This window comes from Actinoallomurus acanthiterrae, from assembly GCF_054775715.1.
In genome coordinates, this window is the sequence record NZ_BAAHCO010000001.1 from 5607077 (window position 1) to 5663531 (window position 56455).

At 71.8% G+C, this 56455-nt stretch carries 53 protein-coding genes, 2 pseudogenes and 1 riboswitch (2 of these 56 cut by a window edge); of the genes and pseudogenes, 29 read left to right on the top strand and 26 right to left on the bottom strand.

Annotation, left to right across the window (positions count from 1 at the left end):
• Both ACYVF7_RS26560 and ACYVF7_RS26565 read left to right on the top strand, forming a co-directional pair.
• Positions 1 to 522: the 3' portion of a MerR family transcriptional regulator gene (locus ACYVF7_RS26560; RefSeq protein WP_460346074.1), read on the top strand. The gene continues 72 nt to the left of window position 1, outside the view; only the last 522 of its 594 coding nucleotides appear in the window; the start codon falls outside the window, past its left edge; its stop codon occupies positions 520 to 522.
• A gap of 13 nt (positions 523 to 535) precedes the next feature.
• A complete protein-coding gene (locus tag ACYVF7_RS26565; protein ID WP_460346077.1) occupies positions 536 to 1537 on the top strand; it encodes a glutathione S-transferase family protein in 1002 nt (333 codons plus the stop codon).
• Between the two features lie 13 nt (positions 1538 to 1550).
• Here ACYVF7_RS26565 and ACYVF7_RS26570 read toward each other — a convergent pair whose 3' ends face one another.
• Positions 1551 to 2486 (bottom strand): DMT family transporter, encoded by a 936-nt coding sequence (locus tag ACYVF7_RS26570; RefSeq protein WP_460346081.1) that lies wholly within the window; start codon positions 2484 to 2486, stop codon positions 1551 to 1553.
• A 138-nt stretch (positions 2487 to 2624) separates the two neighbouring features.
• Here ACYVF7_RS26570 and ACYVF7_RS26575 point away from each other — a divergent pair, with 138 nt between their 5' ends.
• On the top strand, positions 2625 to 3515 hold the full coding sequence (locus tag ACYVF7_RS26575; RefSeq protein WP_460346084.1) for a LysR family transcriptional regulator: 891 nt from the start codon (positions 2625 to 2627) through the stop codon (positions 3513 to 3515).
• Positions 3516 to 3674: 159 nt separating this feature from the next.
• On the opposite strand, the gene ACYVF7_RS26580 is transcribed toward ACYVF7_RS26575, so the two are convergent.
• Entirely contained in the window at positions 3675 to 6464 is a 2790-nt protein-coding gene (locus ACYVF7_RS26580; protein WP_460346087.1) for a flippase-like domain-containing protein, read from the bottom strand.
• An 85-nt stretch (positions 6465 to 6549) separates the two neighbouring features.
• Positions 6550 to 7290 (bottom strand): TetR/AcrR family transcriptional regulator, encoded by a 741-nt coding sequence (locus ACYVF7_RS26585; RefSeq protein WP_460346090.1) that lies wholly within the window; start codon positions 7288 to 7290, stop codon positions 6550 to 6552.
• 120 nt (positions 7291 to 7410) lie between these two features.
• On the opposite strand from ACYVF7_RS26585, the gene ACYVF7_RS26590 reads away from it, so the two are divergent.
• Together ACYVF7_RS26590 and ACYVF7_RS26595 are read left to right on the top strand one after the other, a co-directional pair.
• Positions 7411 to 8370, top strand: a complete 960-nt coding sequence (locus tag ACYVF7_RS26590) for an ATP-binding cassette domain-containing protein (protein ID WP_460346093.1) — start codon at positions 7411 to 7413, stop codon at positions 8368 to 8370.
• The gene (locus tag ACYVF7_RS26595; protein WP_460346095.1) at positions 8367 to 9221 is read left to right on the top strand and encodes an ABC transporter permease; all 855 of its coding nucleotides are present in this window, start codon (positions 8367 to 8369) and stop codon (positions 9219 to 9221) included. The genes ACYVF7_RS26590 and ACYVF7_RS26595 overlap by 4 nt, the downstream gene beginning before the upstream one ends.
• A 147-nt stretch (positions 9222 to 9368) precedes the next feature.
• On the opposite strand, the gene ACYVF7_RS26600 is transcribed toward ACYVF7_RS26595, so the two are convergent.
• The gene (locus ACYVF7_RS26600) at positions 9369 to 10256 is read right to left on the bottom strand and encodes an SCO6745 family protein (protein ID WP_460346098.1); all 888 of its coding nucleotides are present in this window, start codon (positions 10254 to 10256) and stop codon (positions 9369 to 9371) included.
• A 114-nt stretch (positions 10257 to 10370) separates the two neighbouring features.
• A riboswitch (glycine riboswitch) is annotated at positions 10371 to 10467 on the top strand.
• A 160-nt stretch (positions 10468 to 10627) separates the two neighbouring features.
• Between ACYVF7_RS26600 and gcvP the strand changes: the two genes are divergently transcribed.
• The gene (gene gcvP / locus ACYVF7_RS26605) at positions 10628 to 13465 is read left to right on the top strand and encodes an aminomethyl-transferring glycine dehydrogenase (protein ID WP_460346101.1); all 2838 of its coding nucleotides are present in this window, start codon (positions 10628 to 10630) and stop codon (positions 13463 to 13465) included.
• Positions 13466 to 13668: 203 nt separating this feature from the next.
• On the opposite strand, the gene ACYVF7_RS26610 is transcribed toward gcvP, so the two are convergent.
• Positions 13669 to 14745, bottom strand: a complete 1077-nt coding sequence (locus ACYVF7_RS26610; RefSeq protein ID WP_460346104.1) for a glutamate--cysteine ligase — start codon at positions 14743 to 14745, stop codon at positions 13669 to 13671.
• Between the two features lie 217 nt (positions 14746 to 14962).
• Here ACYVF7_RS26610 and ACYVF7_RS26615 point away from each other — a divergent pair, with 217 nt between their 5' ends.
• Both ACYVF7_RS26615 and ACYVF7_RS26620 read left to right on the top strand, forming a co-directional pair.
• On the top strand, positions 14963 to 16078 hold the full coding sequence (locus ACYVF7_RS26615; RefSeq protein ID WP_460346108.1) for a WD40/YVTN/BNR-like repeat-containing protein: 1116 nt from the start codon (positions 14963 to 14965) through the stop codon (positions 16076 to 16078).
• Positions 16075 to 16371: a MoaD/ThiS family protein gene (locus ACYVF7_RS26620; protein ID WP_460346111.1), complete on the top strand. Its 297-nt coding sequence runs from the start codon at positions 16075 to 16077 to the stop codon at positions 16369 to 16371. The genes ACYVF7_RS26615 and ACYVF7_RS26620 overlap by 4 nt, the downstream gene beginning before the upstream one ends.
• Before the next feature lie 10 nt (positions 16372 to 16381).
• Here ACYVF7_RS26620 and ACYVF7_RS26625 read toward each other — a convergent pair whose 3' ends face one another.
• Positions 16382 to 16918 carry a TrmH family RNA methyltransferase gene (locus ACYVF7_RS26625; protein ID WP_460346113.1) on the bottom strand — a complete coding sequence of 179 codons (537 nt, stop codon included), beginning with the start codon at positions 16916 to 16918 and terminating at the stop codon, positions 16382 to 16384.
• 184 nt (positions 16919 to 17102) lie between these two features.
• Between ACYVF7_RS26625 and ACYVF7_RS26630 the strand changes: the two genes are divergently transcribed.
• A complete protein-coding gene (locus ACYVF7_RS26630) occupies positions 17103 to 17609 on the top strand; it encodes a hypothetical protein (protein WP_460346115.1) in 507 nt (168 codons plus the stop codon).
• A gap of 111 nt (positions 17610 to 17720) precedes the next feature.
• On the opposite strand, the gene ACYVF7_RS26635 is transcribed toward ACYVF7_RS26630, so the two are convergent.
• On the bottom strand, positions 17721 to 18674 hold the full coding sequence (locus tag ACYVF7_RS26635) for a helix-turn-helix transcriptional regulator (RefSeq protein WP_460346117.1): 954 nt from the start codon (positions 18672 to 18674) through the stop codon (positions 17721 to 17723).
• A gap of 59 nt (positions 18675 to 18733) precedes the next feature.
• Between ACYVF7_RS26635 and ACYVF7_RS26640 the strand changes: the two genes are divergently transcribed.
• Positions 18734 to 21046, top strand: coding sequence for an ATP-binding cassette domain-containing protein (locus ACYVF7_RS26640; RefSeq protein WP_460346119.1), 2313 nt, complete (start codon positions 18734 to 18736; stop codon positions 21044 to 21046).
• A 45-nt stretch (positions 21047 to 21091) separates the two neighbouring features.
• Here the strand turns inward: ACYVF7_RS26640 and ACYVF7_RS26645 are convergent, their stop codons facing one another.
• Positions 21092 to 21274: a hypothetical protein gene (locus tag ACYVF7_RS26645; RefSeq protein ID WP_460346121.1), complete on the bottom strand. Its 183-nt coding sequence runs from the start codon at positions 21272 to 21274 to the stop codon at positions 21092 to 21094.
• A 146-nt stretch (positions 21275 to 21420) separates the two neighbouring features.
• Between ACYVF7_RS26645 and ACYVF7_RS26650 the strand changes: the two genes are divergently transcribed.
• From ACYVF7_RS26650 to ACYVF7_RS26675, 6 genes are all read left to right on the top strand, one after another.
• Positions 21421 to 22278: a helix-turn-helix domain-containing protein gene (locus tag ACYVF7_RS26650; RefSeq protein WP_460346123.1), complete on the top strand. Its 858-nt coding sequence runs from the start codon at positions 21421 to 21423 to the stop codon at positions 22276 to 22278.
• A gap of 24 nt (positions 22279 to 22302) precedes the next feature.
• Positions 22303 to 22401 (top strand): DUF397 domain-containing protein, encoded by a 99-nt coding sequence (locus ACYVF7_RS26655; protein ID WP_460346125.1) that lies wholly within the window; start codon positions 22303 to 22305, stop codon positions 22399 to 22401.
• Between the two features lie 32 nt (positions 22402 to 22433).
• Positions 22434 to 23264 (top strand): alpha/beta fold hydrolase, encoded by an 831-nt coding sequence (locus ACYVF7_RS26660; protein ID WP_460346127.1) that lies wholly within the window; start codon positions 22434 to 22436, stop codon positions 23262 to 23264.
• Between the two features lie 162 nt (positions 23265 to 23426).
• A complete protein-coding gene (locus ACYVF7_RS26665) occupies positions 23427 to 24026 on the top strand; it encodes an SMI1/KNR4 family protein (protein WP_460346129.1) in 600 nt (199 codons plus the stop codon).
• A 296-nt stretch (positions 24027 to 24322) separates the two neighbouring features.
• Entirely contained in the window at positions 24323 to 25450 is a 1128-nt protein-coding gene (locus ACYVF7_RS26670; protein WP_460346132.1) for a tetratricopeptide repeat protein, read from the top strand.
• 44 nt (positions 25451 to 25494) lie between these two features.
• Positions 25495 to 25983: a hypothetical protein gene (locus tag ACYVF7_RS26675; protein WP_460346134.1), complete on the top strand. Its 489-nt coding sequence runs from the start codon at positions 25495 to 25497 to the stop codon at positions 25981 to 25983.
• 9 nt (positions 25984 to 25992) lie between these two features.
• On the opposite strand, the gene ACYVF7_RS26680 is transcribed toward ACYVF7_RS26675, so the two are convergent.
• The gene (locus tag ACYVF7_RS26680) at positions 25993 to 27174 is read right to left on the bottom strand and encodes an ROK family transcriptional regulator (protein WP_460346136.1); all 1182 of its coding nucleotides are present in this window, start codon (positions 27172 to 27174) and stop codon (positions 25993 to 25995) included.
• A gap of 165 nt (positions 27175 to 27339) precedes the next feature.
• On the opposite strand from ACYVF7_RS26680, the gene ACYVF7_RS26685 reads away from it, so the two are divergent.
• The gene (locus ACYVF7_RS26685) at positions 27340 to 28974 is read left to right on the top strand and encodes a GH39 family glycosyl hydrolase (protein WP_460346138.1); all 1635 of its coding nucleotides are present in this window, start codon (positions 27340 to 27342) and stop codon (positions 28972 to 28974) included.
• 49 nt (positions 28975 to 29023) lie between these two features.
• A complete protein-coding gene (locus ACYVF7_RS26690; RefSeq protein WP_460346140.1) occupies positions 29024 to 32155 on the top strand; it encodes a glycosyl hydrolase in 3132 nt (1043 codons plus the stop codon).
• Between the two features lie 135 nt (positions 32156 to 32290).
• Here ACYVF7_RS26690 and ACYVF7_RS26695 read toward each other — a convergent pair whose 3' ends face one another.
• On the bottom strand, positions 32291 to 32506 hold the full coding sequence (locus ACYVF7_RS26695) for a tautomerase family protein (protein WP_460346142.1): 216 nt from the start codon (positions 32504 to 32506) through the stop codon (positions 32291 to 32293).
• 196 nt (positions 32507 to 32702) lie between these two features.
• Here ACYVF7_RS26695 and ACYVF7_RS26700 point away from each other — a divergent pair, with 196 nt between their 5' ends.
• The gene (locus ACYVF7_RS26700; RefSeq protein WP_460346144.1) at positions 32703 to 33416 is read left to right on the top strand and encodes a TetR/AcrR family transcriptional regulator; all 714 of its coding nucleotides are present in this window, start codon (positions 32703 to 32705) and stop codon (positions 33414 to 33416) included.
• Between the two features lie 13 nt (positions 33417 to 33429).
• On the opposite strand, the gene ACYVF7_RS26705 is transcribed toward ACYVF7_RS26700, so the two are convergent.
• Positions 33430 to 33858, bottom strand: a complete 429-nt coding sequence (locus ACYVF7_RS26705) for a PPOX class F420-dependent oxidoreductase (RefSeq protein WP_460346146.1) — start codon at positions 33856 to 33858, stop codon at positions 33430 to 33432.
• Positions 33859 to 33901: 43 nt separating this feature from the next.
• Positions 33902 to 35029, bottom strand: coding sequence for a VIT1/CCC1 transporter family protein (locus tag ACYVF7_RS26710; RefSeq protein ID WP_460346148.1), 1128 nt, complete (start codon positions 35027 to 35029; stop codon positions 33902 to 33904).
• Positions 35030 to 35241: 212 nt separating this feature from the next.
• Here ACYVF7_RS26710 and ACYVF7_RS26715 point away from each other — a divergent pair, with 212 nt between their 5' ends.
• Complete coding sequence (locus tag ACYVF7_RS26715) at positions 35242 to 37344, top strand: ATP-binding protein (RefSeq protein ID WP_460346150.1); 2103 nt, start codon at positions 35242 to 35244, stop codon at positions 37342 to 37344.
• A 79-nt stretch (positions 37345 to 37423) separates the two neighbouring features.
• Positions 37424 to 38025: pseudogene (locus ACYVF7_RS26720) on the top strand (alpha/beta hydrolase family protein).
• A gap of 50 nt (positions 38026 to 38075) precedes the next feature.
• On the opposite strand, the gene ACYVF7_RS26725 reads toward ACYVF7_RS26720, so the two are convergent.
• From ACYVF7_RS26725 to ACYVF7_RS26735, 3 genes are all read right to left on the bottom strand, one after another.
• A complete protein-coding gene (locus tag ACYVF7_RS26725; RefSeq protein ID WP_360884577.1) occupies positions 38076 to 38279 on the bottom strand; it encodes a DUF5999 family protein in 204 nt (67 codons plus the stop codon).
• Between the two features lie 481 nt (positions 38280 to 38760).
• The gene (locus ACYVF7_RS26730; RefSeq protein WP_460346152.1) at positions 38761 to 39627 is read right to left on the bottom strand and encodes an oxygenase MpaB family protein; all 867 of its coding nucleotides are present in this window, start codon (positions 39625 to 39627) and stop codon (positions 38761 to 38763) included.
• Positions 39628 to 39754: 127 nt separating this feature from the next.
• On the bottom strand, positions 39755 to 40297 hold the full coding sequence (locus ACYVF7_RS26735) for a TetR/AcrR family transcriptional regulator (protein WP_460346154.1): 543 nt from the start codon (positions 40295 to 40297) through the stop codon (positions 39755 to 39757).
• A 110-nt stretch (positions 40298 to 40407) separates the two neighbouring features.
• Here ACYVF7_RS26735 and ACYVF7_RS26740 point away from each other — a divergent pair, with 110 nt between their 5' ends.
• Complete coding sequence (locus tag ACYVF7_RS26740; RefSeq protein ID WP_460346156.1) at positions 40408 to 40818, top strand: plectin; 411 nt, start codon at positions 40408 to 40410, stop codon at positions 40816 to 40818.
• A gap of 432 nt (positions 40819 to 41250) precedes the next feature.
• A complete protein-coding gene (locus tag ACYVF7_RS26745; RefSeq protein WP_460346158.1) occupies positions 41251 to 41877 on the top strand; it encodes a maleylpyruvate isomerase N-terminal domain-containing protein in 627 nt (208 codons plus the stop codon).
• Positions 41878 to 41972: 95 nt separating this feature from the next.
• Here ACYVF7_RS26745 and ACYVF7_RS26750 read toward each other — a convergent pair whose 3' ends face one another.
• Positions 41973 to 42500, bottom strand: a complete 528-nt coding sequence (locus ACYVF7_RS26750; RefSeq protein WP_460346160.1) for a winged helix-turn-helix transcriptional regulator — start codon at positions 42498 to 42500, stop codon at positions 41973 to 41975.
• Positions 42501 to 42578: 78 nt separating this feature from the next.
• On the opposite strand from ACYVF7_RS26750, the gene ACYVF7_RS26755 reads away from it, so the two are divergent.
• Together ACYVF7_RS26755 and ACYVF7_RS26760 are read left to right on the top strand one after the other, a co-directional pair.
• Entirely contained in the window at positions 42579 to 43949 is a 1371-nt protein-coding gene (locus tag ACYVF7_RS26755; RefSeq protein ID WP_460346162.1) for an MFS transporter, read from the top strand.
• Positions 43950 to 44075: 126 nt separating this feature from the next.
• Positions 44076 to 44744: a lysophospholipid acyltransferase family protein gene (locus tag ACYVF7_RS26760; RefSeq protein WP_460346164.1), complete on the top strand. Its 669-nt coding sequence runs from the start codon at positions 44076 to 44078 to the stop codon at positions 44742 to 44744.
• A 35-nt stretch (positions 44745 to 44779) separates the two neighbouring features.
• Here ACYVF7_RS26760 and ACYVF7_RS26765 read toward each other — a convergent pair whose 3' ends face one another.
• Both ACYVF7_RS26765 and ACYVF7_RS26770 read right to left on the bottom strand, forming a co-directional pair.
• Positions 44780 to 45427 carry a response regulator gene (locus ACYVF7_RS26765; RefSeq protein ID WP_460346166.1) on the bottom strand — a complete coding sequence of 216 codons (648 nt, stop codon included), beginning with the start codon at positions 45425 to 45427 and terminating at the stop codon, positions 44780 to 44782.
• Positions 45424 to 46671 carry a sensor histidine kinase gene (locus tag ACYVF7_RS26770; RefSeq protein WP_460346168.1) on the bottom strand — a complete coding sequence of 416 codons (1248 nt, stop codon included), beginning with the start codon at positions 46669 to 46671 and terminating at the stop codon, positions 45424 to 45426. Before ACYVF7_RS26770 ends, ACYVF7_RS26765 begins: the two co-directional genes overlap by 4 nt.
• 384 nt (positions 46672 to 47055) lie before the next feature.
• Here ACYVF7_RS26770 and rho point away from each other — a divergent pair.
• Positions 47056 to 48183, top strand: a pseudogene (rho, locus tag ACYVF7_RS26775) (transcription termination factor Rho); the annotation flags it as partial.
• 6 nt (positions 48184 to 48189) lie between these two features.
• On the opposite strand, the gene ACYVF7_RS26780 reads toward rho, so the two are convergent.
• The 5 genes from ACYVF7_RS26780 to ACYVF7_RS26800 all read right to left on the bottom strand — a co-directional run bounded on the left by ACYVF7_RS26780 (position 48190) and on the right by ACYVF7_RS26800 (position 52422).
• Entirely contained in the window at positions 48190 to 48789 is a 600-nt protein-coding gene (locus ACYVF7_RS26780; protein ID WP_460346170.1) for a LysE family translocator, read from the bottom strand.
• Positions 48789 to 50591, bottom strand: a complete 1803-nt coding sequence (gene glmS, locus ACYVF7_RS26785) for a glutamine--fructose-6-phosphate transaminase (isomerizing) (protein ID WP_460346172.1) — start codon at positions 50589 to 50591, stop codon at positions 48789 to 48791. The genes ACYVF7_RS26780 and glmS overlap by 1 nt, the downstream gene beginning before the upstream one ends.
• Before the next feature lie 12 nt (positions 50592 to 50603).
• Positions 50604 to 50873, bottom strand: a complete 270-nt coding sequence (locus tag ACYVF7_RS26790) for a hypothetical protein (protein WP_460346174.1) — start codon at positions 50871 to 50873, stop codon at positions 50604 to 50606.
• Between the two features lie 82 nt (positions 50874 to 50955).
• Positions 50956 to 51570, bottom strand: a complete 615-nt coding sequence (locus tag ACYVF7_RS26795) for an NlpC/P60 family protein (protein ID WP_460346176.1) — start codon at positions 51568 to 51570, stop codon at positions 50956 to 50958.
• A gap of 27 nt (positions 51571 to 51597) precedes the next feature.
• Positions 51598 to 52422, bottom strand: coding sequence for a serine hydrolase (locus ACYVF7_RS26800; RefSeq protein ID WP_460346178.1), 825 nt, complete (start codon positions 52420 to 52422; stop codon positions 51598 to 51600).
• Between the two features lie 117 nt (positions 52423 to 52539).
• On the opposite strand from ACYVF7_RS26800, the gene ACYVF7_RS26805 reads away from it, so the two are divergent.
• Together ACYVF7_RS26805 and ACYVF7_RS26810 are read left to right on the top strand one after the other, a co-directional pair.
• Positions 52540 to 53121 (top strand): TetR/AcrR family transcriptional regulator, encoded by a 582-nt coding sequence (locus ACYVF7_RS26805; RefSeq protein ID WP_460346180.1) that lies wholly within the window; start codon positions 52540 to 52542, stop codon positions 53119 to 53121.
• Positions 53122 to 53190: 69 nt separating this feature from the next.
• Positions 53191 to 54036: an NAD(P)-dependent oxidoreductase gene (locus ACYVF7_RS26810; protein WP_460346182.1), complete on the top strand. Its 846-nt coding sequence runs from the start codon at positions 53191 to 53193 to the stop codon at positions 54034 to 54036.
• Between the two features lie 22 nt (positions 54037 to 54058).
• Here the strand turns inward: ACYVF7_RS26810 and ACYVF7_RS26815 are convergent, their stop codons facing one another.
• Genes ACYVF7_RS26815 through ACYVF7_RS26825 form a run of 3 tightly spaced genes read right to left on the bottom strand, consistent with a single transcriptional unit; the run spans position 54059 to position 55286 of the window.
• Positions 54059 to 54643 (bottom strand): TetR/AcrR family transcriptional regulator, encoded by a 585-nt coding sequence (locus ACYVF7_RS26815; RefSeq protein WP_460346184.1) that lies wholly within the window; start codon positions 54641 to 54643, stop codon positions 54059 to 54061.
• 47 nt (positions 54644 to 54690) lie between these two features.
• Entirely contained in the window at positions 54691 to 55140 is a 450-nt protein-coding gene (locus ACYVF7_RS26820) for a TetR-like C-terminal domain-containing protein (RefSeq protein WP_460358130.1), read from the bottom strand.
• Complete coding sequence (locus ACYVF7_RS26825; RefSeq protein ID WP_460358133.1) at positions 55029 to 55286, bottom strand: TetR family transcriptional regulator; 258 nt, start codon at positions 55284 to 55286, stop codon at positions 55029 to 55031. The genes ACYVF7_RS26820 and ACYVF7_RS26825 overlap by 112 nt, the downstream gene beginning before the upstream one ends.
• 88 nt (positions 55287 to 55374) lie before the next feature.
• Here ACYVF7_RS26825 and ACYVF7_RS26830 point away from each other — a divergent pair, with 88 nt between their 5' ends.
• On the top strand, positions 55375 to 56455 hold the 5' portion of the coding sequence (locus ACYVF7_RS26830; RefSeq protein ID WP_460346186.1) for an MDR family MFS transporter. 335 nt of this gene lie beyond the right edge of the window; the window shows 1081 of its 1416 coding nt (coding positions 1–1081); it begins with the start codon at positions 55375 to 55377; its stop codon lies off the right edge, out of view.

Below are 56455 nucleotides of genomic sequence, written 5' to 3' on the forward strand. Positions count from 1 at the left end.
GGGCTCCTGTTCGGCGGGAGCGTGTCGCCCCTGCCCGACGACGTCGGGTTCCGCGGTCCAACGGCATGCGCCGCGGCGGGCATCAGCTACCGCCAGCTCGACTACTGGGCGCGCACGGAGCTCGTGGTGCCCAGCGTGCGCTCCGCCCAGGGCTCGGGCTCCCAGCGCCTCTACAGCTTCCGCGACATCCTGGTGTTGAAGGTCGTGAAGCGATTGCTCGACACCGGCGTCTCCTTGCAGCAGATCCGCACGGCGGTGGAGCACCTGCGCGACCGCGGGGTCCACGACCTGGCGCAGATCACCTTGATGAGCGACGGCGTGAGCGTCTATGAGTGCACGTCTCCCGACGAGGTCGTCGACCTCGTGCAGGGCGGCCAGGGGGTGTTCGGGATAGCGTTGGGCCGGGTGTGGCAGGAGGTCGAGGGCAGCCTCGCGGAGATGCCCGCCGAGCGCGCGCACGCGGGCGGTGACAGCCCGCACGACGAGCTGGCCCGCCGCCGAAGGGTCCGCAAGACCGGTTGAGGACGGGCTGAGATTGAGCGTCACGGAGCAGAAGGACGACAAGGAGTTCAAGCGGTCGCCGAGTCACTTCACCGACCGCATCACCGCCGACGGATCCTCGCCCTGGCCGGTCGAGCCCGGGAGGTACCGCCTGGTGGTCAGCCGCGCCTGCCCCTGGGCTAGCCGGGCCGTGATCGTACGGCGGCTGCTGGGCCTGGAGGACGCCATCTCGATGGCGATCGTCGATCCGATTCAGGACGAGCGCAGCTGGCGGTTCACCCTCGATCCGGACGACCGTGATCCGGTCCTCGGCATCCGATTCCTGTCCGAGGCGTACCAGCAGGCCGAGCCGGGCTACGACGGCGGGGTGAGCGTCCCGGCGATCGTGGACGCGCCCAGCGGACGGCTCGTGACCAACGACTACCAGCAGATCACGCTCGACCTGTCCACCGAGTGGACCGCCCACAACCGGCCCGGCGCGCCGGAGCTGTACCCGGAGCGGCTCCGGGACGAGATCGACGCCGTCAACGAGGACGTCTTCCGCGACGTGAACAACGGCGTTTACCTGACCGGCTTTACCCGGGACCAGGAGGCGTACGAGCGGAGGTACCGCCGCCTGTTCGACCGGCTCGACGCGCTGTCCGAACGGCTCGAGCGCCGGCGCTACCTCGTCGGCGACACGATCACCGAGGCCGACATCCGGCTGTTCGTCACGCTCGTACGGTTCGACGCCGTCTACCACGGCCACTTCAAGTGCAATCGCAGCAAGCTGACCGAGATGCCGGTCTTGTGGGCGTACGCCCGTGACCTGTTTCAGACGCCGGGCTTCGGGGACACGGTCGACTTCGACCACATCAAGCGGCACTACTACTACGTCCACCACGAGATCAACCCGAGCAGGATCGTCCCGCTCGGTCCGGATCTGCGCGGCTGGACGACCCCGCACGGCCGCGAGGAGCTGGGCGGCCGGCCGTTCGGCGAGGGCACGCCGCCCGGCCCCGTCGCCGCAGCAGAGCGGGTGCCCGCCCCGGCGTGACCAGCGCGCCCTCCTACGGCCGAACGGGCTCCTGTTCGGCGGGGGCGACCGGCGCCTCCACGACCGGCGGAGGGCCCGGCCGTGTGCGCGTCATGCCGACGCCGACGAGCACGACGGCCATCCCGGCGATGACGCGGAGGCTGAGGGGCTCGCTCAGGACGATCGCCCCGAGCGCCACCGAGACGACCGGCAGCAGGTACCCGACGGTGGCCGCGCTGGTCGCGCCGTCGTCCGCGATGAGCCGGTAGTTGAGATAGAACGTCAGGCCGGTGCTGAAGATCCCCAGGATGACCACGGCGATCAGGGCCTTCGCGTCCGCGTGGACCGGCGCGAAGCCGTCGATGGGGAGGGTGAGGACGCTCAGGCCCGTCGCCGCGATGAGCTGGGCCGCGGACAGCGCGATGGGAGCGGTGCCCCTCCCGGTCAGCCTGCGCGCCATGTAGGCGAAGGCGATCGCGTAGCTCGCCGCCGCGCCCAGCAGGGCCAGCGCGCCACCGCTCAGGAACCCGGCAGTGTGCCACGGAGCGAAGATCAGCAAGGTCCCCGCGAAGCCGAGGAGCAACCCGCCGAGGCGGACGGGGCGGAGCCCGCGCTCGGTGCCGATGACGAGCCCCACCAGGAGGGACCACAGCGGAGTCGTCGCGTTCAGCACGCCGGCCACGCCCGAGCCGACGGTCTGCTCGCCGATCCCGAAGAGGAAGAACGGCAGCGCGTTACAGAAGAAGGCGGCCACGACGAGACGCCGCCACGTCCCGAGGTCCCGGGGGAGCCGCTGTCCCGCGGAACGGGCGAGGCACACGAGGACGGCCGACCCGAGCGCGGCGCGGGCGACCGTGATCTGGACGGGGGTCAGCCCGTGGTTCAGGGCGAGTTTGATCCAGAGAAAGCCCGATCCCCACAGCAGCGCCAGCGCCGCCATGCGCACCAGAGAGCCTCGTCCACCGATCACTATGAGCCTCCGTCCTCGGTCCGTCACCGGACTAGGTCCGTTTCCACGGGACTCGGCCCGTTTTCCACGGGAAACGTTGCCGGAGGCGACACGTAACGACAAGCGAAAGATTTTGCATGAACCGTTAAGCTCTCCTGCATGCTCGACGTTCGGCGCATGCTGATCCTCCGTACGGTCGTCACCAGCGGCTCGGTGACCGCGGCCGCCGCGAATCTCGGATACACGCCGTCGGCGGTCAGCCAGCAGGTGGCGGCGCTGGAGAAGCAGGCCGGTACGGCGCTGCTCGAGCGCGTCGGCCGGGGCGTACGGCCGACGGCGGCCGGCCGGTTGCTCACCGAGCACGCGGCGGTCATCGGCAGGCAGGTCGCCGAGGCGGAGACGGCGCTGGCCGACCTGCGGGCCGGGCGGACCGGACGGCTGGCGATCCATTACTTCGCCACCGCGGGCGCCACCCTCATGGCGCCCGCGCTGGCGCGTTTCCGGCAGAGCATTCCGGGGGTGCGGGTCGACCTCACGATGACCGATCCGGAGGACCCGCTGCCGGAGCTGACGCGGGGCGAGGCCGACCTGGCGATCGTCGTACGCGCCCCGGACGCCCACCACGAGGGCGTTCACCTCGCCCACCTCATGGACGACCCCTACCGGGCCGTCCTGCCCAAGGGGCACCGGCTCGCCGACCGGCGCGTCCTCGACCTGGCGGATCTCGCCGACGAGCCCTGGGTCGGCAGCGAGCGGCCGGGGCCCTGCCTCGACGTGCTGCTCGGCGGCTGCGCGGCGGCGGGCTTCAGCCCGCGTTTCGCGGTCGAGAGCGCGGACTACGCCACCGCGCAGGGGTTCGTCGCCGCGGGCCTCGGGATCAGCCTGATCCCGGCCCTGGGGCTGGCCAACCGCCACCCGGGCGTCGTCGTGCGCAAGGTCCGCGGCCCGGAGCCGGTCCGGACGATCCACGCGGCGGTCCGGAAGACATCTCTGGGCGATCCCGCGCTCGACGGGATGCTGACCGCGCTGCGCGACGCGACGGCGCGGTGAGGGGTGCTCGGGTGGGGGCCGGGGTGCGCGGCGCGGTGAGCAGTGTTCAGGCGGGTACCAGGCTGCGCGGCGCGGTGAGCGGCGGTCGGGCGGACGCCGCGCTGCGCGACCCGACGACGCGGTGAACAGCGCTTGGGTGGACGCCGCTGCGGCGCCGGGTCAGATCGCCTCTTTGCGCTGGAGGTAGGACAGCGACGCCCAGCCGGGCAGGACCGGCAGCCAGAAGGTGTGCAGCCGGAACAGCAGCACCGCCGACGTCGCCGTCCCGGCCGGCAGCCCGGCGAGGGTCAGTCCGAGCGAGAGCGCGCCCTCCACGGCCCCGAGGCCGCCCGGCGTCGGCGCGGCCGAGCCGAGGGCGTTGCCGGTGAGGAAGACCACCGCGACCGTCGTCAGGCTCAGCGAACCGCCGAACGCGCGGATCGACGCGTCCAGGCAGAGCACGAACGCCACCGTGAGCAGGACGGTGCCGCCCATGCCGGTCGCGAGTTTCTTGGGTGACTGCAGCACGTCGAGCAGGCGGGGGACCACCCCCGAGAACATCGAACGCATCCGCGAGGCGACGAGCCTCCGCAGAGGCCCGATCGACAGCACGAGGATCGCCAGCACGGCCGCCGCGAGCAGCGAGACGATGATGATCCGGGATGGCGGGAGCGACGGGCTGTTGTCGCTGCCCGTGATGTACGCGAACAGCGCCAGCATCGTGATGTGGAAGCCCATCCCCGTCAGCTGCGAGGCCCCGACGCTCGCCGCCGCCTGCCCGGCCGGCACGCCCGCCCGCTGGAGATAGCGCGTGTTCACGGCGATGCCGCCGACCGCGGCGGGCGCCACGAGCTTCACGAACGACGCGACGAGCTGCACCAGCACCGTACGGCCCAGCGGCAGCCGCTCGGGCACGAACCCGATCAGCATGAGGGCCGCCGCCAGATAGCTGACCGCCGAGGCCAGCGCGCCGACCGCGAACCAGCGCAGGTCGGCGTGGGCCACGAGATCGGGCAGGTTGACGTTGCTCAGCTGCGACAGGAGGAGGTACGCGCCGACGGTTCCGGCGAGCACGCTGAGGAGCGTGCGAAGCCGGAACCGGTCGAGGTGCAACGGCTGGGCGGCCGTCACGAGCTCCGGCCTCAGGACGCGGATCTGTTCGCGGATCCGGCTGAGCAGTTTCCTGTCCCGGCGCAGGGCGTTCCTCGTCGACCGGGCGAGCGCGACGTTCTGCAGCAGTGGCACGGCGGCGCCCAGGGCGTCGTCGCCGAGCACGTCGGCGGCGGTGCGTACGGCCCGCTCGGCGCCGACGCGCAGGGCCAGCTCGGTCAGCAGCTGCGCCAGGTCGATGCGGAGGACGAGGTCGCCGGCGGCGGTCTCGCCGGCCCGCAGGTCGACGAGGTACGGGCGTCCGGCGTCGTCGACGAGGACGCTCTCGCCGGCCAGCCGCCGGTGGGCGAGGCGCCGGTCCTGCAGGAGTTTCAGCTGGGTCCAGATCGCGGTGAGCAGTTCGTCGGTCAGCTCCTCGTCGGGCAGATCGGCGAGGAGCCGGCCGGGGACGTGCTCGTAGGCGAGCAGCGCGGCCTCACTGCCGACCTCCGACGTCGCCAGCAGCCTCGGGGTCGAGGCGCCCGCCGCCGCGGTGGCGTAGGCCATCAGCGACTCCTGCTCCAGCGAGCGCCGTAGCGACCGGATCGTACGCGGCGGCGTCCCGCCCCGCAGCCGCACCCGCCGCCACAGGCGGTAGAGCAGTCCCGCCGTCTGCTGGTCGCGGTCGAGCACGGTGACGTCGACGGCCCGCCCGTCCGCGAGCGTCGCGGTATAGCGGCGGGTGTCCTCGGGACCGTCGTCGGCGCGCGCGGCGCGGACCGGCGCGAGGCCGACCCGCCGGAGCGCGGCCACCACGGCGTCGCCGGGCGGCCGGATGTTGGGCGACCCCACCGCGTACAGGGTGGCGTAGCCGACGGCACGGCCGATGAGGTACGTGGTCAGCACCGCGAGCGGCGTGATGGCGCCGGTCGCCAGCGACGCGACGGCGTCCAGGCCGATCACGGTCCACGTCACGAGCTGCCAGCGGGTGCGGCCGCCCAGCCCCACGACGGTGACGTAGGCGATCACGGGCGTGATGTCGATGTGCGCCGGACCGGGGAACCACCCGCCGTGCCGCCTCCACGTCAGGTACCACGCCAGGTCGCGCATGCCCGCCGCGGTGATCCACGAGTCGAGGGTGAGGGAGACGCCCAGGGCGACCACGGCGGCGAGGACGCCGATCGCCACCACCAGGCCGGTCCGCCGGATGACGCGGTCCACGCCGAAGGCGACCGGAACGGCGAGGACGCCGATCCCCGAGGCGAGGTTGGCGAGGGTGAGGAGCAGGTGCGGCGCGCGCTCGGTGCCGTTGGCGATGTCGGAGGCCAGGCCGCTGGTCGTGTGTCGGGCGACGTGGGCCAGCAGCAGGATGAGCACGATGACGCTCACCGACAGCAGGAAGCGGATGGCATCCGACGGCCGCCGGATCCGCCGCGGCAGCGACGGCTCGTCGACCCGAACCCCGTCGGCCGGGATCGCCGGGGTCCGCCCGCCGGTCGGGATGGCCGGGGTCCGCCCATCGGTCGGGACGGCCGAGGCCCGCCCGTCGGCCGGGTCCCCCGCAGAGGCTTCCTCAGTCGGGGCGTCTGTGGCCGGCTGGGCGGCTGGGTTCTCCGAGGTCGGCTCGTCTGCTGGGTTTCCTGTGGCCTGCTGTTCGGCCGGGGCGTCTGCGGCCGGCCGGGAGCCCGGGCTTTCCGCGGTCGGCTCCGTGTCCGGGGCTTCCGTGGTGGGCCGGGCAGCCGGGATTTCCGCCGGGGTCCCGGAGGCGGGGCGGTCCCGAGGTGGTTCCGCGGCCGTTTCGGTGGTGGGCGGCGGGGGAGGGTTTCCCTGAACGGCGCGGTCGGGGCCGGGGCGCCGGCCGGGGGATTCGTTCACGGACACGCAGTGAATCCTCCCAGCCCATCGCCGGGAACGTGCGGGTGGTGTCCGTTGTGTCGCCCGATCGACGTCCCGGCGGGAACGTGGATCAGATCCCGAGCCGGGCGGCGATGCCGTCCAGGACGCATTCCAGGCCGAATTCGAACTGCCACTGCGCGTCGTCCTCGTTGGAGCCCTCGACGATGTAGCGGGTGAGCGTCGGATAGCGGCCGGTGCCGATCAACCACTGGACGTACGGCAGGTAGGCCATCCGCGCCTCCTCCTCTGACGCCCAGCCTCCCTCTCGTACGGCCTCCCGCTGGATCACCTCGCCGGCCGTCGCGCCGCGTACGAAGGAGTTGACGGTACCGAACACGGCCATCATCGCGTCGACGTCCAGGCCGAGCCCGTCGAGTGAACGGAGCATCTCCTCGACGCGCTCGACCAGATTCGGCGTGAGCACATGGGGCGAGCGCGCGAGCGCCGCGTTCAGCCAGTGGTGCCGCAGGCCGACGGCGCGGAGCTGGCCGGCGAAGCCTCGTGCGAGCTCCCGCCAGCCGCTGTCCCGGGGGATCTCGATCTCGGCGGCCACCGCGTCGATCATCAGCTCGATCACGTCGTCCTTGCTCGCGACGTACCGGTACAGCGCCATGGTCGCGACGCCCAGGCGCTCGGCCAGCCGCCGCATCGAGACCGCGTCGAGCCCCTGCTCGTCGGCGATCTCCACCCCGGCGCGCGCGATCTGGTCGTGGGTCAGCGCGGGCCGGGGACCGCGTGCGGGGCGTTCGAGGCGCTCCCAGATGGTCACGCGCGCTTCCGGCGCCGTGCCGTCGCCGTCCTCCGCCGCCATCGGGCCCCTTCCCGCAGGTCAATGTGCGTACATCGTATCAGCACTTGTACGGCGTACGCAGAGGTGCGTACGATGTACACACGAAGTGTACGACGTACGCTGTTTTAGAACGGGGTGACGATGAGCGATTCAGAGATCGCGGTCTGGGCCGAGGGGCTGCGCAAGCGGTTCGGCCGGACCGAGGCCCTGCGAGGGCTCGACCTGGAGGTGGCCCGCGGCACCGTCTGCGGGCTCCTCGGGCCGAACGGCGCGGGCAAGAGCACCGCGGTGCGCGTGCTGACCACCCTCGCCCTCCCCGACGCGGGGCAGGCCAGGGTGGCCGGATACGACGTCGTCCGCGACGCCGACGAGGTGCGCTTCCGTATCGGCCTGGCCGGCCAGCACGCCTCGATGGACGACAAGCTCAGCGGCCGCGACAACCTGCGGATGTTCGGCCGTCTCTATCACCTGCCCGAGCGCGTCGCCCGTGCCAGGGCGGACGAGCTCCTTGAGAGGTTCGGCCTGGCAAGCGCCGCCGACCGGATCGTGCAGACCTACTCCGGCGGCATGCGGCGCCGCATCGACCTGATCGCCAGCCTGATCATCGCCCCGCCGGTGCTGTTCCTCGACGAGCCGACCACCGGCCTGGATCCGCGCAGCCGCGGCGAGATCTGGGACACCGTCCGCGAGCTCGTGGCGAGCGGGACGACGGTCGTGCTCACGACGCAGTACCTCGACGAGGCCGACCAGCTCGCCGACCGGATCGCGGTGATCGACCAGGGACAGGCGATCGCCTTCGGCACGCCCGACGAGCTGAAGGCCACGATCGGCACCCGGGTCGACGTCGTCGTCCGGGACGCGGCGACACTGGAGGCGGCCGCGGCGGTGCTGAGGAGGACCGCCGGCGCCGAGCCCGAGGTCGACCACGCCAACCGGAGAGTCGGGGTCCCCGTCAAGGGCTCGGTGTCCTTCACCGACATGGTGCTCGAACTGGACCGGGCCGGCGTCGCGGCCGAGGACGTCGCCATGCGCCGCCCGACGCTCGACGAGGTGTTCCTCCGTCTCACCGGCGCTACCAAGGTCGAGGAGGTGGCGGCGTGAGCGGGGGAGACGGCGTGAGCGTCCTGCGGCTGCCGACGCGGCCCGCGTCGGCCATCGGGCGGCTCCGGTGGGCGCTCGCCGACGGGCGGACGATCGTGCGGCGGAATCTCGGCCACCTGAAGGCGCAGCCCGGAGAGCTGGTCGGTGAGCTGGTGTTCCCGGCGGTCATGGTGGTGATGTTCGGCTATGTCTTCGGCAGCGCCATCCCGGTCCCGGGCGGGGGGAACTACCGCGAGTACCTCATGCCCGGCCTGTTCGGCATGACCGCGTTCACGGGCGTGCTGGCCACCTCGATGGTGGTCGCCCAGGACGTCGGCCGCGGTGTCATGGACCGGTTCCGGTCCATGCCGGTGGCGCGGTCGGCGGTGCCGTTCGGGCAGACGGGCGCGGACATTATCACCGGAGCCCTCGGCATGGTGGTCATGGTCGCCTGCGGTTTCGCCGTCGGCTGGCGCCCGCACGAGGGGCCGGTCCGGACCCTGACCGCCTTCGCCCTCCTGGTCCTCATGCGTTACGCGATCAGCTGGGGAGGTGTGCTGCTCGGACTGCTGCTCAAGGAGGAGACGCTGGACAAGCTCGTCCCGCTGATCTTCCCGATCACGATGGTGTCCAACTCGTTCGTGCCGACCGCGGGAATGCCGGCGTGGCTGCGCGCCATCGCCGACTGGAACCCGGTCAGCGCGATCGTCGCGGCGTGCCGTGATCTGTTCGGCAGCCCCGGCGTGGTCGGGAACGCTCACCTCGTGTGGCCGCTCCGACACCCGGTGGCCGCGAGCCTGCTGTGGTCGGCCGTTCTACTGCTCGTCTTCGTCCCGGCGGCGGTACACCGGTACCGCACGGTGAACCGCTGACGGCCGCCCCGCCCCGGACTGGACCGGCCGCGGTCGCCCTGCCCCGGACTGGTCGCGGTCGCTCCGCCCCGGACCGGCCACGGCCGTCCCGCCCCGGCCGCTCCGCCGCGGACTGGTCGCGGCCGCCCTGCCCCGGGCCGGCCGAGGTCAGGACGGTGCCGGGCCCGTGCCTGCGCCCTGGTCGTCGGCACCGTGGCCGGACCGGAGCATGGCCATCGCGTTCGGGAAGGGCACGGCGCCGGCCTCGACGAGCCGCCGCGCGAGCGGGCGGAGGAGGCCGGCCAGCCGGGCCGCGCCGTCCCGGCCGAGGGCGTCCAGCGGCGGGCGGGCGAGCCGGTCGGTGGTGTCCTCGATCGCGCGCCGGTCCGCGCGGCCCTCGGTGGTGAGGGCGCCGTCCGCGTCGAGGAGGCCCCGGTCCCGCAGCCGGTCGCCTGCGGCCGTCCACTCCTGTTCGGTCCAGCCCCGGAACTCGCGCTGCTCGGGCGGGGTGAGGCCGAGGGCGCCCGCGACGACGTTCGCCTCGCAGCCGTCGAGCCCGCCGGTGAGCAGGGCGGCGACGTGCCCGTCCCCGCGGAACTCCCGGAGCGCGGTGACGGCGTGCCACAGCGCCAGGTGCGGCTCGGCCGGCCGGGGCAGAGCGGCGTGCGCGGCGAACAGGACGCGGCCCGGGGCCGGCGCCGCCTCCGCCGCCTGCCCCGCCAGGGCCGCGGCCTCCGCGACGTCGGCCGAGTCCACCAGGTCGCCGAGCAGGCGGCGCAGGGACCGGTCCACGACGGCCGTCCGGGCGGCCAGGACGGTCTCGGGCGAGGAGTAGCGCCAGGCGTCGGGGATCGCGCGGGCGACCATGCGCGGCGCGAAGTTGTAGAACGCGGCCGTGACCACCTCGGGGGAGGGCGCGCCCAGGGCCGCCGACCGGGAGGCGAAGTAGCCCATCCAGAAGCCCTTGAGGCCCGCGTCGGCGTACGCCGCCTTGGCTTCGGGCGCGAAGTAGACGAACGCGTGACAACACTCGATCAGCCGCCAGGTCTCGTCCATCGGCCCCTCCTCGTCGCCGCCGGGCCGCCCATCGTCGCACGGGGCGACGTACTGATCTTCGGGGAGCCGGGACCGTGGCGAGGGGCGAAGCCTCCGGTAGGGTGGAACCGCCGTCGACCTCGTACGGGAGAGACTTCGCACAGTGTGGTGCGGGGCGCCGAAGGAGCAACCCTCCCCGGAACCTCTCAGGCAAAAGGACCGTACGAGTTAGGCACCTCTGGAAAGCAGGCCGGCGATCCACGCCAGACCTCACCGAAGGTGCAAGCCGCGCTCCGGCGCGGTGAAGCTCTCAGGTTCACTGACAGAGGGGGAGACCGGCCACCGGCCTGCCCGGTGGTGGTTGCGCATCCATCGCACCAGGAGGCTCCCCAATGACCGAGGTCCCCTTCGCCGATCGGCACATCGGGCCGTCGCGCGGCGACCGCGCCGAGATGGCCAAGGCCGTCGGCTTTCCGACCGTCCAGGCCCTCGTCGACGCCGCCGTGCCCACGGTGATCCGCACCGACCGCCCACTGGATCTGCCTCCGGCGCTCACCGAGGTGCGGGCGCTGGCCCGGCTGCGTGAGCTGGCCTCGGAGAACCAGGTCCTCACCTCGATGATCGGTCTGGGCTACCACGGCACGGTCACGCCCGGGGTGATCCTCCGGAACGTCCTGGAGAACCCTGGCTGGTACACCGCCTACACGCCGTACCAGCCGGAGATCTCCCAGGGCCGTCTCGAGGCGCTGCTGAACTTCCAGACCGTCGTGAGCGACCTGACGGGCCTGCCGGTCGCGAACGCCTCCCTGCTCGACGAGGGCACCGCGGCAGCCGAGGCGATGACCCTCGCGCACCGGGCTTCAAAGGCCGGGGACACCTTCCTGATCGACGCCGACGCGCTGCCGCAGACGATCGAGGTCATCCGCACGCGGGCGCTGCCGCTCGGCATCGACGTCGTCGTCGCCGACCTGTCCGGGGGCCTGCCGGACGGTGAGTTCTTCGGCGTCCTGCTGCAGTACCCCGGTGCGAGCGGTGCCGTGCGGGACCTGTCGGCCGTGACGGATGGCGCCCACGAGCGCGGCGCGCAGGTCGTCGTGTCAGCCGACCTGCTGGCCCTGACGCTGCTCACGCCGCCGGGGGAGTTCGGCGCCGACATCGCGGTCGGGACGTCGCAGCGGTTCGGCGTGCCGTACGGCTTCGGCGGCCCGCACGCCGGCGACATGGCCGTGCGCGAGGGCCTGCAGCGGCAGATGCCCGGCCGCCTCGTCGGCGTGTCCGTCGACGTGGACGGCGACCCGGCCTACCGCCTGGCGCTGCAGACGCGCGAGCAGCACATCCGCCGCGAGAAGGCCACGAGCAACATCTGCACCGCTCAGGTGCTGCTGGCCGTGATGGCGAGCATGTACGCCGTCTACCACGGCCCGGAGGGGCTCCGGGGCATCGCCGAGCGGGTCCACGAGCAGGCCGTGCGCATCGCGGGCGGCCTCGCCGCGGTCGGCGCCGAGATCGTCCACGAGACCTTCTTCGACACCGTTCTCGCCCGCGTCCCCGGCCGCGCCGAGGAGGTCGTACGGCGGGCGCGCGAGCTCGGGATCAACCTGCGGCTCGTCGACGCCGACCACGTGGGGATCGCCTGCGACGAGACCACGACGGACGAGCACGTCACCGCGGTGTGGCGGGCGTTCGGCCTGGCCGACAACGAGGCCCTGTCCGTCCACGCGGGGGCCGCGCTGCCGCCGGCCGTCCGCCGGGAGAGCGGCTACCTGACGCACCCGGTCTTCCACGCGCACCGCTCGGAGACGGCGATGCTGCGGTACCTGCGCCGCCTGCAGGACAAGGACATCGCGCTGGACCGCTCGATGATCCCGCTGGGCTCGTGCACGATGAAGCTCAACGCGACCACCGAGATGGAGCCCATCACCTGGCCGGAGTTCGCGCAGATCCACCCGTTCGCGCCGCTGGAGCAGGCGCGCGGATACGTCCGGCTGATCGAGGAGCTGGAGACCTGGCTCGCGGAGATCACCGGGTACGCCAAGGTCTCGGTGCAGCCGAACGCCGGCTCCCAGGGCGAGCTGGCCGGCCTGCTCGCCGTGCACGGCTACCACGCCGCCCGCGGCGAGGGCCACCGGAACGTCTGCCTCATCCCGTCCTCGGCGCACGGCACCAACGCCGCCAGCGCGGTCATGGCCGGGATGCGCGTGGTCGTGGTCAAGAGCACCGACCACGGCGACATCGACCTCGACGACCTGCACGCCAAGATCGACAAGCACCGCGACCAGCTCGCCGCGATCATGATCACGTACCCCTCGACGCACGGTATCTACGAGGAGACCATCACCGACGTCTGCAAGAGCGTGCACGACGCCGGCGGGCAGGTGTACGTCGACGGCGCCAACCTCAACGCCCTGGTCGGCCTTGCCCGGCTCGGGGAGTTCGGCTCGGACGTCTCACACCTGAACCTGCACAAGACCTTCTGCATCCCGCACGGCGGCGGCGGTCCCGGCGTCGGCCCGGTGGGGGTGCGCGAGCACCTGGTGCCGTTCCTGCCCAACCACCCGCTGCGCCCGGAGGCGGGCCCGGAGACGGGCAGCGGCCCGATCTCCGCCGCGCCGTGGGGCTCGGCGGGCATCCTGCCGATCTCCTGGACCTACATCGCGATGATGGGCGCCGACGGGCTGCGCGCGGCGACGGAGACGGCGGTGCTGGCCGCCAACTACGTCGCCAAGCGCCTGTCCGACCACTACCCGGTGCTCTACACCGGCCGGGGCGGCCTGGTCGCGCACGAGTGCATCATCGACCTCCGCAGGATCGCCAAGGACACGAAGATCACGGCGGAGGACGTCGCCAAGCGGCTCATCGACTACGGCCTGCACGCGCCGACCCTGGCCTTCCCGGTCGCGGGCACGCTGATGATCGAGCCCACCGAGAGCGAGGACCTCGCCGAGCTCGACCGCTTCTGCGACGCGATGATCCAGATCCGCCAGGAGATCGAGCGGGTGGCGGCAGGGGAGTACGACGCCGACGACAACCCGCTGAAGAACGCCCCGCACACCGCCGCGTCGCTGCTCACCACGGACTGGAAGCACTCCTACGGCCGGGAGGACGCGGCGTACCCGCTGCCCGCCCTGCGGGAGAACAAGTACTGGCCGCCGGTGCGCCGCATCGACCAGGCGTACGGCGACCGCAACCTGGTGTGCTCCTGCCCGCCGCCGGAGGCCTTCGAGTCTTGAGGCCGGGCCGCCGGACGACGGCGGGACCGCGGGCTCGCCCCGCGGTCCCGCCGTTTCACGCGGCGGAGACCCACTCCGCACCGACCGTACCGCCGCTTTGCGGAGCGAGCACGCCCCCGGCAAGAGCCCACGGTCCCAATGTCGCCCGCGTCCGTTAGGGCCGCGGGTCCTGAGGACCTCGACGGTACGGTGCCGGCACGCGCTCAGCCGGTGAGCGTACGGGCCACGGCGGCGTTGACCACGGCGGACAGGTCGCCGGTCTCCTCGTACACCGCCCGCTGCAGAGACGCCCCGTTGCCGCGCTCCAGCAGGCGTCCGGCCAGCTCGTTCGCGGTGTCGAGGTCGCCCGTGTCGGCCAGGGCCGGGCCGACGTGCTCGAGCAGCGCGCGTACGACGACGCCGGCGGGGGCCGGGCGCTGCGTCACCGGATGGATCAGCTCGCCGCCGAGGCCCGACCGGCTCGCCCGCCACGACGCGAGCCGCAGCAGCTCCGTGCGCACCGCCATCGGCGGCTCCCCGACCCGCCACTCCCGGGCGGCGGTCTCCACGAGCCCCCTGGCGAGCGCGGCCATCAGGACGGCGTCGTCCGCCATCAGGCACACGTCCGCGATCCGGATCTCCACGGTCGGGTAGTGGCGGGACAGCCGGGCGTCGAAGTAGATCATCCCCTCGTCGAGCAGCGCCTTGGACTCGATCATCGACCGTACGGTGTCGTGGTAGATCTTCGGCGTGCCGAACGCCTCGGTCGGACCGGCGGACGGCCAGCGCCCCCAGACCTGGTAGCGATAGCTGTCGTAGCCGCTGTCGCGCTCCTGCCAGAACGGCGAGTTCCCGGTCATCGCGAGCAGGGGCGCCAGCCAGGGGCGGATCCGGTCCAGCACCGCCACGCCCTCATCCTGGGAGTCGATGCTCACGTGGACGTGGCACCCGCAGGTGAGCTGCTCCTGCGCGGTGAGGGCGTACTCCCTGGCCATGCGCAGGTAGCGCTCGGCGGGCGTGGTCGACGGGGTGACGGCCCGAGGGGAGGTCGCGAGCGCGGCGATCTCCGAGCCGGTGCGCCGGGCGGCCTCGGCCGCGGCGCCGCGCCGCTTCCGCAGCCGGCCGGACAGCTCGTCGAGCGTCGTGCACGGATCGGTGCTCGTCTCGATCTGCTGCCGCTGCAGTTCGTGTTCCGGCGCGTCATCGCCGTCGCCACGCGTGACGGCCTCGCCGAGCGCGACGGGGACGCCACTGCTCGGCGCGACGAGCAGCAGCTCCTCTTCGACGCCGAAACTTCGCAACCACGACCTCCTCGGTGATCAGGGATCCCTCCCCTACCCCGCGATCGGTCGCGGAACCGGGGTCCGGCGGGCCCCTGTTCATGCCGGCGATGAGTTTTTCGGCTCGCCGTGGTCTAACGTGGGTGACCTGCGAACCCGCAGGTCAATGACGACATGTCGGGTATCGGACCGCATTTTGGGCGACGTCACGGCGCTCGAGGTGCGGAGAGGAGTGAGCATGAGCGGCGTACGCGTACTCGTCGGCACGCGCAAGGGCGCGTTCATCCTGACCTCGGACGGCCGGCGGGAGGACTGGGAGATCAGCGGGCCGCACTTCGGCGGCTGGGAGATCTACCATCTCACCGGTTCGCCGGCCGACCCGTCACGGCTGTACGCCTCGCAGTCCACCGGATGGTTCGGGCAGCTGATCCAGCGGTCCGACGACGGCGGCCGGACCTGGGAGGCGGTCGGCAACCGGTTCGAGTACGACGGTGTCCCCGGCACCCACCAGTGGTACGACGGCACGCCCCATCCCTGGGAGTTCGCGCGGGTCTGGCATCTGGAGCCGTCCCCGGCCGACCCGGACACGGTCTACGCCGGGGTCGAGGACGCGGCGCTGTTCCGGTCGACGGACGGCGGTCAGAGCTGGCAGGAGCTGCCGGGGCTGCGCGGGCACGGCTCGGGGCCGTCCTGGCAGCCGGGAGCGGGCGGGATGTGCCTGCACACGATCATCCTCGACCCGGCCGACGTACGGCGGATGTTCGTGGCGATCTCGGCCGCGGGCGCGTTCCGCACCGACGACGGCGGCGAGACCTGGCGGCCGATCAACCGCGGCCTGCGCTCCGAGGGCATCCCGGACCCCGACGCCGAGGTAGGCCACTGCGTCCACCGCCTCGCGATGCACCCGTCGCGGCCGGAGACCATCTACATGCAGAAACACTGGGACGTCATGCGGACCGACGACGCCGGCGACTCCTGGCACGAGGTCAGCGGTGACCTGCCGACCGACTTCGGCTTCCCCATCGCGGTACACGCCCACGAGCCGGACACCGTCTACGTCGTCCCGATCAAGAGCGACGCCGAGCACTACCCGCCGGACGCGCGGCTGCGCGTCTACCGCAGCCGTACCGGCGGGAACGACTGGGAGCCGCTCACGAAGGGACTCCCGCAGCGCGACTGCTACGTCAACGTGCTGCGCGACGCGATGGCCGTCGACACGCTCGACTCCTGCGGCGTCTACTTCGGCACGACCGGCGGGCAGGTGTACGTCTCGGCCGACGCCGGGGACACTTGGGCGCCCATCGTCCGGGACCTCCCGGCCGTCCTGTCCGTCGAAGTCCAGACCCTGTCGTGATCCGCGTCGTACTGCCGGCGCACCTGAAGGTCCTCGCCCAGGTGCACGGCGAGGTGGAGCTCGACGTGCCCGCGCCGGCCACGCCGGGCTCCGTCCTCGACGCGCTGGAGGCCCGCTACCCGGTGCTGCGCGGCACGATCCGCGACCACGGCACGCGGCGACGCCGGGCGTTCGTCCGGTACTACGCCTGCGAACAGGACCTGTCCCACGAGCCGTCCGACACGCCACTGCCCGAACCGGTCACGACCGGAGCCGAGCCGTTCATGATCGTCGGTGCCATGGCGGGCGGCTGACGGCCGGGCGTCAGGCCATGCCCGCGAGCTTGTAGAGCACCAGGGACCCGGCGACGGCGACGTTCAGGCTCGCACCCGTCCCGATCATCGGGATCTCGACCACCTCGTCCAGCAGATCGAGCGCCTCGGGCGGGATCCCGGTCTGCTCGTGGCCCAGCACGAGCACCGTACGGGCGCGCGCCATCGGCAGGTCCGCCAGCCGTACCGCGCCCTCGGCCAGCTCGACCCCGAGGATCCGGGTGCCGTCCCGGCCGCGCTCGGCCAGCCAGCGGAACGGGTCGTTCACCCAGTGCACGCAGCTGCCGGTCCGCAGCGTGTTGCCGCGGCGGAGCGCCTCGGGCACCCAGGGCCACCGCGGCACGGCCAGGCACGCCCCGACGGCGTCGCAGGTGCGCAGCAGCGTGCCGAGGTTCACGCCGTGCAGCGGCCACAATGGAGCCGCGATCAGGTGGTCCCAGCAGCGGTGGGCGCGCCGCCGGCGGGCGGCGCGCAGGTCACGATGGGAGCGGACCCGGATCGCCCGGCCGGCGGGCGTCTCCTGGCTCACCTCGTACGGGCGGCGACGCCCTTCGGGAGAATCGTCATGTGCGGCGCCCTTCGCGGCGGACGCGGGCCATCGACGTGCCCGATGATCGACCGGGCCTTTGACACCGATCGTACTCCGGCCGATGCCCGCTCAGCATCCGGCGGATCGATCAGCCGATGATCGTCGGGTCGGCTATCGTGCCCGGGTGCCCCTGACCGATGCCGACATCGCCGCCGCGCTGGCTCCTGCGGGGCTGCTGTTCATCGCGCGTGAACAAGGCGAGATCCGACTGCCGCTGAAGCCGAATAGGTCGGCGGCGAGTTCCCGTACGGAGGACGGGCGTTTCGACGCAAGGCCCGACGAGGTCGTCGACGTCAACGATCCCGATCTCGTCGCCAAGGTCAACGCGGGTTGGCTGCGAATGGCCATCGAGTTCGACCTCTTCAATGAACAGCGCGAGTTCCTGATCAGCGTCGATTACTCGGAGAACCCCGTTCATGAGCCGGAACGGGCGTGGGTGCGGGTCCGGCTCTTGGAAGGGTGGGACATCGCCGGAAGCGAAGTTGAACAGCTCCGGGGCCATTTCGCGGGGATGTTCACGACCCGGTTCGTGCCCGAGTTCTGGGTGTTGTCCGTTGATCACCGCATGATGATGAACACCACCATCTGGGGCAACGGGACAGTCAGCACGATCGTCATCCGGCCCGGCTGAGGTGCTCTCGGACGTCCAGGAGCCTTGTGATCGGGGGAGTCCTCGCAGACCTGTGGGGATGACGGCGCATCTACCTGACCCTGGCGAGCCTCGCCCCCGGCGGGTGCCCGTTCAGCACCCGGCGGCGTTGGCGATGCGCCGCGCGAGCCGCCGCGAGCTCTCGATGAGCTCCGGTGGCCCCTCGATCGTGTACGGGACCCCGACCGCCGCCAGTGCGGTGGCGAGCCACTCCCACGCGTCGGTCGCCGTGACGTACCGGCAGCTCTCGGCGTCGATCTCCTCCAGCGAGCCGGCCTCCGCCACCAAGCGCTCGGCCACGACGGCGAGCGGCGCGGCGAACCGCACCACGCCTGCGGCGCCCTCGGCCGGCGCCCCGCTCAGCGCGAAGCTCGCCGTGCCGTCGGCCGGCGGTTCGCGCGGCGTGAAGGTCGTCCCCGGGACGCCGACCTCCTCGATCCGGTCGACGCGGAACGTCCGCCAGTCCTCCCGCTCCCGGTCCCGACCGAGGAGGTACCAGAGCCGCCCGAGCAGGATCAGCCGGTACGGCTCGACGCGGCGCTCGGTCCGCCGTCCGTCGCGGCTGGTGTACCGGAACCGTACGTGCTGGCGCGCGTGGGCGGCCGAACCCAGCACCTCGACGGTACGCAGGTCCAGCGTCGTCGTCGTGCGCGAGATCGCCTCGGTCGACGCGGATACCGCCTCGATCCGGGACCTCAGACGCGGCGGCAGCACCTGCCGAAGCTTGCGCAGGGCGCCGTCGGCCGCGCCGGTCGCCCCGTCCACCTGCGCGAGGGCGGCGAACCGCAGCCCGACGACGGCCGCCACCGCCTCGTCATCGGTGAGCAGGAGCGGCGGCATGGCCCGCCCGGCGACGAGGCGGTAGCCGCCGTCCGGCCCGCGTTCGGAGATCACCGGATAGCCGAGATCCCGGAGCCGGTCGATGTCACGTCGCAGGGTGCGGGGGGAGGTGCCGAGACGCGCGGTCAGTTCGGCGGCCTGCCACGCCCGCCCGTCCTGCAGGAGCGAGAGCAACTCCAGCGTCCGCCTGCTCGGATCGGTCACCATGCCAGCGTCGCACGGGTTGTGGCCGGGATCTGACCACAACCGTTCCTACCGTCGCCCGCATGACGGATGATCACATTCGCGTCGCCGGGGCGCGCGAGCACAATCTGAAGGGTGTCGACGTCGCGGTCCCGAAGGGGCGGCTCACGGTCGTCACCGGGGTCTCCGGGTCGGGCAAGTCATCGCTGGTGTTCGACACCATCGCCGCCGAGTCCCAGCGTCAGCTGGGGGAGACGTTCACCGCCTTCGCGCGTCACCGGCTGCCCAGGTACGGCAGGCCCGACGCCGACGCGATCGAGAATCTCCCGGCCGCGATCGTCGTCGACCAGAAGAGACTCGGCGGCAACACCCGGTCGACGGTCGGCACGGCCACGGAGATCTACGCGCTGATGCGGCTGCTGTGGTCCCGCGCGGGCCGCCCGTTCGTCGGCGAATCGACCGTCTTCTCCTTCAACGACCCGCAGGGCATGTGCCCGGAGTGCGCGGGCCTCGGCACCGTCCGGGCGGTCGACGTCGACCGACTCCTCGACCGGCGGCTGTCGCTGAACGACGGCGCCATCCGCTTCCCGACCTTTCACGTCGGCGGCTGGATGTGGCGGACGTTCGCCGAGTCGGGCCACTTCGACCTCGACAGGCCGCTGGCCGACTACACGCCCGAGGAATGGCAGGTCTTCCTGCGCGGCGCGCCCGCTGCCGCACCGCCCGACGGGGAGACGACGGCCGCACCGCTCGACGGCGGGACGACGGCCGCCCGGCGACGCGCAGGGAGCGGACCTGCCGCCAACTACGAAGGACTGCTGACGCGCTTCGAGCGGATCTGGCTGCCGAAGGACGTCGAGTCGCTCCGGGGCGCGACCCGTGAGGCGTTCGAGAAGGTCGTCCGCGAGGACGTCTGCCCGGCGTGCCGGGGCGCCCGCCTGTCCGAGACGGCGCTGTCCTGCCGGATCGACGGCCGGACCATCGCCGAGTGCGCAGCCCTGGAGGTCGCCGAACTCCTCGAGGTGATCCGTGAGGTCGACGCTCCGGCTGCGCAACCCGTCGTGGCGGCGCTCGTCGCCCATCTCGAACGCCTGGTGCGGATCGGCCTCGGATACCTCACCGTCGACCGGCCGACCGCGACGCTGTCCGGCGGCGAGTCGCAGCGGGTGAAGCTGGTGCGGCACCTCGGCAGCAGCCTGACCGGCATGGCCTACATCTTCGACGAGCCGAGCGTCGGCCTGCATCCCCGCGACGTCGCCGATCTCCTCGCGCTGCTGCGGACGCTGCGGGACAACGGCAACACGGTGATCGTCGTCGAGCACGACCCGGACGTCATCCGGGCGGCCGACCACGTGATCGACCTGGGACCGGGCCCCGGCCGGGACGGCGGCCAGGTCCTCTACGAAGGCGACGTGGCCGGGCTGGCGCACTCTGGCACGGTCACCGGCGACCACCTCGACCGTCCGATCCGATTCAAGACGCGTCTCCGGCGGCCGGCCGGAGCCGTCCAGATCCGGGGAGCCACCCGGCACAACCTCCGGAACGTCGACGTGGACGTTCCGCTCGGTGTGCTGACGGTCGTGACCGGCGTCGCCGGCTCGGGCAAGAGCACCCTGGTCCACGGGTACCTGCCTCACCTGCGCCCGGACGTCGTCCTCGTGGGCCAGGACGCCGTCCACGCCTCCCGCCGGTCCACCCCGGCGACCTACACGGGCATCCTCGACCCGATCCGCGGCCTGTTCGCCGCCGCGAACGGGGTGAGCGCGTCGCTGTTCAGCCCGAACGCCGAAGGCGGCTGCCCACGCTGCGGCGGACTCGGCGTCATCTACACGGACCTGGCCTTCCTGGAACCGATGGTGAGCGTGTGCGAGGTCTGCGACGGCCGCCGGTTCACCGACGAGGCTCTCCGTCACCGGTACCGCGGCCGTACGATCGGCGACGTCTTCGCGCTGAGCGCCCGCGAGGCGGTCGAGCTGTTCTCCGAGCGGCGGGTCCGCCGGGTGCTCGAGCACCTGGTCGACGTCGGGCTCGGGTACCTCTCGCTCGGGCAGCCGCTGACCACCCTCTCCGGCGGCGAGCGGCAGCGGCTGCGACTCGCCCGGGAGCTCGACCGGCCCGACCGGGTCTACGTCTTCGACGAGCCCACCAGCGGTCTGCACATGGCCGACGTCGCCGAGCTCCTCGCCCTGCTGAACCGCATCGTCGACCGCGGCGGCACCGTCGTCGTCATCGAACACGACCTCGCCGTCATGGCCCAGGCGGACTGGGTTATCGACCTCGGCCCCGGCCCGGGACGTCACGGCGGCCGGGTGCTGTTCGCCGGCGCCCCCGCCGACCTGCTCCGTACGGCCGGCTCGGTCACCGCGCACCACCTGCGCCGAGCCATCGAGCGGTGAAGACGCCGGGCGCCCTCCGCCGGAGCGGCGGAGGGCGCCCGGGGATCAGCCTCCGGCGAGGACGAGCAGCGTCGACTCGGCCGTCTCGTCGACCAGGGCCCCGCGGATGTCCTCGGGCCGGTAGTGCCGCAGCGGCACGGCGAACACCGCCGTGGCGCGGCGGCCCTCGTACTCCGCCATCGCCGCCTCCGCGCTCGTCAGGACGACCGGAGATGCGCCGTGATCCATCCGAATAGTCGGGCGATGTCCGGAACAGGCCACTGACGCGGGGGTGTCGTCGGGCGCACGTCCCATGTGCGAATTGCGACGAACCGCTTGCGGAGAGTTATGGGCCTGGCGACGATGGTGCCACGGAATCCCCCCAAGGAGGCACGATGGCGATCAAAGACAGCCCGACGTTCCGGCGGCGCCGCGTGGCGCTGGAGCTGCGCCGACTCCGCGAAGGAGCCCACCTCACGCTCGAGCAGGCGTCGGAGCACCTGGAGTGCTCACCCACCAAGCTCAGCCGAATGGAGACCGCGCGGACACCGCTGCATCCCCGCGACGTCCGCGACCTCCTCGACCTGTACGGCGTCACGGACGAGAAGGTCCGCGAGACGCTCACCGGCCTCGCCCGCGACTCACGCAAGAAGGGCTGGTGGCAGGGGTACGACGACGTCCTGCCCGCCCAGTTCTCGATCTTCCTTGGCCTGGAGACGGCGGCCTCGTCCATCGAGGCGTACCGCTCCCAGCTCCTCTACGGCCTGTTCCAGACCCCCGACTACGCCCGCGCCCTGATGAGCGTCGACGTCCTCCGCCTCAAGCCGGAAGAGGTCGACCGCCGCGTCGAACTGCGCATGGCCCGGCAGGAACTCCTCACGAAAGAGGACCCGCTACGCGTCTGGGCCATCCTCGACGAGTCCGTCCTCCACCGCATCGTCGGCGGCCGCCAGGTCATGCGCGCCCAGCTCCAACACCTGCTGCGACTGTCCGAACTCCCCAACGTCGTCATCCAGATCCTCCCGTACGAGGCGGGCCCGGTGCTCGCCACGCCGGAGTCGTTCAGCTATCTCCGGTTCCCCGACCCGACGGATTCGCCGATCGTCTACATGGAGTACTCCACGGGCGCGCTCTATCTGGAACGCGAGGAGGAAATCCAGGAATATAGGAACAGAATCGATCATCTGGTCGCGAACGGCGTGGGCGTCGACAAGTCGCTCGCGGTGATCGCGGCGGTGATGGAGCAGCTGTAGCCGACCGACGGAAGAGGACGTGCCGTGGCAGCACCGGAGCTGGCAGGAGCCGACTGGCGCAAGAGCACCCGTAGCAATCCCGAGGGCGGCGAGTGCGTCGAGGTGGCGGTGGTCGTCCGCTGACGGGTCGCCGGGTCCCGCCCGCTCGGCCGGTAGTGGAGTGGATCGAGCGAGCGGTCGTACGGGAGGGCGTGCGACTGCGCTGCCTCGACAGCGGTGGGACAGGGCCGCCCGTGGTGCTGCTGCACGGTCTGGCCGGTCACGCGGGGGAGTGGGACGCGCTGGCACGGCCGCTTCGGTCTCGATACCGCGTCCTGGCGGTCGACCAGCGTGGGCATGGCGGCAGCGAGCGGAATCCCGCCGACGTCTCGCGCTCGGCGTACGTCCAGGACGTCGCCGTCGTCATCGAGCGCCTGGGGTTGGGCGCGGTGACGTTGATCGGCCAGTCGCTGGGCGGGCACACGGCGATGCTCACCGCCGCGGCGTACCCGGGGCTCGTCTGCGCACTGGTGCTCGTCGAAGCCGGCCCCGGCGGCCAGGATCCGGGTGGCCCCGCACGGATCGGGGAGTGGCTCGACTCCTGGCCGGTGCCGTTCCGCTCGGACGAGGCGGCGGTGGCCTTCTTCGGCGGCGGCGCGCTCGGCCGAGGCTGGGCTGACGGACTCGAGAGGCGAGCCGACGGTCTATGGCCCCGCTTCGACCGGGATGTGATGGTCCGCTCGCTCGCGGAGAACGCCCAGCGGTCCTTCTGGACGGAATGGCAACGGATCCGGTGCCCGACGATGCTCGTGCTGGCCCAATCCGGCCTTCTGTCATTGCAGGAGGCCGAACAGATGATCAAGCGACACCCGGAATCTGTGGCCGTCAGCGTGCCGGGGACAGGGCACGATCTTCATCTGGAGAGGCCGGAGCGTCTGTACGGCATTATCAGGGACTTCCTCAGCGACGTCAGCGCTGAGGGCGGAGAATTCGGGCCATCGGGTTGACCTTGATCACCATCTCGCGGCCCAGGCTCTGACGGCCCAGCCGCAGTCGGCCCCGTTCTTGGGCGCGTGTATCGAAAGTGCTGGTCGCCGCCGTCTGCCTCGGTTGCGGCGTGTGTCAGTGCGACCTCGTAGGCTTCCAGCGACGTGATCGAAGGGAGTGTCGTGGAAGACCCGACGGGGATGGCAGCGCTGGCCGAGGTCCTGCCTCCGGATCTTGGCGCGGACGAGGAGATCGACTGGTCGGCGGCCGAGGCACGGTGGGGCACGCGGTTCCCGCGTGACTACATGGCCTTCATGTCCATCTACGGCGCCGGCTCCTTCGCCGAGGTCGGCATCCTCATGCCCTTGCCCAAGGAGTACATCCAGTGGGACCCCGGAACCTTCGAGGAGGAGACGGAGAACGCCCGTGACATCTGGAAGATGCTGGACGGCCAAGAAGGCCTCGACATCGACCCGGACCACATCCTCGCCTGGGGCATCACCTCGGGCCCCGACATCTTGTGCTGGGTGACCACCGACCCCGACCCCGACAACTGGCCGGTCCTGGTCTGTGGCCGACACACCCAAGATGATTTCACTCTCTTTCGCTGCGGCATGGTCGAATTCCTCCGCAGGCTGCTCCTGGACGAGTACGACCCCTACCCCCTCAGCATCGACCTCCGCCAGGCCTCTCCGCGCTACGTGCACTGGCTTGAACAACAAAAACGCTGGAAGGCGGGCTTGGACCGTTACTCCGGTGAACCACGATCAACCCACCATTAGGACCTGTCCCGACCGTGCTGGTCACGGCCATTCGCTGATGGCTGCGATGAGGACGGTCGCTTCGTAGCGGAGCAGTGAGCCGGTGTCGATGTAGGACGGCGTGTTCGCGCGGCTTCTCCGTGCCGGTGACCTCCACCGGCCAGATCGACGGCGCGTGAGGGGACGAAGCGGGCTCGGTCCCGTTAGGCTCGTCGCAAAAAGCGGCGCCTACCCCCAAGGGCACGGAGAATGAGTGCGAGCGACGAGGCATCACTACGGACCCCGGCCTACGGGTCGTCGTGCGATCGGAGGGAGCGATGAGCACGACTCCGGACGAGGCGACGGCCGACCCGTCGACCATTCTCGAAGAGGCCCGTAACCACGCCGAAAGCGGCGATCTCGAACGCGCCGCCGAGTTGTTCCGCAGTGTCCTGGAGACCGGCGACACCTCCGAGCGAGCGCAGGCGGCGCTGGGCCTGGCGGTCGTGCTGGAGGGACGCGGAGATCACGAGGGTGCCCGTGAGGCGGACCGGCTCGCGATCGCGACGGGGGATCCGGAGTACGGCGCCCGCGCCGCGTACCACCTCGCGCTGTCATGGGAGCGGGCCGGTGAGCGCGACCAGGCCCGTGACGCCTGGAGTGCCGTCGTCGACTTCGGCAACCGCGCCTACCTCCCGCCGGCCTGTCTCGCGCTCGCCCAGCTCGCCGACGAGGACGGCGACACCCGCCGGGCGTGTGAGTGGTGGGAGCAGGTCATCGCCACCGAGGATCCGGAGTACGCGCCGGTCGCAGCTCACGACCTGGCCCTTCGTCTGATCGAGTGGGGTGAGCCGGCCCGCGCGCAGCGGGTGCTGTCCGGTGCCCTGGACCTCGTCGACCGGGGCCGCGACCCGCAGGCGCACGCCCGGCTCGCGGTCAGCCTGGGCATCGCCCACCTGGAGCAGGCGATCAACGCGTTCGGGAGCGTGACGCCCGGGGAGGACGCCGACCCGGACGTCGTCCCCCTGGCCATCGAACTGCTCGCCCGGACGCTTCCCCTCCGGGGCCGGGACGAGGCCGCCCAGGAGATCTGGCGGCGGGGTCTCGACGACCCGGCGCTCGGCGAGCACGTACGCGCCCGGCTGCGCCGGACGTTCGCCGCCGAGGGCGAGGACCTCTGGTGGGAGGGCGAGGTGGAGACTGCCGTACGCGCCAACTCCGTGCCGGCGCTCACCGGCGAGGTCTTCGGGGCCCTCGACCACATGTACGCGGTGATCGCCGCGCGCTACGCCAACGGCGCGGACGGCCTGCCCGCCGAGGCGTACCAGGTGATGGGGGAGGCCGTCCGGGTCCCCGCGGCCTATCCGTGGGGGCGCGCGCTGCAGGAGAGCTTCGCCGAGCGCCTCCGCCAGGCCATGGGCTCCGACGTGCCCGTCCTGCCTCCCGGCTGGCCCGACGCCGACTGATGGTCAGCGTGCCACGCGGGGTCGTTCATCGGCCGGCCGCTGTCATGGCCGTGCTCGTCGCCGTCACGGCACTGTCGGCGGACACGATGAGCGTCAGACGGTTATTACCGATATCGGAGGATTGTCCGTCTTCCCCCCTTTTGGCGGGGCGTGCGCGGCAGGCGCGGGAATTCCGTAATGTCGACGGAAGGCGGCTGATCACTGATACGCCCGACGCGCTCTTGGCGTGTTTCTATCGAGCCGACGACCAGCGCGACGACGCTCCGATACTCGAAGCCGGAAGCACGGTCGCGCAGCGCGACATCCCTCGCGTAGTAGGTCTTACCAGGGCACCTTTCAGGCTCGGTGATCACGGATGTCCTACGCCCTCCTTTGAGCGGCAATTGCTGCTCATCGCGCGCTATTCCGGCGCGCCCGAGCTCAGGGTCTCGATTCGGTACGTCTGTGGTACCGCGACCAACGGCAGTCTGGTCGGTGCCTTCGTGTCGTCGGCGACGGACCGGGAACTCTTGCGAATGTTCCACCGACGCTAGCCTTCGACCTCATGCCCGGGTGCGGGCGACCTGGGCTGCTCCGAGTAGCTCCGCGTCGCCGCCGAGTTTCCCGACGGTGAGCGTCAGCGCTTCGTACGCCCCGGCGGGCATGTGCCGGCGAAGCCCGTCATGGAGACCCTCGATGACGGGAGCGGCCGCGGGGCCGAGCGTCCCGTCCACGACGATCATCTGCGGGTTGAGCATGACACAGGCGGGGGCGAGGTGCCGGCCGACCAGGCGGCCGAGGTCGTCGAGAACGCGCCGGACGGCGGGGTCGCCCTGGGCCACGAGCCCGAGGACGTCGTAGATGCTCACGTCGGCGCCGAGCAGTGGGCGCGCGGTGTCGAGGATCTGGTCGGGACTGGCGACCACGCCCAGGCATCCGCGAGCCCCGCAGCGGCACATCGGACCGGTGTCGTCGACGTGGAGGTGGGAGAGCTCGCCGGCGAGGCCGTTCGCGCCGTGCACGAGCTGTCCGTTCACGACGAGCCCGGCGCCCATCCCGGTGACCAGCTTCAGGTAGATGACGTGCCGGCGGCCTCGGGCGGCGCCGAACGCCACCTCGCCGAGTGCGGCGAGGTTGCACTCATTGTCGACCGTCGCAGGTACGCCGAAGGCCGCGGTCAGATCTGGTGCGAGGTCCCTGAACAGCCACGCGGACATCGGCGGAGCGTCCGCGGGACGCGCGGCGAACGCCTCGAGCCGCGAGAAGCCGACGCCTTGCTGGTACGGGTAGGGCAGGCCGAGAACGATGTGGTCCAGAGCCGCCGCGCCGACGGCCTTCTCGCGGGCGGCGGCCAGCAGCCGGGCGACCTCGGCGACGATGTCCGGGCACTGTAGCCAGTCGTACGGCTCCTCGACCCGCCCGAACAGCCGCCCGTCGGCGGAGATGAGCGCGGCACGGGCGACCCGGTGCGTGATGACGACGGCGCCGACCAGGGACGCCCCGCGTACGAGCCGGAGCAGGGTGGCGGGCCGGCCCCGTACGCGCGCCGGATCGTGCCCGGATTTAGGAGCTTCTTCGAGTACGCCACGTGCGAGCAGCCGGGCCGTCGCTCCCGTCACCGTGCTGACCGGAAGCGCGGCGAGCCGGGCGAGCTCGGCGCGGGTGAGGGCCTCGTGCTGGTCGAGGAGCTCGACGACGCGCCGTTCCGCGCCACGAGGGCTCGCCGTCTCGAGTCCGTGGGTCACGACGCGCAATTATAACCGATTCGGCGATTAATTGGCTGGATCGCAACACTTCTAATCGTTGTATCCGGGTGTCCTCGGAGGTTAGGTTCCGGCACACGACCTGCGCCGTCGTCTCGGCGCGGTCGCCGGAACCGGCACGCCTCGACGCGTGCCCTAAGGAGAGTCATGGCAGAGACCCCCGCCCGCCCGGGCCTCACCCGTCGTCAGATGCTCGTCGGCGGTGCCGCCGCAGCCGGCTCGGTTCTGGGCCCTGAGCTGCTCCGCCCCGGCGCCGCGGCGGCGGCCGAGACCCGGTCCACCGGCGCCCAGGCCACCGTCGACCTGACCAAGCCGACCTCGCCGTTCCCTCACGTGTGGGAGCGGGTCGTCGGAGGGGACTGGGCGAAGCAGGCGCTGCGCCGGGACTACCAGGACCAGTTGTTCGCGTGCCATGACGAGCTCGGCATCCAGTCGCTGCGCTTCCACGGAGTGCTCAACAGCTCGATGAGCACGTACTTCCCGACGGTCAACGGCCGGCCGCGCAACCCGGCGTTGTCGAAGGACGACTACTCCTTCTTCAACGTCGACCAGATCTACGACGCACTGGTCGACCGCGGTATGCACCCCTACGTCGAGCTCAGCAGCATGCCGGCGGCCCTGCAGTCCGCCCCGCAGCCCTTCAGCGTCTTCCTCTACGACTTCAACCAGATGGAGCCGAAGGACTACGCGCTCTGGGGCAAGGTCGTCGGGGACTTCGCGCGGCACATGGTGGACCGCTACGGCATCACCGAGGTACGGAAGTGGCCGTTCGAGATCTGGAACGAGCCGAACCTGTTCGTGTTCTTCAACGGTGACCAGCAGGCCTACTTCAAGCTGTACCGATACGCCGCGGAGGCGATCAAGAACGTCGACGCGAGTCTGCACGTCGGCGGCCCGGCGACGTCGGCCGGCCAGATCAGCTTCGGCACGCCGCGCTCTCCCGGCGTGCAGTACTACCGCGAGTTCATGCAGTGGGCCACCGCCAACGGCGTCCCGGTCGACTTCGGCGCCGCGCACGGTTACGAGACGGACAACGGTGCGGGGCCGAACGGAGCGGCGACGTTCTTCAAGCAGAATCGCGCCGACACCCCTAAGGGCGTTCCCCTCTACATCTCCGAGACGAACGTGTCGGCGGACCTCGGCGACGCCGCGCTCGACCGATCCGACGCCGCCGCGAGCTTCCTGCGGACCATCATCGAGACGGCGGGGGTCGTGGACGCGTTGTCCTACTGGGCGTTCACCGACATCTTCGAAGAGGCGGGTCAGGCCGACAAGCCGTTCCACGGCGGGTTCGGCCTGCAGACGATCCACGGCATCAAGAAGCCGTCCTATCGACTGCTGCAGATCCTCCACAAGGTCGGGCAGCGCAGCGTTCCGCTCACCCTCTCAGACGCACCGGCCACGGTCGGCGGGATCGCGGTCACCGGGGGCGCGGGCGGCAAGGCCGACATCCTCCTCTACAACCACGCCCTCGCCACAGGCGACGGCAGCCACCCCGCTCCCGCACAACCCGCCGAACTGACCGTCCAGGTACGCGGCCTGCCCGCCCGGGCACGGGCTCGGGTCCAGCTCATCGACGAAGACCACACCAACCCGCAGCGCGAGTGGGCCGAGATGGGCTCCCCGGAGTACCCCAGCCGACGTCAACTGAGCGCGCTGCACGACGCGAGCGAACTCCACGACCGGCCCCTCCAGCTCAAGACGGACCGCAAAACCGGCATCACGAGCTTTTCCCTCACTCTCCCCGCCGAAGGCGTCGCCGCGATTCACATCACGTCCTGAACCGGCGTTCGGCCAACGGGATTGAAACCGTTCAACAAGGAATTGATTCGTGATCCTTAACTCGCCCTCGATCCGCCGTTTCAGCGGCCGGCTGCTCGCCATCGGCGCCGTGGCCCTCGGCATGAGCGTCCCGCCGGCGGCGGGCGCCGTCACCGGCGCGCCGCCGAGCGCCGCCGCCGTCGCGCCGGATCGCGCGCCGACGCTGACGGCCGGCACCTTCCAGAACCCGCCGGCGAGCGTGCGGCCCAAGTACCGGTGGTGGGTGCCGCTCGCCCACACCGACGACGACGAACTGCGCGCGGAGGTCGAGCAGATCGCGGCGTCCGGTGCCGGTGGCGTGGAGGTGTCCCCGTTCGGGGTGCCGGGAACCGGGAACCAGCAGCCGGAGTTCTTGCGGACCTACGGCTGGGGCACCGCGCTGTGGACGCGAAAGCTGCAGGTCATCATCGCCGAGGCGAACAAGTACGGGTTGACGGTGGACCAGAACATGGGCCCCCACTACCCGCCGACCGTGCCCACCGTCACCGACGTCAACGACCCCGCGGCGGCACAGCAGCTCGTGTACGGTTCGGCGTTCGTGAAGGCCGGGACGGCCTTCCAAGGAGCGCTGCCCACGCCCACGGCGGGCGTGCCGGCCGGGGCGAAGACCACACTCGTCGCCGTCGCGGCCGTCAAGTGCGTCGAGGACTCGTGCCCCGCGCCCAAGGGCGGGTCCCGGCAGCTCGACAGGTCCACGGTCACCGACCTGACCAAAGACGCCAAGGACGGCAGGCTGGCCTGGACCGCGCCGATGGGGTCGGGCACCTGGGCGCTGCTCGCCTTCTACCAGACGGCCGACGGCCTGACGAAGACCGGCCTGACCGCGACCACGCCGAACTACGTCGTCGACCATCTCAGCGGCGCCGGAGCGAACGCGGTCGCCTCCTTCTGGAACTCCGCCATCTTCACGAGCGAGACCAAGCGGCTGCTCGGCCGGATGAACGGCACCGGCTCCATCTTCGAGGACTCCCTGGAGATGGGCGCCAACGAGCTGTGGACCTGGGACTTCGCGTCCCAGTTCGGCAAGCGCCGCGGCTATTCCGTCATCGACGCGCTTCCGTCGCTCACCGGTGTCGGCCAGCAGGGCACGGCCGTTCCGGCGTTCGATTTCAGCGACGGAAGCGGGGCCCGCTACCGGCAGGACTACCGCCAGACCTGGAGCGACCTCTACATCGACCGGTACGTGACCGGCCTGCAGCGCTGGGCCAGGTCGCACGGCCTGAACTACCGCGCCCAGGCCTACGGCGACCCGATCCAGACCGGCCGGGCCGCCCGGGTGACGGGCGTGCCCGAGGGTGAGTCGCTCGACTTCGGCAGCCCGAACTCCTACGGCGCCGAGCAGGACTACAAGGTCCTCGCGGGCGGGGCGCACAGCGTCGGCACGACCCGGATCTCCACCGAGTGCTGCGCGGTCTTCAACGGCGCCTACCGGTCCACCGTCTCCGGGCGCGATCTCAACCAGGACCTCACGACGGACCAGCCGTGGGTCGACGGCGATGCCCAGAACGGCAACCTCGACACCACCTACAAGGCGTTCGCCGGAGGCGTCACCCAGGTCGTGTGGCACGGCTTCGCCTACAAGGACGCACCGGCCGGACTCGCATCCCCCAACCCTGGCGAGGGCGGCGCGTGGCCGGGGTACGACCCGTGGAACATCCGGGGCTACCTCAACGTGGGGGAGCTGTTCGGACCGCGTGTCCCGCAGTGGCGTGACCACCGTTCGGTCAACGACCACCTCTCCCGGCTCCAACTGGTCCTGCGACAGGGCAGGCCGCGGCTCGACCTGGCCGTCTACTACCAGGACCTCGGCCTCGCCGGGCAGAGCGCCGGCTCCCCGGAGGCGCCGGGGCACATGCTCGGCGTCGGCTCGGCCACCGCCGCCGCAGGCTACACCTATGAGTACCTGACGCCCGACGCGCTCGCCGGCGCGCCGTACGAGGACCGCCGCCTCCTGCCCGACGGCGCCGCCTACAAGGGGCTCGTCCTGAACCACCAGACCACCATCACCCTCGACGCGGCCGAGCGCATCCTCACCCTGGCCCGGCAGGGCCTGCCGGTATTCGTCATCGGGGACGCCCCCTCGGCCGTGCCCGGCGCGGGCACCGCGAGCCAGGACGCGCGCATCAAGGCCCTGACCACGCAGCTGCTGCACCAGCCCGGCGTCCGGCACGTCGCCGACGAGGCCGGACTCCCGGTCGCGCTCGGCGACACCGGCCTGCGGCCCGACGCCAAGGCCGCATCGTCCGGGGGAGCGCTGGAGACGGTGCACCGGAACGCGGGCGGCACCGACTACTACTTCATCTACAACCGAACCGGCTCCCGGGCCGACACCACGATCTCCCTCGACGGCGGCGGACGTCCCTACCGGCTCGACAGTTGGTCGGGCACGATCGATCCGATCGCCGCCTACACCAAGGAGCAGGGCTCCATCGGGGTTCCGGTGAAGCTCGCGCCGTACGACGTCACCGTCATCGCCCTCACCGGCGCCAAGCCGAACGCGAGGTACGCCGTCAGCACGAACGCGGACGTCCGCTACGGCGGCGACGGCTCGCTGCTGGCCCGCGCCACCGGCGACGGCAGCTACACCGCCGCCCTCGACGACGGTCGTACGGTCTCCACCGTCGTCAAGGACGTTCCGCCGGCACAGAAGCTGACGTCCTGGCGGCTCTCCGCCGAGTCCTGGACCCCCGGAGCCACCCAGGACCAGACCGAGAAGACGACCCTGCCCACGACCGACGTGGTCGCGAGGCAGGACGGCACCCTGCCGTCGTGGAGTGAGATCACCACGAGTCCCGGCCTCGGCAACGCCTCCGGCGTCGGCGCCTACACCACCACCGTGGTGACGCCCGCCGGCTGGAACAAGGACGACGGCGCCTACCTGGACCTCGGCAAGGCGGTCGACACCGTCCGCGTGGAGGTCAACGGCCGCCCGGTGAACGGGATCGACCAGAGCGACATCGGCCGCATCGACCTCGGGAGGCGCCTGCACGCCGGCTCCAACACCATCACCGTGACCGTGTCGACCACGCTCTACAACGCTGTCAAGGCCGCCGGAGGCGCCACCTACCGCTTGCCGAACCAGCGAACCGGCCTGCTGGGCCCCGTCGTCCTGACCCCGTATGCCGAGTCCCCGCTGCGCTGAGAACCGTCCACAACCGCCGCCCCCGGTCTCCGCCCCGGCGTTCGCCGGGGCGGGGACGATCGACGCGAACCCTCGCGCGTCGATTCCCGCGCCGAGGAGGCCGCCGCCAGGCGATGCGACGGCCTCGCTGCCAGGTCAGCCTTGCGAGGGCTGCTGGAGCTTGGCGAGCGTCAGAACGTCGCCGCCGATGCCCCAGCCGCCGTCGGCGACCTCCTCGACGAGCACCATCGTGTTGGCGCGTGCTCGGTCACCGTAGATCTCCGCGTACAGGTCCGTGGTGCGGGTGACGAGCTTTTCCTTCTCCTCGGGGCTCAACGTTCCCGCCGGGACCTTGAAGTTGGCGAATGGCATGCCGTCTCCTCGTTATCGATGATTGCTCTGCGGTGTTAGCGACGATACGCCATGCGTAGCGTTGATTGCAATGTGGAGATATCGCCGCTACGGTCCGAGGTGGTCAGGGTCGCCGGGTCAATGGCCAGGTCATCCGCGCCAGGGGCGGCATCGTCTGACGCCGCCGGTAAGCGCAGAGCGTGTTACCGTCGATATCGTGAATGCGAGAACGCGGATACTCGAGGCGGCGGCCGACCTGCTGTCGCGCTCCTCGGAGGCCGACTTCTCGACCCGGGCCGTCTGTGAGGCCGCCGGGGTCGGCGCGCCCGCGCTGTACCGGCAGTTCGGCGACAAAGAGGGCCTGCTGTCCGCCGTCGTCGACTTCGGGTTCGAGCAGTATCTGGCCGCCAAACGCGCGGCGCGGCCGTCGGCGGATCCGGTCCAGGACCTGAGGGACGGCTGGGACAACCACGTCGGCTTCGCCGTGGACAACCCGAACTACTACCGGCTGATGTTCTCCCCGGGCCTGTCGGCCCCACCGGCGGCGGTCGCGGAGGCGCACGAACTCCTGCTCGCCGTGCTGCGCCGATGCGCGGCGGCGGGGCGGCTGCGCACCTCTCCGGAGACGGCGGCCCGGATGGTGATGTCCGCCAACTCCGGCGTCGCGCTGTCGCTGATCTCCCGCCCTGCGTTCTACCCCGACCCGGACTTCTCTCGGCGGGTCCGGGACGCCGTCATCGAGTCGATCACCGTCCCTGAGGACTCACCGGCCGAGGGTTGCAAGGCTTCTTCCACCGGCACGGCCGCCGTCATGGCCGCGGCGCTGGGCGCCCGCCTCCAGGAGGAGCCCTCGGGCGCTCTGACCAGAGAGGAGACGGCCCTGCTGCGCCAGTGGCTCAAGCGGCTCGCCGACGCCTCCCCGTCGGCCTGAGCCGCCCGACGCCTCAGTCGGCGATGTCGCGCTGGGCGACGACCTTGGTGATCCGGACGCGGACGAGGTACTCGCCGGGCGCGCCGTTGCGGGCGCCGTACTCCTCGGCGCGGTCGGCTCCCATGTACCGGCCGCCGATCACGGTCGCCCAGCGGCGTACCTCGTCCACGTCCTCCGACAGCGACGCCTCGCCCCACAGCGAGACGAAGGTGTACGGCGGGGTCTGGTCGTCCACGCTGATCGAGATGCGCGGGTCGCGGCGCAACGCCTTCCCCTTGACCCCCGACTCGTGCGTGTTGAACAGCAGATCCGGCCCGTCGAGGACGAACCAGATCGGCGTGACGTGTGGCGTGCCGTCGGCCTTGACGACGGCGGCCTTGCCGGTGCGGGTTCCGGTCGAGACGAAGTCGCGCCATTCGTTTTCGGTCATGGTTTCGGCCATGCGCCGATTCTCTCCAAGTGACGCGCTGGCCCCGCCCCGGGGGTCACGACACGGCTGTGCCGATGAGGTGGCCCACCAGGAATGTCACCCCGGCGGCGAGACCGCCGGCGACGACCTGGCGCAGGCCCGAGCGCACCGCGGGCCGTCCGTTGAGGACGCCGATGCCCGCGCCGACGCCGAACAACGCGAGGACCGCCAGCCCGATCGCGGCCAGCAGCGCGCCGTTGCCGCCTCCGATCAGGTACGGCAGGACCACGACGAACGCGCCCATCGCGAACGCGAGCAGGCTCGACGCCGCCGCGCCCCACGGGGAGCCGAGCTCGTCCGGGTTCAGGCCCAGCTCCTCCCGCGCCAACGTGTCGAGGGCGACCTTCTTGTCGCTCATGATCCGGTCGGCGAGCCGCTCGGCGTCGGCGCGGTCCAGCCCCTTGGCGCGGTAGAGCAGGACCAGCTCCGCGTGCTCCTCTTCCGGGGTCTCCTCCAGCTCCTGAGCCTCGAGCGCGATCTCCCGCTCGAACATCTCCCGCTGGCTGGACATGGAGACGTACTCTCCGGCGGCCATGGAGAACGCTCCGGCCAGCAGTCCGGCGACACCCGCCAGCAGGATCGCGGTCCGGGAGGATCCGGATCCCGCGAAGCCCATGACGAGGGCGGTGTTCGACACGAGACCGTCGCTGACCCCGAAGACGCCGGCGCGCAGCGCCCCGGAGCGGTCCGTGCGGTGCCAGCCCTCCCGGCGCGCGATCTGCGTGCGCGGATCGGGCTTCCCGCCGTCGATCAGCTTGGCGAGCGTACGGGCGTGGCCCCGCTCGTCGTCGGCCATCCCCGGCGCGGCGTCCGGGTCACGGTCGTAGAGCCCCGCGTCCGAGCGTTCGGCACGTTCGATCATCGGCAGGACCGCGCGGGTGGACAGCCGCCGGGCCGCCACCGCGAGTAGCCGGGTGCGCGCACTGGGCCCTCCGGGCGGGGGCACCTCCGCCCCGGCCGCACGGAGCTTCTCCTCCCAATGGGCCGCGTGCTTCCGCTCCACCGCCGCGAGCTCCTCCAAGATCTCGCGGCGTTCGCCGTTCTCGGCCTGCGCGAGACTCGTGTACAGGGTGGCGGCGTCACGCTCGCTGGCGAGGAGATCTCGCCAGCGCTTGACGCGTTCTCGATCAGCAGCTTTGCCCATGGCACTCCTCGTCGTCCCATCCGTAACCGACAACCTGCCAGGACCGGAAAGTCATCCCCGCACCGGATGCTGTTAGGCCCGCCGGGTCCGCGAAGCCGGGTGCCGCGGATCCGATGACGCCTCCGAGCGGCGTCACCGCGGCTCCTCCATGGTCTCGCAGTACCGAGGGCGGCCGGTGGCGGGGCCGCTCCGGCATGCCTACGCTAAGAGCCGTGGGCAACCTGCCGACCGGTGGGACGCGCTTCGTGGGGCGTGAACGGGAGTTGCGCGAGGCGACGGCGGCGCTGCGCCGCGGCCGGCTCCTGACGCTCACCGGAGACCCGGGGGTGGGCAAGACACGGCTCGCCCTGCGGATCGCGGCGCGCGCCCAGCGGTCCTTCCCCGACGGGGTGTGGTTCGTCGAGCTGGCACCGGTCCGCGACGCCGAACTCCTCGTCGCGGCCGTCGCCGACGCTCTCGAGATCTGCGAGGCGTCACTCGGCGCCCCGCAGGACTCGGCCCGCAGCCTGCTCGAGGTGATCGTCGATCACCTGGCGGACAAGCGGATGCTTCTCATTCTCGACAACTGCGAGCACCTGCTGGACGCCTCCGCGCAGCTGACCAACCTCCTCCTGCGCGCCGACCGGGATCTGCACATCATGACCACCAGCCGGCAGACACTCGGCGTCGTCGGAGAGCAGGTCCTGCCCGTACGGCCGTTGCCGATGCCGGATCCGGAGAAGACGCCCACCCTGGCCGCGGTGTCCGGGTCCGACGCGGTACGCCTCTTCGCCGACCGGGCGGCGACCGCCTCCCGCGGTTTCCGCGTCACCGAGGCCAATCATGGCGCCGTCCTGCGGTTGTGCCACCGGCTCGAGGGCAACCCGCTGGCGATCGAGCTCGCCGCGGTCCGGGTCCGGGCCATGTCCGTCGACCGGGTCCTGTGGCGGCTGGACGACTACTTCGGGCTGCTGACGGAGGGAAGCAGCACGCACCTTCCCCCACTTCAGGCGCCGCGCATGGCGATCGACTGGAGCTCCGGGCTGTGCTCCCCGGTCCAGCGGACGTTGTGGCGCCGGCTCGCCGTCTTCGAGGGCGGTTTCGACCTGGACGACGCCGAAGCCGTCTGCGCCGGTGACGGCATCGCCGCCGACGACGTGCTGGACCTCCTCACCGAGCTGATCGACATGTCGATCGTCGTACGGGAGCCTCCGCACCGGCTGTGCCGGTACCGCCTGCCCGAGATGATCCGGGAGTACGGCCAGGAGATGCTGGCCCGCTCGGATGAGGAGACCCGGGTACGGGACCGGCACCGCGACCACTACTTCGCGATGGCCGAGCGCGCCATGACGGAGTTCATGACCCACCGTCAGGCACTCTGGCTCTCCCGGCTGCGGCTCGCGCATCCCAACCTCCGCAGTGCGGCGGACCACGCGCTGGCCACCCCCGGCGAGGACACGGTCGCCGTGCGGATCGCGACCGACCTGGGCCGCTACTGCATCACGAGGGGACTGCTCAGCGAAGGCCGTCACTGGCTGGACCGGGCCCTCGAACACGGCGCGGCCCGCGGTCACGCCCGGGCGGACGCGCTGTGGGTCGCGAGCCGGCTCGACATCCTGCAGGGGGACACGACGACGGCACTCGACCTTCTGGACCAGTGCCGGGACCTCGCCGAGCGGATCGGCTACCCATTGGCGGGGCGACGTGCCGTGCAGTGCGCGGGCCTGGCGGCGCTGTTCGAGGGCCGGTTCGCGGACGCCCAGGCACTGATGAACCAGGCGTTGGAGAGCAACCGGGCCGCCGACGACCCCGACGGTCAGTGGCACACCCTGTTCCACCTGAGCATCGTCCACAGCGCTCTCGGCGACCATGAGGGAGCGCTCGCCTGCGCCGAGCGTTCCCTGGCGATCTGCCGGGAGCACGGCGCGACCTGGTCGGAGTCCCACGCGCTGTGGGCGACGGCGACCGCCACCTGGCAGCTCGGCGACGCGGCGGGGGCCAGGCCGTTGCTGCGCGCGGCGCTCGACCTCAAGCACACACTGGGCGACCGGTGGGGGATGACGTTCTGCCTGGAGGCCCTCGCCTGGGCGACGACGGACGCGGACGCGGAGGCCGCCGCCTGCCTGCTCGGCGCCGCGGACGCCATGTGGCGCTCGATCGGATCGTCGGTGGATCGGCTCCACGGGCTGGCGGAGCCCCACCGGTGGTGTGAGAGCGTGCTGCGTGGAACGCTGGGCCCGGACCGGTTCGGCCAGGCATTCGACGAAGGGGCGGCCCTCCCGCTGGACGCCGCGGTCGCCTTCGGTCTCGGCCGTACGGCACGCGCCGGTTCCTGAACCGCCGCCCGCGACTTGTCTCCCAGTGCGCCGGCACCTCGGCTGAAGGCGTCATCGGGCCGGGGAGTACGGTTTTCGCATGGACATCGCGACCCCGCAGGGTCCGGCCGAGGTCACCCTGGACGCGCCGCGGAGCCGGCGTTCCTCCTGGTCATGACCCACGGTTCGAACGGCGGGATCGACGCGCCCGACCTGCTGGCCGTCCGCGAGGAGGCGCTCGCGCTCGGTGGGGCCGTGGCTCGCGTGCTTCAGCCGTTCCGCCGTGCCGGACGGCGTGCGCCCGGGTCTCCGGAACGCCAGGACGAGGCGTGGCTCACGGTGATCGCCGCGCTCCGTGAGAGGTTCCCCGATGTACCCCTGATTCAGTGCGGGCGGAGCAACGGCGCGCGCGTCGCGTGCCGTACGGCGCTCAAGGCCGGGGCGCGCGGAGTGATCGCGCTCGCGTTTCCGCTGCACCCGCCGGGAAGGCCCGAACGTTCCCGCGCACCCGAGCTGAGGGCGGCGGGCGTGGAGGTCGTGGTCGTCAACGGCGACCGTGATCCGTTCGGTGTCCCGGATCCCGCGGACGCCACCCGGGTCGAGATCCTGCCGGGGGAACGGCACGATCTGGCCAGGAGGCCCGCCGCGGTGGGGGCGGTTGTGGGGGAGTGGCTGCGCCGATGGAGCGCCGGTACGTGCTGAGTCCCCCGGGGTCGATCATCATTATGGACAGGTCCCCCGAAGAGAACGCGTCACGCCGCCGTGTGCTCCGGAAGGTCGGTCGGGCGGTGGGGTGCGATGATTCCCCCGTCGGGAAGCAGCTCGCCGGTGTCCTCGAACAGCACGACCCCGTTGCAGAGCAGGCTCCACCCCTGCTCGGGGTGGCAGGTGATGGTCCGAGCGGCCTCACGGTCGGGTGCGGTCGCCGAGGGGCATGGCGGCTCGTGCGGGCACATGTGCGTGCCTCCGGTCTCGACTACTCGTAGGTTCGGTTGCTTCATGTCACTAAGACGTCTTCGAGTGTGCTGCGGTTCGCCCGCGTGCGGACATAGCCCGGCCGGGCGGTTTTTTCCGATGGCCCCCAGTGACTCCTCGTGACAGAGATCACTTTACGGCTTATCGGTCCGTACCCGCATCCAAATCGGCCAAAGAACAACTCTCGGTACAGACAACGATCTGGCGCGATGGCCCGATCGCGCAGGTCGAACGGTGCGTCGCCCGCAGTTTCGCCGGGCCGGACGGGCACGAGGTGCGGCCCGTCTTCACCCTGCGGGCTCCCGGGGGACGGCCACGCTGCGGGCAGTTTTCGGTCATGTGGCGGGGCGCGTCTTTGCACCCCCCAATGGGGTGGCCGCATGGGGCGCGGCTCTGATGGAGGCGACGGCACCACTCGGGATCTTCGGCGATCCCGCCGCCCACGCCCGTGCGGACGGCCGGTCAGGCCGTCCGCCGGCCGAGGTCGTTGACCCAGGCCGGGCCGATATCCTCCAGAGTGTAGCCGCCCGGGTACGAGCGGGTGTAAGGCTTCTTCGGCCGGGACGACGGGCGCGGCGGCATCAGCCGGACGGCGAGCGCGCGCAGCTTCAGCGCCCGGCGCGCGACGATCTCCAGCATCCGGGGTGCGCGGGGCAGGCCGAGCGCCTGGCGCAGCGGCGCGTCGGTCATCGCCAGCACCCCTCGCCTGGCGAGCGGACGCAGGAACCCCGGGAACCACCCCTCGAAGATCGCGATCGTCGCCTCCGCCACGCGGTGGTTGGCGTCGTTGTAGGCGAAGTTCTTCCGTTCGTACCGGTCGAGGAAGTCGGCGAATTCCTCGTAGGTCTCCGGGATCTCCTTCAGCCCCATGAGGCGGCCGATGTGGCGGAAGGTGTTCGTCGTGGCGCGCACCTCGTGCCTGCTGTACGGCCGCCAGCCGTACTCGGCGATCCAGCGCACGGGGATCACCACGAACGTCGCCAGGACGTAGAGATAGTCGTCGTTGGAGATCGAGTACCGGCCGTGGATCCGGTTCATGCGGCGTAGGGCGGCCCGGCCGCGTTCGGCGTCCAGGCCGCCGTCCTGCGTCATCTCGTACAGCAGGGCGACGGTGTCGTCGTAGCGTTTCTGGCCTTGCTTGGCGAACTCCCCGGTGCGATCGAGAAGCTCGCCGATCGACGGCACCGCGAAGGTGCGGAACAACGCGAGCTCCAGCGACCGCTGAAGATCCCAGGGGAACTCGTACTCGGCGCTGATCCGAAAGATGTCCTGGTAGTCGCGCTCGGGGTCGAGGGCCTGGATCTGCCGGAGACGGGTATAGCGGGCCATCCAGATTCTCCGTGTAAGGGGGTAATTACCGGGATCGGACGCCATGATCGTACGGGACACCGCCGAACGGCGCACACGCCCACAGCGCGCGAACCGACCTTCAGGGGGACGAGGGGGTGTCCCGCGGTCAGGCGATTCCGGCGAGGACGCGGTCCAGGCCCGAGAGGAAGCGCGTGTCCCAGTCGACGTCCTCGCCGGACGCGGTCCCGGCGGCGCGCTCGCGGGCCTCGAGGGCCACCGTGCCGAGCAGGTAGCCGAGCAGGACGTGGGCGCCGACGGCCGCCTCGGACTCCGGCAGGCCGGCCGCGCGCAGCACCTCGCGTACGGAGGCGGTGGTCGTCACGAGCGCCCCCGGGTTGCGGCGGGTGACGATGAGCGGCATCACGCCGACGTGCTCGAGCAGCCGGTCGCGGTAGGCCCGTGCCCAGGAGCGCAGCCGCTCACGCGGGTCGCCCTCGCCGGGAGGCACCGGCAGCGCGGCGACGTGGGCGATCAACTGCTCGAGGAGCTGCTCCTTGCCGTGCGGGAGGTGATGGTAGATCGCCATCGCCTCGACCTGAAGCGAGTCGCCGAGGCGGCGCATCGTCAGCCGGCCGAGCCCCTGGCCGTCGATGAGGTGGAGCGCGGTCTCGATGATGCGCTCACGCGTGAGCGGTGTCCGCTGCGACATGATCGCACCTTACTGCGTAAAGGCAGTCGCGCGAAAGCATCCCGGCCGCATGGCCCAGTGCCGTACCCTCTACCCTTGGCTCGGAGAGCATCGAGAGAAGGGGAGCCGCCATGGTCCTGGGTCGCAAGGTGAGCCCGGAGGTCGCTGAGCGCCACGCCGCGGACAAGAAGCTCGCCGCGGAGCTGCACGACCGGCTCGCCGCCGCGCAGGACGCCGAGCGGGAGTTCCACGCCGCTCAGGTCGAGGGCCGCGCCCTCGGCGAGCTGCGCCCGCTCGCGGTCGCCTACGATCGCGCCCTGTACGACGCCCTCATGGCCGCCGAGGCGGCGCAGCGGGTGGCGATGGGCCCGAAGACGTACGAGCACGGGGACGCCAAGCAGCGGCGCGCCGCGCAGATCGCCGCGCGCAAGGCTCAGGCCAAGCCGGGCGTCCGTCCGTACGCCGATGAGGTCGACCGGCTTCGCACGCTGCGCGAGGCCCACAAGCTGGCGGTGCGCACCACCCCGCCCGCCCACGTCTGAGCGACCACCGCGCGACCGGTCGCGCGGGGCGGCCGGCCCGGTGTCATCCGGCCGCTGCCCCGCGGGCCGGCGGAGCGCCGCCGGCGGGGGCCGGACGGTGATCCGGCCGCGGTGCGTCCGCGGGCTGCGGGGGCGGTCCCGTCACTATGACAGCGCCACGCCGACGGGGAGCACGGGGTGACCTGGCCGATGGCGCGCCTTGACCCTCGGTGCGCTTCGCTCGCGCCGTCGCCAGTTGTCCATGAAATCGCCGCTGGTTTTCATCCAAGGGGTACAAGACAGTGCCCCACCAGCGTGAACACGGCCAGGTCGGAGTGGCACGGGCCGATGAACTCTGAGACTCTACCGACTCAGGTGTTGTCGTGGGCAACAGCGGCCGTCCCGGCCACGGCGACGCGGGCCAGCAGGAAGTGCTCTGTCCGGGGGGATGACTTGGAGCGCACGCCGCCGGATCGGCGAGACCTTCTCGGCGCATGCCGAGAAGGCGTCCTCGCGATCTGTGAGCTGGCCGCGCACTTCTCGGACTGGTCCGTGCCGACGCCGTGCCGGGAGTGGCAGGCCATCGACCTGGCCGGTCACCTGCGCTGCGTCGCGGAGAACTTCCACGAATACCTCAACGACGCCCCCAACAGCCGGCTGTCGCGGCTGTTCGCCCAGGACGCCCCGGCCGCCCTCATGATGCGCCAGCTGTCCCGGCAGAACGCCGCCGAGCTGGCCGTGCTGCCGTCCGCGACGGGGCGCGAGCACATCGTCGCGTTCGCCGTCTCGGCCGAGGCGTACTCCGACCGGCTGCTCGACGTGTGGGACGAGCCGTACCTCTCCTACCGGGGCACCAAGCTGACCGCGGGCGACTACGCCGGAGCGGTGTGCGTCGAGTGGCACCTGCACGCCTGGGACCTGGCCCGCGCGCTCGACAAGGACCACCGCCCAAGCCGCCCCGACGTCATCGCCGCGGCGTGGCGCACCGGGGTGCCGCACCTGCCGGCGCCCGGCAGGGGAGACGAGTGGGAGGCGGTCCTGCGCGCGTCCGGACGCTCGCCGGACTGGCATCCCGAGTGAGGGTGGAGCGGCGCGGGCTCACCCGGTGAGCAGCCCGCTGCGGCGGGCGGTGGGCTCCCTCGCCGAGTAGGCCGTGGCGCCGTCAGGTGGCGCGTTCACTCGGTGAGCAGCGGCTCCAGCAGGCGGTGCGGGCGCCGCAGCGCGCGCGAGACGGGATCGTTGCGGTGCGGCCGGTCGGCGCCCGGGCCCGGGCGCACCTCCAGCTCCTCCGGCGGGGCGAACCGTCCGCACGCTGCGCAGGTGCCCGTCCGGTCGACGCGGCTGCCGCAGGGGAGGTGGGTGTAGAGCCGGGTCGGCCCGGCCGGGGAGAGGTACTCCCCGCCCCAGTGGCCGAGCGCGTTCAGCGCGGGCCAGAGCTCCCGGCCGCGCTCGGTCAGTACGTACTCGTGGCGCCGGGGTGACTCCTGGTACGGCCGCCGGTCGAGCACTCCGGCGTCCACGAGGGCCTGCAGGCGCGCCGCGAGCACCGCCCGGGGGATGTCGAGGTGGGCGAGGAAGTCGCCGTAGCGGCGGACCCCGTAGAAGGCGTCGCGGACGATGAGCAGTGTCCACCGCTCGCCGAGGAGCTCCAGAGCGCGGGCGAGCGCGCAGTCCTGCGCGAGGTAGTCCTTCCCGAGTGCCATGCGCCTCAGGATAGTTCATTCAACGAACCGACCGTGTTACAGTCGGCCCGGTCTGAGTTCATTGATTGAACCGAGGTGATGACAGTGCAGACAGCCGTACGGGTCGGCGAACGTGTCCGGGAGGGACGGACCCTCACCGTCGTCTCCGCCGCGACGATGCTCGCGCTGATGAACTACAACGCGACCTTCTCGACCCTCGCGGCGATGGCACGGGACCTGAACGCCGGAACGGCGGGGCAGACGTGGATCCTCGGGAGCATCGCGCTCGGCACCGCCGTGCTGCTGCTCGCCGTGGGCGGGCTCGCCGACGACCACGGGCGCAAGCGGGTCTTCGTCACGGGCGCGCTCACCCTGGCGATGTCCAGCGTCCTGTGCGCCCTCGCCCCGACGACCGCCGCGTTCGTCGCCGGCCGTCTCCTCCAGGGCGGTGCGACCGCGGCCCTGCTGGCGGCCGGACTCGGTCTCATCGGCCACGCCTTCCCCTCCGGCCCGGAGCGGGCGCGGGCGACGGGCGTGTGGGGCGCGATGCTCGGGCTGGGCATCGCGCTCGGGCCGGAGGCGTCCGCCGGGCTGGCCGAGTTCGCGGGCTGGCGGGCGTGGTACGTCGTCGCGGCGGTCGCGTCGGCGGTGCTGGCGGGGGCGGCCGTGACCGGGCTGCGCGAGTCCCGGGCCGGCCACCGGCGCAGCGCCGACCTGCCTGGAGTCCTGACGCTCGGCACCGGAGTGGCGGCACTGCTCGGCGCGATCACCCTGGGGCGCGGAGGATGGGCCAGGGCGGAGGTGCTCGTCCTGTTCGCCGCCGCGGCCGGCCTCCTCACGGCGTTCGTGGTCGTCGAGTCGCGGACCCGCGAGCCACTGCTCGACCTGCGGCTGTTCCGCCGGGCGGACTTCGTCGTGGCGACCGGGGGCGCGTTCTTCACCGGCGTCGCGGTGATCGGGGTGATGAGCTACCTGCCGACGATGGTGGGCCGCGTCCTCGGGGAGCCGCCGCTGCTCGCGGGTGCCGTGCTCAGCCTGTGGGCCGGCGTGTCGTTCGCCGTCTCCCTCCAGGTCCGCCGCGTGGCGGCCCGGGGCCGGCACCTCATCGCCGCCGGACTGGTGCTGTGCGCGTTCGGAGACGTCGCCCTCATGGGCCTGTCGGCCGGCTGGGGATGGTGGCGGCTCGCCCCGGGCCTGGTGGTCAGCGGGGCGGGCAGCGGCCTGCTGAACGCCGCCCTCGCCCGGCTGGCCGTCGAGAGCGTGCCCCCGTCCCGTACGGCCATGGGCTCCGGCGCGAACAACACCGCACGGTACATCGGGGCATCGGTCGGGGTGGCCGTCGTGGTCGCCATCGTCACCTCGGCGCCGACCCTGACGCGGGGGACGGACGTCGCCCTCGCCGTCTCCGCCGTGATCGCCCTCGCCGGGGCGGTGGCCGCCGTCGCGGTACGCGGACGCCGAACGCAGTGAGCGCCGCCGCTCTGTGCGTCAAGTGATGGGGTGGTACAAGAACCGTAACGTATTTCTTGTTCCTCAAAGGGAAGGACGGTACGGAGCCGAGACGTCAGACTGTCGGGCACTCGTCCGTGGAAAAGGGTGACCGTGTTCTTCTCGCTCCTCAAGCACGTGTTGCTGGGACCGCTCCTGCGGGTCGTCTTCCGGCCGAAGGTGACCGGCACCGTTCCCGCCGGAGCCGCGATCCTGGCCTCGAACCACCTGTCCTTCTGCGACTCGCTGTTCCTGCCGCTCATGGCGCCGCGAAAAGTGGTCTTCATCGGCAAGGAGGAGTACTTCGTCGGCACCGGGCTGAAGGGACGGCTGATCGCGGCCTTCTTCCGCGGCGTCGGCACCATCCCGGTCGACCGCAGCGGCGGGTCGGAGGCGGCCGACGCGCTCGACACGGCGCTGCGCGTGCTCAAGGAGGGCCGGCTGTTCGGCATCTACCCGGAGGGCACGCGCTCTCCGGACGGCCGGCTCTACCGGGGCAAGACGGGCGTCGCCCGGCTGGCCCTCGCGTCGGGCGCGCCGGTGGTGCCCTGCGCGCTGATCGGCACCGACCAGGTCCAGCCGATGGGGCACAAGATGCCGAAGAAGATCATGCGGGTCGAGGTGCGCTTCGGTGAACCCATCCGGTTCCCGGAGGACGCCGACCCGCGTGCCGCCACCGACGAGATCGTCGCGGCGATCCAGAAACTGTCCGGGCAGGAGTACGTCGACGTCTACGCCGCCTCGGTGAAGAAGGCCGCCGCCGCGAAGAACGGCTGACGGGAACAGAACCGCGCCCGTCGCGGTTGGACGGTTTACGTGGGGCGGACGAAGCCGGACTCATAGGCCACGATGACGGCCTGGGTGCGGTCGCGAGCCCCGAGCTTGGCTAGCAGGTTCCCGACGTGGGTCTTGATCGTCTCGACGCTCACCACGAGGTCGGCCGCGATCTCCGCGTTGGACAGGCCCCGGGCCATCAGGGTGAGCACCTGCTCCTCCCGTTCGGTGAGCCGCGCCCGCCGGATCCGGTCGGTCTCGCGGCCCGCCGCGTGCCGCGCCGCCAGGCCGCGGATCGCCGCCGGGAACAGCAGCGAGTCGCTGAGCGCGACGGTGCGGATCGCCTGCAGGATCTCCGGCGGGCGGGCCCGCTTGAGCAGGAAGCCGCTGGCCCCGGCGCGCAGCGCCTCGTACACGTAGTCGTCGTTCTCGAACGTCGTGACGACCAGGATCCGCGGTGGTTCGGGGATCGTCCCGAGGATCGTCCGGGTCGCCTGGATCCCGTCGACCGCGGGCATGCGGACGTCCATCAGGACGAGGTCGGGCCGCAGCGTGCGCACCATCGGCAGCACCTCGGCGCCGTCGGCGGCCTCGCCGACGACCCTGAAATCGGGCTCGGCGTCGATGATCGCGCGCAGGCCGGTGCGGATGAGCGGCTCGTCGTCGGCGATGAGGATGTCGGTCACTTTTGCTGTAGCTCCATCAGGGGGACGACCGGGATCGTGACGCGCACCCGCCACCGCGCGCCGTCGGGGCCGGCGGTGAACCGCCCGCCCAGGAGGGTGACGCGTTCGCGGACGCCGCGCAGTCCGCTGCCGCCGCCGGACCGGGGGGTGGCGGCGGTCGCGACGGGGTTGGTCACCTCGAGCTCGAGGCGCTCGGCGCGCACGCCCAGCCGCACGTCGACGGGCACCTTACCGGCGTGGCGCAGGACGTTCGTCAGAGCCTCCTGCAGGATGCGGTACGCCTCCCGGGACACCACCGACGGGATGCCCTCGGTCTCCCCGACCTGGGCGCGCACCTCCACCCCGGCGGACCGGGTCTGCTCGAACAGGGCCTCCGCGTCGGCGAGCGTACGCTGCGGGGTCCGGGCGCTCGGGTCCTCCCGTAGCAGGCCGAGCACGTGGTCGAGGTCCTCCAGGGCGGTCCGCCCGGTCTCCTCGATCGCCGACAGCGCGCGCCGGGCGAACTCCGGGTCGGAGTCCAGCAGGCGGACGGCGGCGCCGGCCTGAAGCGTGGTGACGGTCAGCGCGTGCCCGATGGAGTCGTGCAGTTCGCGCGCGAGCCGGTTGCGCTCGATGAGCTGTTCCGCGCGGCGCTCGAGCTGGACCAGCCGGTCCGCAGGCGACGGGCCGAGCAGGGCCGGCGCCACCCGAGCGAGGACCGCTCCGACGCCCGCCCCGAGGTAGACCACCAGCGGCAGGATGATCAGTCCCAGCGCCACCGTCGACCAGAGGGGCAGCGCGGAGTACCGGCCGAGGAACTCCCGGCCGATCCGCTCGCCGGTGTACGGCGTCTGGAGCAGGAACAGGGCCAGGGGCAGGGCGAGGACGGCGAGCATGCCGGTCCCGCCGCCCACGCCGATGTGCAGGACCCACCAGGCGGCGGTGCGCCGGCGGGATCGCCAGGAGCGCATGCCCTCCGGGGTCTCTGCGGGCAGCCGGACGCCGAGCAGCGTCTCCGCCGCCGTCCGGGACAGGATCCGCACCGCGGGGATGAAGGCCACCGCGCTCGAGATGGCGATGTAGACCACCAGCATGACCAGGCTCTCCAGGACCTTGTCGGCGGCCTGCCGGCCGGCGTGGCCCATGATCTGCAGGAGCCCGGTGTAGATCAGGATGTACGGCACCAGGATGGCCGTGCCGCCGAAGAGGAACGTCCAGCGGCGGTAGGTCGTCACACTGACGAGGGGGCGGACCAGGGACTTCACGCTGAAATCCTGACAGAACGAGGCGGCGCCACGCCTCCCCCGCGGGAGCGAGTTCCGCGGGCGGGGAATTCCCCGGCTGGTGTCGTCGCGCGACCTGTGTTATATCTTGAGCGCAGCGCCGGGCTTTCCGCTCCGTCGGATGAGGCGCTTTCCCGTCCGGGCGTTGTCCCCCCGCCGCCGTTGATTTTTCCGGCAGGCGACGATTCACCCCCGAAAAGGCCTCCTTCTCATCGGGTACCGCTCTCGCGTACCCGTTCACGGCGGCCGACCGGCCGCCCCGTCTTCTCGCGCGCCGCACTGACGGCGTCGCTTTTCGAAAGGAATTCCATGACCAGCACCCTCGAAACCACCACCACCGCCCCGCCCCGCGCGCCGGCTGAGCGGGACGACCCCGCCACTCCCGTCGCCGGCGTCCTGGAGATCGGCGACAAGCACGGGTTCGTCCGGACCTCCGGCTATCTCTCCGGCCCCGCCGACGCGTACGTCTCCCTCGCGCAGGTCCGCAAGCACGGATTGCGCACCGGCGACCTCATCGAAGGGGCGGCGCGGCGCCCGCGCCCGGACGGCAAACGGGAGAAATTCAACGCCCTGGTCCGTGTCGACACGGTCAACGGACTGCCGCCGGAGAACGCCGCGAAGCGGCCGCATTTCGCCGAGCTGACACCGCTGTATCCCCAGGAACGGCTCCGTCTGGAGACCGGGCGTAATGACCTGGCCGGCCGGATCGTCGACCTGATCGCGCCGATCGGAAAAGGACAGCGCGGGCTCATCGTCGCCCCGCCGAAGGCGGGCAAGACGATGATGCTGAAGGCCCTCGCCACCGCCATTCGCGCGAACCATCCCGAATGCCACCTGATGATCGTGCTCGTCGACGAGCGGCCCGAAGAGGTCACCGACATGCGGCGGTCGGTCGACGCGGAGGTCGTTCACTCCACCTTCGACCGCCCCGCCGCCGAGCACATCGCCGTCGCCGAACTCGCGATCGAACGCGCCAAGCGGCTCGTCGAACTCGGCCGCGACGTGGTCGTCATCCTCGACTCGATCACCCGCCTCGGGCGGGCGTACAACCTCGCCGCGCCCGCCGGCGGCCGGATCCTCGCCGGCGGCGTGGCCACGACGGCGATCCACCCTCCGCGCCGGTTCCTCGGCGCCGCCCGCAACATCGAGGAGGGCGGCTCGCTGACCATCCTCGCGTCCGTGCTCGTCGAGACCGGCTCCCGCATGGACGACGTCTTCTTCGAGGAGTTCAAGGGCACCGGCAACATGGAGCTGCGGCTGAGCCGCGAGCTCGCCGACAAGCGGACCTTCCCGGCCGTCGAGGTCACCGGATCCAGCACCCGCCGCGACGACCTGCTCATGTCCCCGCCGGAGCTGGAGGTCGTGGGCCGGCTGCGCCGCCTCCTGCACGCGCTCGGCCCGCAGGAGGCGGCCGAACTCCTCATCGGCAAGCTGCGCGACACGCCGACCAACGCGGAGTTCCTCCTGCAGGTCATGCGGGAGACCGCCAAATAACGTCCCTCATGGCCGCAGGGCCAGCCGGAGCGCGAAGCCGAGGAAGGCCGTGCCCGCGACCCGGTCCAGCACGCGGCCCACGGCGGGCCGGCGCAGCAGCCGCCCGAGGCGGTCGGCCAGCACGGTCAGCACCGTGCACCACGCGAGGCCCTCGGCGACGTGCACGCATGTCAGCAGGAGGCTCCACGGCAGCACCGGCGCGCCCGCAGGCACGAACTGCGGCAGCAGCGACAGGTAGAACACCCCCACCTTCGGGTTGAGCGCGTTGGTGAGCAGGCCCCGGAGGAACCAGCCGCGCCCGGGAGACACGGCCGCGTCCCCGCTCGTCTCCTCCCGGCTCACCAGGAGGCGTACGCCCAGGTAGAGAAGGTAGGCGGCGCCCGCCCAGCGCAGCACCGTGTACAGCGTGTGCGAGGCCGCCAGCACCGCGGTCAGGCCGAACCCGGCCGCAGCGCCCCACCACAGGCAGCCCGCCTGGATGCCCAGCGCCGCGATGAACGCCGCGCGGCGGCCGTACGCGATCGCCGTCCGCAGCACGAGTATCGAGTCCGGGCCCGGCACCAGCGTGAGCAGCGCCGCGACCCCCGCGAACGTCAGGAGTCCCATCACTCCACCGTCACGCTCTTGGCGAGGTTGCGGGGCTTGTCGACGTCGTGCCCGAGCGACACGGCCGCGTGGTAGGCCAGCAGCTGCAGCGGGATCGACAGCAGGATCGGATCGAGCTCGGGCTCGTTCTTCGGGATGACGATCGCGTCGTCGCCGAGCTCCCGATGCCCGACCGTCAGCACCCGGCCGCGCCGCGCGCGGATCTCGCCCAGCGTCGAGAGGTTCTTCTCCAGCAGCTCGTCGTCCGGGACCACCGCGACGGCCGGCAGCTCGGGGCTGACCAGCGCGAGCGGGCCGTGCTTGAGCTCGCTTGCCGGGTACGCCTCCGCGTGGACATAGGACACCTCCTTGAGCTTCTGCGCGCCCTCCCGGGCGACCGGCCAGCCGCGCACCCGCCCGATGAACAGCATGCTGCGGTAGGCGGCGAACTCCCGCGCGAGCTCGGCGATCCGGTCCTCCTGCTTGAGGATCTCCTCGAGCTGCGCGGGCAGGGCGCGCAGGCCCTCGGCGATCCGGCGGCCGTCGGCGGGGGACAGGTCGTGGATCCGCCCGAGGTGCAGCGCGATGAGGGCGAAGACCACCGCCGTGGAGGTGTACGCCTTGGTCGAGGCGACCGCGATCTCCGGGCCGGCGTGCAGGTAGACGCCGCCGTCGCACTCGCGGGCGATCGCGCTGCCGACGGCGTTGACGACGCCGAGGACCCGTCCGCCCTTGCGCTTCAGCTCCTGGACGGCGGCGAGGGTGTCGTACGTCTCGCCGGACTGGCTCACCGCGACGTACAGCGTGTCCGCCTGGACGACCGGGTTGCGGTAGCGGAACTCCGAGGCGGGCTCGGCGTCGGCGGGGATCCGGGCCAGCTCCTCGATGAGCTGCGCGCCGACCTGCCCGGCGTAGTACGCGGAGCCGCAGCCGAGGATCTTGACGCGGCGGATCTCCCGCGCCTCGCGGGGGTCGAGGTTCAGGCCGCCGAGATGCGCGGTGTGGAACCGCAGGTCCACCCGGCCGCGCAGGGTGCGCTCCACGGCGGCGGGCTGCTCGTGAATCTCCTTGCGCATGAAGTGCGTGTAGCCCTCGGCGTCGTACGCGGCCTCTTCCGCCTCGATGACGGAGGGCTCCTTGCGGGTCGCCCGCCGGTCGAGCGTCGACGTGCGGAACCCGTCGGCCCGTACGGTCGCCAGCTCGCCGTCGTCCAGGTGCACCACCTGCCGCGTGTAGCGGACCAGCGCGGCGACGTCGGAGGCGACGAACATCTCCTTCTCGCCGATGCCGAGGACGACCGGGCTGCCGTTGCGGGCGGCGACCAGCACGTCCGGGTGGCGCGTGTCCACGACGGCGATCCCGTACGTGCCGACGACCCGGGACAGCGCCTCCCGTACGGCGTCCTCCAGTTCGTCCGCGCCGGACCGGGCGATCAGGTGCGGCAGCACCTCGCTGTCGGTCTCGGACGTGAAGACGACGCCGTCGGCGGCCAGCTCGGCGCGCAGCTCGTCGGCGTTCTCGATGATGCCGTTGTGCACGATGGCGATGGTTCCGGCGACGTGCGGGTGGGCGTTGAGGTCGCTCGGTTCGCCGTGCGTGGCCCAGCGGGTGTGCCCGATGCCCGGGGCACCCTTGAACCGGGCGGGCAGGTCGGCCGCCAGCTCGCCGACCCGCACCTTCGCCTTGCGGACCCGCAGGTCACCGGAGCGGCCGACGACGGCCAGGCCCGCCGAGTCGTAGCCCCGGTACTCGAGCCGGGCCAGCCCCTCGGTCAGGATCGGGACGGCGTCCCTGGGGCCGACGTAGGCCACGATTCCGCACATTGGGTCTCCTTCTCATCCGTAGACGATCCGGCGGAGCTGGCGCAGCGAGAGCTCGGGGGGAGCCACCCGCCGCGACGCCAGCTCGGCGGCGATGCGTTCGAATATCCGGTCGTTGGTCAGCCCGCGCGCCTTCAGCTCCGCGTGCCGCCGGCGGACGAAGTCCTCGGCGGGCTCGGCGAAGTAGGCGAGCACGTCGGCGACGACGCGCGCCGCCTCGCCGGGGGTCAGCGGCGAGGTACGGCTGAGGTGCGCGACGAGCTCTTCGTGGGGGTTTCCGGACACGAGCGTCGATGCTGCCGGTCCACTGCGGACAAACGCAAGAATCCTGCCCGGAATCGGGCAGGATTCTCGGCGATGCGAGGGGTCAGCCCTCGAGGATCTTGTTGTACCGGTACGGCTTGTAGTGGTTGTAGGTGATCGGGTGGACGCGGTGGTGGGTGCCGCCGTCGCCGGCCTGCTCGAACACCCAGTACGCGGTGTGCGCGGGGTTGGCCCACTGCTCGAAGAGCATGACGTGCCCGGCGTCGCCGATGCTGCCCGCGCCGAGGAAGCCGATCGCGTCCGCCGGCCGCAGGTCGCCCCACGCGATGGGGTGCACGACCGGTCCGGGCGTGCCGTACCCGCCGCGCAGCATGCTGTCGGTGTTGTGGTTGAGCGGTGTGCCGTTCGCGTTCCGGAGGTTCCAGGCCATGGAGACGTAGCCCGAGCAGTCGGTGCGCCAGCCGCCCAGGTACTGCGTCTGGCTGTAGGGCACCGGGCCGCCGTGCCAGGCGGTGAGCCAGGTCCGGGCGCGGGCGATGGCGACGCTCCGCTTGGTCGGGATCATCGCCGCGGCCGGTGTCGCCGCCGTGCCGTCCTGACGCCGGCCGATGCCCGCGGGGTTGGGGAGCGGGCCGTTCGCGCCGGCGGGCGTGGTGGGCGCCACGGCGGTCGCGAGCGCCGCCACGGCGCCGAGCGCGACGAGGTTGCCGTACCTCATATGCGTTCCTTTCCTCGGGAGCTTCCGTCAGGAGCCCAGGTCGCGGTGGATGACGCGGGCGACGCCCTCGATGGTCTCGTGGCCGTACGCCTCCGTCGGGTTCCCCTGGGTGAGCACGACGATCTGGTAGTCCTTGCCGTGGCCGTCGAACGCGCCGAGGCTGTTGACCCGCCATCCGGCGCCGTCGGACCGATCGACCCAGCCGTTCTTGACGTGGACGTTCACCCCCGCGGGGGCGCCGGCCGGGGTGCCCCAGCGCTGGCCCGGAACTACGGCGGCCATCAGCCGGAGGACGTATGCCCGCGAGGCGGCGCCGAGCGCCGTGGTGCCGCTGAACGTCAGGAGCTTCAGGAGGATCAGCTGGTCGCCGGCGGTGATCTGTGTCTTCCCCCAGTAGCCGGACGCGTCGATCCGGGTGTCGGTCATCCCGGCGAGGGCCAGGAAGTGCCGGATGCCCGCTTGTCCCACCTCGTCCCACAGCGCGCTCGCGGCCGCGTTGTCCGACCGCGTGATCATGCTCTCGGCCAGCCGCTGCTCCTGGGCGGTCAGCCCGCGGTGGGCCTCCTCGGCGCGGCGCAGTAGCGCGGCCAGGATGGTGACCTTGACAACGCTGGCCGACTGGAAGTGCGCCGTGGCGGCGAGCCCGCAGCGGGTGTGCGTCGGACGGTCGAAGACGCCGACCGCGATGGGCCCGCGACGGCCCCGGAGCGCCGCGGGGATGTCGGCGGACAGCCGGGCGGCGAGGGCGGGGGAGTGGTCCGACGAGCAGATTGGGGCGGCCGCCGCAGCTGGGAGGGGTGACGCCGCGGCGGCGAGCATGGACATGACGGCGATCGTTCGTTGCGTTCTCATGACCCCCACCGATGTGACGGACTGCATTGGAATACTAACAGAAAGTAGTCGACTGGTCTCGGCATTGCTCGAAGGAAATCTTGACCGTTCGTTACAGATAGCGCTATCGTGCGGGCCATGGCGCGGACGCGGGAATTCGACACCGACACGGCGGTGCGGCGGGCGATGGAGCTGTTCTGGCGGCGGGGCTATGAGGCCACGTCGATCCAGGACCTCGTGGAGGCCACCGGGCTGGGGCGCGGCTCGCTGTACGCCGCGTTCGGCAGCAAGGACGGGCTGTACGAGGTGGCGCTCCGGCGGTACGTCGAGATGTCGTCCGCGAAGATGACGGGCCGGCTCGACCGGGACGTCCCGATCCGGAAGGTCGTCGGCGACCTGCTGCTCGCCCTGGTCGACGAGGCCGCCGAGGACGCCGACCGGCGTGGCTGCCTGGTGACGAACACCGCGATCGAGCGGCTCCCGCACGACGCCGTCTCGGGCCGCATCGTCGTGGACGCCCTCGGGGGAGTCCGCGAGTCGATCGTCGCCGCGCTGACGCGGGCGCGCGAGCGCGGTGAGCTCCCGTCGGATACCGACGTCCCCCGGCTGGCCGACTTCTTCCTCACCGCCATCCAGGGTCTGCGCGTCATGGCGAAGGCCGGGCCGGACCGGCGCCGGCTGGCCGGTGTGGTCGAGACGGCGCTCGCCGTGCTGCCGTGACCAGAGGCCCTTCGGGGTCTCTTCACGCCGAAAATCTGTAACGAGCAGTCAAGAAAGAGGGAGTGACCGATGACCGTCGCACTGCTGGGCACCGGGATCATGGGCGCGGCGATGGCCCGCAACCTGCTCGCCGCGGGCCTCGACCTGCGAGCCTGGAACCGTACGCGCGCGAAGGCCGAGGCCGTCGACGGGCTCAAGGTGGCCGACACCCCCGCCGAGGCGGCCGAGGGCGCCGATGTGATCATCACGATGCTGAACGACGGCGAGGCCGTGCGCGAGGCCATGGAACAGGCCGCGCCGGGTCTGCGAGAGGGGCAGATCTGGGCGCAGATGAGTACGGTCGGCGTCGCCCCCCTCGACGGCCTCGCCGAGATCGCCGACCGGCACGGCCTCGTCCTCGTCGACGCGCCCGTGCAGGGCAGCCGCCGGCCGGCCGAACAGGGACAGCTCATCATCCTCGCCTCCGGCCCGGACGACGCGCGGGAACCCCTGCGGCCGGTGTTCGACGCGGTCGGCAAGGAGACGCTCTGGCTCGGCCCCGCCGGGGCGGGCAGCCGGCTCAAGCTCGTCACCAACACCTGGGCGCTCACGCTCATCTCCGGGGTCGGCGAGGCGCTCGGCCTGGCACGGGCCCTGGGTGTCGACCCGCAGGCGTTCCGCGACGTCGTCGGCGCCGGCCCGATGGACAGCGCCATGCTCCAGCAGAAGGCCGCCGCCATCGTCGACGGCGACTTCACGCCGACCTTCACCGTCACCAATGCCGAGAAGGACACCCGTCTGATCGGCGAGGCGGGCCGCTCCGCCGGGGTCCGCATGGACGTCATCGAGGCCGCCCGCGAACGCTTCCGGCGCGCCGCCCTCGCCGGCCACGGCGAGGAGGACATGGCCGCCGGCTACTTCGCGAGCTTCTCCTGACCGGTCGGCCTCGGACCGGGCCTCATCGTTCGAGCGCGGCGAGGGCCTGCTCGGCCGCGTCGCGGAGCCGCGCCGGATCGGGAGCGGCGCGGCCGAGCACCCGCATCCCCTGCAGGAGCACGAGCAGGAAGCGGGCCAGCGCCCGCGGGTCCCTGTCCGCCGGCAGCTCACCCTGGGCCCGAGCCCTGGTCAGCGCCGAGGTGAGGGCGGTCTCCACGACGTCCCAGCTCGCCTCGACCCGGCGGGCGGCCTGCGGGTCACGGCCGCCGAGCTCGACCGCGGTGTTCACGACCATGCAGCCGCGCCGATGCGGGTCGGTCGCCGACTCTTCGGCGTAGGCGCGCACCAGCGCCCGTACGGCGGGCAGGGCGGGACCCGGCTGGGAGAGCATCTCAACGACGTTGGGATCGCGGCTCTGCACGTAGCGTTCGTACGCCTTGACGTAGAGGTCGTGCTTGCCGCCGAAGGTGGCGTAGATGCTCGCCCGCGCGATGCCGAGATGCTCGACGAGGTCGGCCATCGACGTCGCCTCGTACCCGCGTTCCCAGAACAGCTCCATCGCCTTCTGCAGCACGGCGTCCGGATCGAACTCCTTGGTCCTCGCCACGTAAGGACGCTAGCCATTTCAGATCGATCGGTCAAATATGGTGGTGGTCAGTCGCGGGTTCGCACGAGCGGGAGGAAGATGTCGTCGACGATCTCCGTGATCGTCGCGTCGGGCGCCGGTTGCAGGGTCATCAGCAGTTCGTGGCGGAGGAGGTCGGTCGGCAGCTCCGCGATCCGCCGGGTCAGCCGGTCCGGGTCGACCTCGCCGCGCTCGATCCCCCGGCGCAGTACCTCGTCGACGCCGAACGGCTGACGCCTGCCGCTCAGCAGCTCCTGGCGGAGGTCCTGTGGGCTCTTGCCCGTCTCGGAGAAGTACTCGCCCATCTGCACGCTGAACAGGGCGGCGAGCTCGGCCCGGTGCGACGAGGCTCTGCGCAGCAGCTCGATCAGGTCCTCGCGGACCGAGCCCGTGTCGGGCGTCGAGACCGGGTCCTTGGCGCCGTGGTGCCGTACGGCGGCGACGGCGAGATCCGACCGGGTCGGCCAGCGGCGGTAGATGACCGGCCGGCTGGTCCGGCCCGGGCCGCCACACCTTCGATCGTGAACCGGCCGTACCCGACCTCGGCCAGTTCCTCCCAGGCCGCGTCGAGCAGCGCGTCCTCCAACTCCTGTCCGCGGCGGCGCGAGGAGGCATGACGGTCCATTAGGTACACATCCGTATCTTATTGACGGCGAGCCGGATCTCGATGTAGATACAGAGGCGTATCTTATTTCCATCTCTGGGGAACCGCCATGTCCGCCACTCCCGCGCCGGCCAGGGAACGCCTGGATCCGGCCTTCGCCCGGCTCGCACTCGTCCTGCTCGTCGGTGTGCTCGCCGTGGTCTTCGACACCACGATCGTCAACGTCGCCCTCGACACGCTCGGCGGCGAGCTGCACGCCGCCGTCTCCACCATCCAGTGGGTGACCACCGGCTACCTCCTCGCGCTCGGGATGGCCGTCCCGGTCACCGGCTGGCTCGTCGACCGGTGGGGCGGCAAGAACGTCTGGCTCGGCGCACTCGCGATCTTCCTCGTGGGCTCGGTCGGCGCGAGCCTCGCCTGGAACGCCTCCGCCCTCATCGCGTGCCGGATCGTGCAGGGCGCCGGCGGCGGCCTGATGCTGCCCGTCCTTCAGACGCTGCTCTTCCAGGCAGCGGGCGGCCGGTCGCTCGGCCGTGTCACCGCGCTGATCTCGTTCCCGGCCCTCCTGGGGCCCATCCTCGGGCCGATGGCCGGCGGTCTGATCATCGGGCACCTGGGCTGGCGCTGGATCTTCTGGGTGAACGTCCCCTTCTGCGTCGCCGGCCTCGTCCTGGCCTGGCGGCTGATGCCGGACTTTCCGGCCACCCGGAGGTCACGCCTCGACGGCGTCGGTCTCGCCCTGCTGTCACCCGGCATCGCCGCCGTCGTGTACGGCCTGGCCCAGGTCGGCAGGGACGGCGGCTTCGGGCACGCCTCCGTGCTCGTCCCGCTGGCGGCCGGCGCCGCGCTGATCACGGTCTTCGCCGTCCGGGCGTCGGTCGTCGGCGATGACGCCCTCGTGGACGTACGGCTGTTCCGCGTCACCTCGTTCAGCGCCGCCGGAGGCCTGCTCTTCCTGTCGGGTTTCGCGCTGTACGGCGCCATGCTGCTCGTCCCGCTGTACTTCCAGCAGGTGCGGGGGCAGGACGCGTTCACCGCGGGCCTGCTGATCGCCGCCCAGGGCGTCGGCGCGCTCGCCAGCCGGGGGCCGGCCGGTGTCCTCACCGACCGGATCGGCCCACGGTGGGTGGCATTCGCCGGACTCGTCCTCGTCGCGGCCGCCACCGTACCGTTCGCCGTCGTCACCACCG

Coding starts and splice junctions, on each gene's coding strand:
- ACYVF7_RS26575 (WP_460346084.1), top strand. CDS start 2,625: ATGCTCGACGTTCGGCGCATGCTGATCCTCCGTACGGTCGTCACCAGC.
- ACYVF7_RS26585 (WP_460346090.1), bottom strand. CDS start 7,290: ATGGCGGCGGAGGACGGCGACGGCACGGCGCCGGAAGCGCGCGTGACC.
- ACYVF7_RS26590 (WP_460346093.1), top strand. CDS start 7,411: ATGAGCGATTCAGAGATCGCGGTCTGGGCCGAGGGGCTGCGCAAGCGG.
- ACYVF7_RS26600 (WP_460346098.1), bottom strand. CDS start 10,256: ATGGACGAGACCTGGCGGCTGATCGAGTGTTGTCACGCGTTCGTCTAC.
- gcvP (WP_460346101.1), top strand. CDS start 10,628: ATGACCGAGGTCCCCTTCGCCGATCGGCACATCGGGCCGTCGCGCGGC.
- ACYVF7_RS26615 (WP_460346108.1), top strand. CDS start 14,963: ATGAGCGGCGTACGCGTACTCGTCGGCACGCGCAAGGGCGCGTTCATC.
- ACYVF7_RS26635 (WP_460346117.1), bottom strand. CDS start 18,674: ATGGTGACCGATCCGAGCAGGCGGACGCTGGAGTTGCTCTCGCTCCTG.
- ACYVF7_RS26640 (WP_460346119.1), top strand. CDS start 18,734: ATGACGGATGATCACATTCGCGTCGCCGGGGCGCGCGAGCACAATCTG.
- ACYVF7_RS26645 (WP_460346121.1), bottom strand. CDS start 21,274: ATGGATCACGGCGCATCTCCGGTCGTCCTGACGAGCGCGGAGGCGGCG.
- ACYVF7_RS26650 (WP_460346123.1), top strand. CDS start 21,421: ATGGCGATCAAAGACAGCCCGACGTTCCGGCGGCGCCGCGTGGCGCTG.
- ACYVF7_RS26670 (WP_460346132.1), top strand. CDS start 24,323: ATGAGCACGACTCCGGACGAGGCGACGGCCGACCCGTCGACCATTCTC.
- ACYVF7_RS26675 (WP_460346134.1), top strand. CDS start 25,495: ATGGCCGTGCTCGTCGCCGTCACGGCACTGTCGGCGGACACGATGAGC.
- ACYVF7_RS26685 (WP_460346138.1), top strand. CDS start 27,340: ATGGCAGAGACCCCCGCCCGCCCGGGCCTCACCCGTCGTCAGATGCTC.
- ACYVF7_RS26695 (WP_460346142.1), bottom strand. CDS start 32,506: ATGCCATTCGCCAACTTCAAGGTCCCGGCGGGAACGTTGAGCCCCGAG.
- ACYVF7_RS26705 (WP_460346146.1), bottom strand. CDS start 33,858: ATGGCCGAAACCATGACCGAAAACGAATGGCGCGACTTCGTCTCGACC.
- ACYVF7_RS26710 (WP_460346148.1), bottom strand. CDS start 35,029: ATGGGCAAAGCTGCTGATCGAGAACGCGTCAAGCGCTGGCGAGATCTC.
- ACYVF7_RS26725 (WP_360884577.1), bottom strand. CDS start 38,279: ATGTGCCCGCACGAGCCGCCATGCCCCTCGGCGACCGCACCCGACCGT.
- ACYVF7_RS26730 (WP_460346152.1), bottom strand. CDS start 39,627: ATGGCCCGCTATACCCGTCTCCGGCAGATCCAGGCCCTCGACCCCGAG.
- ACYVF7_RS26735 (WP_460346154.1), bottom strand. CDS start 40,297: ATGTCGCAGCGGACACCGCTCACGCGTGAGCGCATCATCGAGACCGCG.
- ACYVF7_RS26740 (WP_460346156.1), top strand. CDS start 40,408: ATGGTCCTGGGTCGCAAGGTGAGCCCGGAGGTCGCTGAGCGCCACGCC.
- ACYVF7_RS26750 (WP_460346160.1), bottom strand. CDS start 42,500: ATGGCACTCGGGAAGGACTACCTCGCGCAGGACTGCGCGCTCGCCCGC.
- ACYVF7_RS26755 (WP_460346162.1), top strand. CDS start 42,579: ATGACAGTGCAGACAGCCGTACGGGTCGGCGAACGTGTCCGGGAGGGA.
- ACYVF7_RS26780 (WP_460346170.1), bottom strand. CDS start 48,789: ATGGGACTCCTGACGTTCGCGGGGGTCGCGGCGCTGCTCACGCTGGTG.
- glmS (WP_460346172.1), bottom strand. CDS start 50,591: ATGTGCGGAATCGTGGCCTACGTCGGCCCCAGGGACGCCGTCCCGATC.
- ACYVF7_RS26795 (WP_460346176.1), bottom strand. CDS start 51,570: ATGAGGTACGGCAACCTCGTCGCGCTCGGCGCCGTGGCGGCGCTCGCG.
- ACYVF7_RS26800 (WP_460346178.1), bottom strand. CDS start 52,422: ATGAGAACGCAACGAACGATCGCCGTCATGTCCATGCTCGCCGCCGCG.
- ACYVF7_RS26805 (WP_460346180.1), top strand. CDS start 52,540: ATGGCGCGGACGCGGGAATTCGACACCGACACGGCGGTGCGGCGGGCG.
- ACYVF7_RS26810 (WP_460346182.1), top strand. CDS start 53,191: ATGACCGTCGCACTGCTGGGCACCGGGATCATGGGCGCGGCGATGGCC.
- ACYVF7_RS26825 (WP_460358133.1), bottom strand. CDS start 55,286: ATGGACCGTCATGCCTCCTCGCGCCGCCGCGGACAGGAGTTGGAGGAC.